The sequence below is a fragment of the Formosa agariphila KMM 3901 genome (genome assembly GCF_000723205.1).
Taxonomy (GTDB): domain Bacteria; phylum Bacteroidota; class Bacteroidia; order Flavobacteriales; family Flavobacteriaceae; genus Formosa; species Formosa agariphila.
Genome location: NZ_HG315671.1, coordinates 2,513,821 through 2,571,491, shown reverse-complemented (window position 1 = coordinate 2,571,491; position 57,671 = coordinate 2,513,821). Strand labels below are relative to the sequence as shown.

Genomic DNA, 57,671 nt, shown 5'->3' with positions numbered 1-57,671 from the left:
TGGAGTTTTTATTTAAGTGAAACAGATGTTGACTACAATAGTATTCTTGATACTAACTATAAAAAAGTAAATCTACCACATGACTGGGTTGTCGAAAACGATTTTGATGAATCTTTAGGGAAAGATGCTAAAGCAACTGGATTTATACCTAGTGTAGGGTATGGGTATTATAAAAAAGAATTTCAAGTTAGTTCAAAAGATAATGAGCTAACATATATTTTATTTGATGGTGTTTATAATAATTCTGAAGTGTATTTAAATGGAAATAAACTGGGTTTCCACCCGTATGGATATTCTCCTTTTTACTACGATTTAACACCATATTTAAATACTAACGGAAAAGCTAACACCCTTATTGTTAAAATAGATCATAGCCGATTTGCTGATAGTCGTTGGTATACTGGAGCAGGGATTTATAGAAATGTAAAACTTATAACAACTAATAAATTACATGTTCCTATATGGGGCACATTTATTACGACACCTGTGGTTTCTAAAGAGAAGTCTGAAGTACAAGTTGATATAAGTTTTAATAATGAATTTGATACCAATGAAAAAGTAGTAGTTACCTCTAAAGTCTTAGATGCAAATAATAAAGAAGTTACTAAGACAAGCACAGAAGTTTCTGTTAATGCTAAGTCTAAAGGAGAGATTACTCAACAATTAACTGTGGCCAATCCTCAGCTATGGAGTATAAGCTCTCCTAACCGTTATAAAGCGGTAACTATTATCACTAAAAATAACACAGTAATAGATCGCGTTGAAACACCTTTTGGAATACGATCAATTGAATTTGATGTTAATAAAGGTTTTTTCTTGAATGAAGAACATATAAAAATAAAGGGATTGTGTTTGCACCAAGATGGTGGACTTGTAGGTACTGCAGTTCCTAAAGGTGTTTGGAAGAGACGTCTTCAAATTCTAAAAGATGGAGGTGCAAATGCAATACGAATTTCACATCATCCAGGTTCAACTGAATTTTTAGATTTATGTGATGAAATGGGCTTTTTAGTTCAAGATGAGTTCTTCGACGAATGGGATAACCCAAAAGATAAGCGTTATAATATGAATCAACAATCGGTTGATTATATAACAAATGGTTATGGCGAACATTTTCAGGAATGGGCTCAGAAAGATTTAACAAATGTAATGTTAAGTCACCGTAATCACCCTTCAATAATTCAGTGGAGTATAGGAAATGAAATTGAATGGACCTATCCTAGAAACGCAGATGCGACAGGTTTTTTTAATAACCTAGATTGGAATGGAAGTTACTTTTGGTCTGAGCCACCTTTTACCCCAGAACAAATTAAAAAACAATTAGAAGTTTTACCAAAAGCTAAATACGATATAGGTAAAACTGCAAATAAATTATCGCGATGGGCAAAATCTTTAGATACTACACGTCCTATCACAGCTAACATGATCTTACCTTCTGTGAGCCATTTATCTGGGTATTCAGATGCTTTAGATGTAATAGGGTATAGTTACAGAAGTGTCTTATATGATTATGGACATGAAAATTATCCAGATAAACCAATTATGGGTACAGAAAGTCTTCCTCAGTTTCATGAGTGGAAAGCAGTCATGGAACGCCCGTTTATTTCTGGAACATTTCTTTGGACGGGAGTCGATTATATGGGAGAAATTAGAGAGCCTTGGCCAGTACGTGTTCAGCCTTCAGGTTTATTAACAACAGCAGGTTTTCCAAAAGGATCCTATTATATGATGAAGTCACTGTGGACAGATAAGCCAATGATTCATATCGCTACACAAACAATAGATAAGTCTATAAATAAAATTAATGATAAAGGAGAAATAGTAGCTAAAGACCCTGAAAAATGGAAACAAGCTCTTTGGGAATGGCAAGATGTAAATACGCATTGGAACTATAAAAAAGGAGAAATGGTTTCTATCGAAATCTATTCTAATTGTGATGAAATTGAATTGTTTTTAAATGAAAAGTCTTTAGGTAAAAAATATTTAAAAGATTTTCAAGATCATATCTATAAATGGGGTGTGCCTTTCGTAGAAGGTGAATTGATTGCTAGGGGTAGAAAAGGTGGAGTTCAAACAGAATCTATACTTACTACGGCATCAAAAACATCTGAAATTCAAATGATACCAGACAATACTTTACTTAAAGCAAATCATTATGATGTTTCAAATATCGTAGTACAATTAAAGGATGATAAAGGAAATCCTGTTTCTATAGATAATCGTGAGATTACATATGAAATTACCGGTCCTGCAAAATTATTGGGTGTAGATAATGGGTGGAAAAAAAGTGTTCAGCCTTTTCAATCTAATAAAAACATAACACATAATGGAAAAACTTTATTAGTAATTCAAGCAACAGGTTCACCTGGTACAATACAGGTAACGGCAAAAAGTAAAGGGATAAAGGATACTGTAATTTCAATAAAAAGTAATTAAAATAAATAAGTTAATATGAAAGCAACACACTATGAAGGTAATAACACTTTCACTGTTATAGAAAAAGAGATAGAGACACCAGCGCCTAATGAAGTACGAATTAAAGTGGCGTATGCAGGGGTTTGCGGTACAGATGTACATATTTATCATGGTATGATGGATAAACGTGTAAAGATTCCGGTAACCATTGGTCATGAAATGTCGGGTGTTATTGATGCTGTAGGCGATGGCGTTACAGATTATGCTATTGGCGATAAAGTAGTCGTTCGTCCGTTAGATGATCGTAAAGTAAAAGCTTCAGATAAAGGTTTTAATCACATTTGTGAAGAATTAAAATTTATTGGAATAGATAGTGAAGGTGCAATGCAACAATATTGGAATGTACCAACCTTTGTATTACATAAACTAAAAGAAACAACCGATTTAAAATTGGCGGCTTTAATAGAACCATTATCAGTAGCAACGCATGATGTACGCAGAAGTGGCTTAGTAGAAGGTGAAACAGCTGTGGTTTTAGGTGGTGGGCCAATCGGATTATTAGTAGCGATGGTTGCTAAAGAAGTTGGCGCTCAAGTTATTATTTCTGAAGTCAATCCAAAGCGTATTGAAAAAGCTAAAGCTTTAGGTTTTGATGCTGTAAGTCCGTTAGATATCGATTTAGTAGACTATGTAAAAAGTAAAACAGAAAATCGTAGAGCAGATGTGGTATTTGAAGTTGCAGGTGTACAACCCGCTTTGGATGTCATGTGTGAGGTGGCTGGAATTCGCGGCCGTATAGTAATGGTAGCTATTCATGGTGAAAAAAAGCCAGTTGATTTATTTAAGTTCTTTTGGAAAGAATTAAGCTTAATTGGTGCACGTGTGTATGAAAAAGAAGATTATGAAAAATCTATCGAACTCATCACAGCTAACGAATTGCCTTTTGAAGACATGATTACCGATGTACAACCATTGAGTAATATTCAGCAAGTTTTCGAAAATATCGATAGTAATCCTGATGGATTAAAAGTATTAATGGATTGTCAATTATAATATAAAATAAAACATACGATTATGAGCATTTTAAATACATTCAGTTTAGAGGGAAAAACAGCTTTAGTTACAGGTTGTAAAAGAGGAATAGGTAAGGCTATGGCTATCGGTTTAGCCGAAGCTGGTGCTAATATTATTGGAGTTTCTGCCTCTTTAGAACTATCAGGAAGTGATGTTTCAAAAGAAGTGGAAGCTAGAGGAAAGACATTCTCAGCTTATCAATGTGATTTTTCAGATAGAAAATCGCTATATAAATTTATTGAAGCTGCAAAAACTGATCATCCACAAATAGACATTTTAGTTAATAATGCAGGTACAATATTAAGAACACCTGCAGCAGAGCATCCAGATGAAATGTGGGATAAAGTTATTGAGGTTAATCAAAATGCACAATTCATTTTAACGCGTGAAATCGGGAAAGAAATGGTGAAAAGAGGTGCTGGTAAAATCATTTTCACAGCATCATTGTTAACCTTCCAAGGCGGAATTACTGTGCCAGGATATGCAGCAAGTAAAGGTGCTATTGGTCAGTTAACTATGGCATTTGCTAACGAATGGGCAGGGAAAGGCGTAAATGTAAACGCGATTGCTCCAGGATATATCGCAACAGATAATACTGAAGCTTTAAGAAACGATCCAGCACGTTCGGAATCTATTTTATCACGTATTCCTGCAGGACGTTGGGGTAAACCAGAAGATTTTGCTGGGCCAACTGTTTTCTTAGCATCGGAAGCAGCAAGTTACATGAATGGATCTATCGTTTTAGTAGACGGTGGTTGGATGGGAAGATAATTCATTCCATAATTAAATAAATATGAAAAACATTCAAAATAGTAAATCCATGAAATCACCAATTTTAATAGCATTTATTTTTGGGGTGTTTTCATATATGTATGGTCAAAATCAGCCTAACATCGTATTCATCTTATCTGATGATGCAGGTTATGCTGATTTTGGTTTTCAGGGCAGCAAGGAATTCAAAACACCGCATTTAGATGCTTTAGCTAAAAGCGGCGTAAAGTTTACACAAGCTTACGTGTCTGCAGCTGTTTGCGGCCCTTCAAGAGCCGGAATTTTAACGGGGAAATACCAACAACGATTTGGTTACGAAGAAAACAATGTACCAGGATACATGAGTGCTTCGGGAATCATTGGAGATGAAATGGGCTTACCACTTGATCAAAAGCTAATTTCAGAATATCTACAAGAGCAAGGTTATAAAACGGCTTTGTTTGGGAAATGGCATATGGGTAATGCCGATCGTTTTCATCCAACAAAAAGAGGTTTTGATACGTTTTACGGATTTAGAGGCGGTGCTAGAAGTTATTACGAGTTTGACGAAAACAATAAAAGCTCTAGAAAAGAAGACCGAATGGAACGTGGTTTTGGCAATTTTGAAGAGTCAGAATTATATTTAACCGATGCCTTGGCTAATGAAACTATTCAATTTATAGAAGAAAATAAGGCGCAACCATTTTTTGTGTATTTATCTTTTAATGCAGTGCATACCCCAATGGAAGCGCATCCAGACGATTTAAAAAAGTTTCCAAATTTAGAAGGAAAAAGAAAAACCTTAGCGGCTATGACTCTGGCTTTAGACCGTGCTTGCGGTAAAGTAATCGATAAGCTAGACGAACTAGGTTTACGCGAAAATACCATCATTGTTTTTACAAATGATAATGGTGGCCCTTCAGATACTAATGCATCTTTAAATAAACCATTAGGAGGCACAAAAGCCAATCACTTAGAGGGTGGTATTCGTGTCCCGTTTTTAATGGCCTTACCAAAAAATAAACAAAAGAATACAACCTACCAATATCCTATAAGCACCTTAGATTTATTTGCTACGTTTTACAATATAGCAGGAGGTAATGAAAAACAAATCACAGGTTTAGATGGTGTCAATCTATTACCATACGTAACAGGAGAAAACAAATTGAGACCGCACGAAACATTGTATTGGAAGAAAGAGGTTCGTGGCGCAATAAGACATCTTGATTGGAAATTAATTCGCTATCCAGATAGACCAGCAGAATTGTACAATTTGGCTGAAGACGAAGCTGAAATTAACAATTTAGCCACAACGCATCCAGATATTGTTAACGATTTGTATAAACAATTTTTTGAATGGGAAGTATCTCTTGAACGTCCCTTGTGGATGTTAAAACATAAGTACGAAAAAGCCGCTATTGAGCGACTAGATAAATACAAAAACTAATAATTAAAAAGATTAATTATGACAAAAATAAAAGATTATCAACTATTCATTAATGGTGAGTGGAGAACATCAACATCAGGAGAAACAATTGATATTGTAAGCCCTTCGACAGAAGAAATTGTGGCGCGTGTACAAAACGGAACAGCAGAAGAAGCTAATGAAGCTTTGGAGGCTGCTGATAAAGCCCAAAAAGAATGGAAAAAATTACCAGCACGTCAGCGTGCTGAGTTACTTTATAAATTGGCTGATGAAATAGAAGCTAATACCGAATATTTAGCCAATTTATTAACTAAAGAGCAAGGGAAACTTCTAAAAGTAGCCCGTTTTGAAGTTGCTGTTACAGCTTCATTTATAAGATATGCTTGTGAAGGTGCTCGTCGTATTGAAGGGGATATCATTCCTTCAGATAATGCCAATGAGCAAATCTGGATTCAAAAAGTTCCTCGTGGTGTCGTTGTTGCCATTACCGCTTGGAATTTCCCTTTAGCTTTAGCTGGTCGTAAATTAGGTCCTGCTTTGGTGGCAGGAAATACTATTGTACTTAAACCAACTTCCGAAACGCCTTTAGCAACTTTAGAGTTAGGAAACTTAGCGAATAAAGTTGGGATTCCTGCTGGTGTTATAAATATCCTGACAGGGCCAGGTCGTGTTATGGGGAATGCCTTAGTGGAAAATCCAATTACTAAAATGGTAACTATGACAGGGTCTACACCTGTAGGGCAGCAAATTGCAAGATTAGCGGCTAATAACTTAACGCATGTACAATTAGAATTAGGAGGTAAAGCCCCATTTATAGTATTTGAAGATGCTGATATTGATGCTGCTGTAGAGGCGGCATTACATTCACGTTTTGATAACTGCGGACAAGTATGTACGTGTAACGAACGTATGTATGTACATGAAGGTATTTACGATGTGTTTATGGATAAATTCATTGCCAAAGTAAAAGCTATAAAAGTAGGTGATCCAATGCTTGAAGAAACCGATATGGGTCCAAAAGTGAATGGTTCAGAATTAAAACACATGGAGCATTTAGTAGCTGTATCTGTCAAAGAAGGCGCTACGGTAGCCACAGGCGGAAAGCGTCCTGAAGGCGCACAGTTTGAAAAAGGCTTCTGGTTCGAACCAACGGTTTTAACCAATGTAACACAAGATATGACGATTGTTCACGAAGAATCTTTCGGACCAATTTTACCTGTGCTTAAGTTCTCTTCTTTTGATGAAGTTATTGGTTATGCAAACGACTGTGAATACGGTTTAGCAGCGATGGTTTTTACCAATGATATGAACACCATTATGAAATGTAATGACGAATTAGAATACGGTGAAATCTATGTAAATAGAGGGCATGGTGAACAACATCAAGGCTTCCATAACGGATATAAATTATCAGGGTCTGGTGGTGAAGATGGTAAATATGGTTTTGAACAGTATTTAGAAAAGAAAACTTTTTACATCAAACATAAAGCTTAATTAAAATGCTATTTCTATGAATTATCTTAAATCTAATGTGCTTAAGCATTTTCTTTTAGCAGTTTTAAGTGTCACTTTTATACAGTGTAAAAGTGAAAAAAAGAACACGGTCATTGAAGCTGAAAAAGTGGTGACTAAGCCCAATGTGGTGGTTATCTATTTAGACGATTTAGGGTATGGCGATTTAAGTTGCTATGGAGCAACGGCTTTTCAAACACCAAACATAGATAAACTGGCTAACGGTGGTGTACGCTTTACTAATGGCTATGCCACTTCTGCAACGTGTACACCAAGTCGTTATGCCATATTAACGGGTGTGTATCCTTGGCGTAATAAGGATGCTAAAATCCTTCCAGGAACGGCGCCTTTGTTAATTTCTACAACTCAAGAAACACTTCCAAAATTATTTAAATCTAAAGGTTATGAAACTGCAGTTGTTGGCAAATGGCATTTAGGGTTAGGTTCAGGGCATGTAGATTGGAATTCCCACATTTCTCCAAGTCCGAACGAAGTTGGGTTTGATTATTCATACATCATGGCAGCGACTCAAGATCGAGTGCCAACCGTGTATATTGAAAATGGTAATGTGGTTGGATTGGATCCAAATGATCCTATTGAAGTGAATTATAATAAAAATTTTGAAGGCGAACCAACGGCTATTTCTAATCCCGAACTACTAACCATGAACTGGCATCATGGCCATAACAATAGTATTGTTAACGGTATTCCTAGAATTGGTTATATGAAAGGTGGCGAAGCTGCAAAGTGGACAGATGTCGATATGGCCGATCACTTTTTAGAGAAGGCACAGACTTACGTTAAAAACCATAAAGACCAACCTTTTTTCTTGTATTACGCGCTACAGCAACCGCATGTACCTAGAACACCACATCCGAGATTTGAAGGGGAATCTGGTTTAGGCCCTCGTGGCGACGTGATTTTAGAAGCCGATTGGGTTATTGGTGAATTTATAGAAACATTAAAAGAAGAAGGTCTTTTAAAAAATACATTAATTGTTTTTTCAAGTGATAATGGCCCGGTTTTAAATGATGGTTACGAAGATGAAGCTGTTGAAAAAATAGGAAATCACGACCCAAAAGGTGGTCTTCGTGGCGGAAAATACAGCTTGTTTGAAGCGGGTACGCATGTGCCTTTTATTACCTATTGGGAAGGGAGTATTAAACCACAAGTATCCGATGCTTTAGTGTGTCAGGTGGATTTAATGGCGTCTTTAGCAACGCTTATAGATGGAGAAATAAAACCTTCAGATAGTGAAAATCTTTTAGAAGCCTTTTTAGGAGAAAGTCAAATAGGGCGCAAGTCTTTAATTCTTGAAGCAAATACAAAAACAGCATATCGCGAAGGCGATTGGATTATGATTCCTCCATATCAGGGCGATGCAATTAATACTCAGGTAAATATAGAATTAGGTATCGATGAAGACTATCAATTATATAATCTTAAAGTAGATAGCGCTCAACTGCATAATCTAGCAGAATCAAATCCTGATCAATTAAAAATTATGGTTGAGCATTTCAATGAGAAGCGCGGTAATGCGTATTCAAACATTGAAAATTTAGAATTAAAATAACTTAAGAGTATAAATGAAGAAATCAAAACAGCCTGTATTCAATGTATTATTTTTAATTCTAACTGCAACGAGTGTTTTAAATGCGCAGTCACAAGAGTGGTTTAATGAATCTATCTCTTTTGAAAAGCGAATAGATTTGTTGGTTGACGCTATGACGTTAGAAGAAAAATGCAGTCAATTTATGTCTGATTCACCAGCTATAGAACGTTTAGGAATTCCTGAATATAACTGGTGGAATGAAGCATTGCATGGTGTCGCAAGAAATGGAAAAGCAACTATTTTTCCACAAGGTATTGCTATGGGTGCCACTTTTAATCCTGAATTAATAAAAGAAGTTGCGAATGCGATTTCAGATGAAGGACGGGCTAAATTTCAAGTTTCAAAATCTATTGGCAATCGAGGTATGTATGCTGGACTAACGTATTGGTCTCCAAATGTTAATATTTTTAGAGATCCACGTTGGGGGCGCGGACAAGAAACGTATGGTGAAGATCCGTTTCTAACCTCTAAAATAGGTGTGGCATTTGTTGAAGGTTTACAAGGGAATGACGATAAATATTTCAAATCAACCGCTTGTGCAAAACATTTTGCGGTGCATTCGGGACCAGAAGCATTACGTCATAGTTTTAATGCTAATCCATCAAAATTAGATTTGTATGAAACGTATTTGCCAGCATTCGAGGCCTTGGTAAAAGAAGGAAATGTACAAGGTGTAATGGGAGCTTACAATGCGGTTTATGGTGAGCCATCTACAAGTAGTACTTTTTTATTAAACGAAACCTTGAAGAAATCTTGGGGTTTTAACGGTTATATTGTTTCAGATTGTGGGGCTTTAGGCGACATTATGAAAGGTCATAAAAAAGCTAAAACGCAAGAAGAGGCGGCTGCTTTGGCTATGATTGCAGGAGTGAATTTAAATTGTGGATGGGTTTATGGAAAGTTAAAATCAGCCGTAGAAAACGGTCTTATTTCTGAAAAGTTAATTGACCAACGTCTGAAGAAATTATTCTTAATACGTTTCAAACTAGGGTTTTTTGATTCGGATGCTAGTAACCCATATACGCAATTGGGAACAGAAGTTATCAATTCAGAAAAACATAAAGGTATTGCTCGTAAAGCCTCTCAACAATCTATCGTTTTATTAAAAAATAAGAACAACGTTTTACCATTAGATAAAAATATTAAATCGCTTTATGTTACTGGGTCTTTCGCCGCTTCAACAGAAATTTTAATAGCAAATTATTACGGTATGTCTCCAAATATGGTGACGGTTTTAGAAGGTGTTGCAGATAAGGTTTCATTAGGAACTTCTGTAGAATACCGGTTAGGCGTTTTACCTTTTCAAAATAATTTAAACCCATTAAATTGGGCAGTTCAAGTGCCAAAAACGGTAGATGCAACCATATTAGTTGCTGGAATTTCAAACGAAATTGAAGGCGAAGAGGTTGATGCTATTGCTTCAGAACATAAAGGTGATAGAAAAGATTTAAAATTACCACAAAGCCAAATCGATTATATAAAAGATGTTAGCAAAAATAAAAAAGGACCGTTAATTCTAGTTTTAGGAACGGGAAGTCCAGTGTCTTTAGAAGACGTGGAACCTTATGTAGATGCCATTGTTTTAATGTGGTATCCAGGTGAGCAAGGAGGAAATGCTGTTGCCGATGTTATTTTTGGCGATGTGTCACCTTCAGGGCATTTACCAATTACATTTCCTAAAAACGTAGAGCAATTACCACCTTTTGATGATTATAGTATGAAAGGACGCACTTACAAATACATGGATAAAGAGCCTATGTATCCGTTTGGTTTTGGATTAAGCTATGGTAAAATTTCATTTGAGGCTGTTGCAACAAAGTCTAAGACGATTAAAAGAGGTGATTCATTTTCATTTTCAGTAGATGTGAAAAATCAGAGTAATATTAATCTAGAAGATGTAGTTCAGGTGTATTTAATTCCAGAAGATGACAAAGGATTTCTTCCAAAATATGCTTTAAAAAATTTTAGAAGAATTGAATTAAAATCTGAAGCATCACAAGAATTAGAATTCATTTTAACCGATAAAGATTTTTATCAAACCAACTTAGAGGGAAAAAAAGCATGGATAAAAGGAAATTATAAAATTGCCATTTCTAATGCATTGCCAAGTGTAAGAAGTACAATACTTGGAGCCTCGAAACCTGTAGAAATAGCGATTAAATTACTTTAAAAATAACATACAATTATGAGTACAAAAATATCAAAAATAAAAACAAGATTATTTACTGTGCCATTACCAGAAGTAATGTCTGATGCCAAACATGGAGATCATTATCATTTTGAATTGGTAACTGTAACCATCACTTTAGAAGATGGTACAGAAGGAACGGGATATACTTATACCGGTGGTAAAGGCGGTTTTGCCATTAAGGCGATGGTAGAACACGATTTTACCAATGTTTTAGTTGGAAAAGATGGTGCCGATATTGAAGGGATTTACGATTTCTTAGAATGGCACATTCATTATGTGGGCCGTGGGGGTATAGCTTCGTTTGCTATTTCAGCAGTCGATATTGCTTTGTGGGATATTCGTTGTAAAAAAGCAAATCAACCCTTGTGGAAAATGGCTGGAGGAGCAGGGAATACATGTAAAGCTTATTGTGGAGGTATCGATTTAATGTTCCCGTTAGAGAAGCTTTTAAATAATATGAAAGGTTATTTAGAAAGTGGATTTAATGCTGTGAAAATTAAAATTGGACGTGAAAATTTAGAAGAAGATTTAGATCGTATTAAAGCAGTTCGCGAATTTGTCGGACCAGATGTAACGTTCATGGTCGATGCCAATTATTCAATGACGATTGAGCAAGCCATTAAAGCGATTGAAGGCTTTAAAGATCAAAATATCACTTGGTTTGAAGAACCAATAATTCCAGATAATTATAAAGGTTATGCCGAAATTGTTGAAGCTACAGGTTTCCCTTTAGCTATGGGAGAAAACTTGCATACCATTCATGAGTTTGAATATGCTTTCGACCAAGCTAAATTGGCATTCATTCAGCCAGACGCTTCCAATTGTGGAGGGGTAACCGGATGGTTGGCAGCAGCAAAATTAGCCAACAAACATGGAATTCCTGCTTGTTCTCACGGGATGCAAGAATTGCATGTAAGTTTAGTGTCCGCTCAACCAAATTCGGGTTGGCTAGAAGTGCATAGTTTCCCAATAGATCAATATACCACAAGACCTTTAGTGGTGGAGAATCATCGCGCTGTTGCGCCTGATTACCCTGGAGTTGGTGTTATTTTCGATTGGGAAAAATTAAGTCCCTACGAACAACAATAAAAGATACTTATGAAGACGACAAAAGAGAATTTCGGACATTTAAAACATCAAGATATTGAGTTGTTCACTTTATCAAATGCCAATGGTGTTGAAGTTAAAATAACCAATTACGGAGCAACAATTACGGCTATAAAAGTGCCGAAATCTAACGGAATTTCAGAAATAATAACCTGTGGTTTTGATAATTTAGAGAGTTATTTTTCAGAAGAATACAAAAGCAATTCTCCATATTTTGGAGGTACAGTTGGACGTTATTGTTCACAAATAAAAAATGCTGAGTTTTCATTAAACGGAAAAACGTTTCAACTCGCTAACAATGCCGGCGATAATAATTTACACGGTGGGGTTGAAGGTTTTGATAAGAAAATATGGAACGCTTCAATAGCTGATTCTGATGATGCTTCAAAGATTAAAATGACCTTGTTAAGTAAGGATCTGGAAGAAGGTTTTCCTGGAAATGTTAATGTTTCAGTAAACTTCACATTGAATGATAATAACGAGTTAACGATTCAATATGAAGCAACGCCAGATCAGGATACGCCCTTGTCGTTAACCAATCACACGTATTTCAATTTATCTGGATTTTCAGAAAATATAGAAAATCACATAGCAAAAGTATATACAGATAAACGTTTAGCTACAGATAACACGGGAGCAGCTACTGGTGATATTTTAAATGTTGAAGACGAAGTAGATGATCTAAGAACCGGAAAACGTATTGGCGATGTACATGAAAAAATGAACGATGGTTTTGAGCATTTCTACATTTTTGATACAGACAACTCTAAATTAATGCACACAGCAACCATTACAGATTCAAACACACAAAGAAGTTTAGATGTGTATTCTACAGAACCTTGTATGCTTTTATATACGGGGAAGTATACATCAGATGAATTGCAACGTGAAAACGGTCAGAAATTTGGAAAATATCGAGGGTTTTGTTGTGAAACACATCGCTATCCGAATGGACCAAATATAGAAGAATCGCCAAAGTCTATAACCAAGGCAGGCGAGACTTATAAAAGTACAACCATTTTCAAATTTGGTTGGTAAAAAATATATATAAACTAATTAATAACTTAAATAACTAAACTATGGGAATTTTATTAGCAATTGCTGGAGGTATAATGCTTGGTTTTTGGGCCATGCCCGAAAAGTATATTAAAAATTATGCTTTCGAAAATGCTTGGGGATTATGCTACTTATTTATGCTTTGGGTGTTCCCTTTTATTGTGGCATTTTCAATGATACATGATTTTAGTAATGTATTAACAGATGTAGGGGCTCCTGTTCTTTTAAAAATGCTTATTCCAGGGTTTTTATGGGGAGTAGGAATGATGCTTTGGGGTAAAGCCATTAATTATATTGGAATGTCTTTGGGTTTTTCAATATTCATTGGTACCATAATTGTTGTGGGATCTTTATTGCCTTGGGGGCTTTCTGGATTACCACAGATTGAAGGAGGTGGGATTCATACTGGTAAAATTTTTACCATTTTATTTGGAATTACAATAATCTTAATTGGAATTATTTTTAACGGGCGAGCAGGTATATTACGTTCTGCTGCAGAAAAAACAAAAGATAATTCGGCAGAAGGTAATATGCTAACCGGTATTATTATCGCTGTTGTTGGAGGTGTTTTGTGTACAGGTTTTAATGTGGCTTTAGAGATTACTCATAACGGTGAAGTTGCAAAAAATATTATTGGAGATACAATTGTGGCCCATGGAAATGAACCTTGGTTAGCTTCTGTTGCTTCTATGTTTATTGTATATGTTTCGGGCGGGGTGTTCGTGGTACCATATTTTATGATAATGTTGTCTAAGAAGAAATTATGGGGTAAATTCAAAGTGCCTGAAGCAGGTAAAAATATTTCTTTAACAAGTTTTATGGCTGCCTTAAATTTTGTTGCATCTATTGTGTTTGCTTATTCTTCATTTGTTTTAGGTAGTGAAGGTGGCTCAATTGGATATGCAATTTTCAATACATTGTCTGTAGTCACTGCAGTATCTGCAGGAGTTTTAACAAAAGAATGGTCTGGAGCTCCTCAAAAAGCAAAAATAGCATTGTACTTGGGGTTAGCTTCTATGATTATAGGAGTTTTAGTTATTGCCTTTTTATAAATAAACAATTAATTTAAAAAAAATATAAAATGAAATACAAAATAAGTGTAACAGTATTAGTGATGCTAATAATTATGACGAGTTCTTGTAAAGAAAACTCTAAAACTATGCCAGAAGAAAATAACTGTAATGATACTATAGTGCCTACTGCAGAACAAATTGATTATTTAGGTATTACGGATGTTAATCATTTAAGTGCTGCATCTAAGCGAGCATTAAAATGGCCGACCGATTTGGGTAACGAATGGTTTATCGAGTTTTCAGATTTAAAACCTTTAAAAGGTGATTTAGCCTATGAAGAAGGAGTTGTTAGACGTGATCCTAGTGCTATGATTAAGCATGATGGAAAATATTATGTTTGGTACAGTAAATCTGTTGGTCCATCTCAAGGTTTTGGTGGAGATATTGAAAAAGATAAAGTTTTTCCTTGGGATCGTTGCGATATATGGTATGCAACTTCAGAAGATGGATGGACATGGAAAGAAGAAGGTTTAGCTGTTGCTAGAGGTGAAAAAGGTAGTTATGATGACCGTTCTGTTTTTACAGTTGAAATTATGGAAAATGACGGGATGTATTATTTATGTTACCAAACAGTGAAATCTCCTTATAATGTAAGAGTTAAAAATCAAATTGGATTGGCATGGTCAACATCACCAAATGGACCTTGGACAAAAAGTGAAGAACCTATTTTAAGTCCAGCAGATAATGGTATATGGAAAGGAACTGAACAAAATAGATTTTTAGTTGAGAAAAAAGGAGATTTTGATAGTCATAAAGTACATGACCCATGTATAATTCCTTACAAAGGAAAATTCTATTTATACTATAAAGGAGAGCAAATGGGAGAAGCAATTACTTTTGGTGGACGACAAATTCGTCATGGTGTAGCTGTTGCCGATAATCCTAAAGGACCTTATGTGAAATCTGAATATAATCCTATAAGTAACAGTGGTCACGAAATTTGTGTATGGCCTTACAACGGAGGAATTGCATCATTAATAACTACTGATGGTCCAGAAAAAAACACAATTCAATGGGCTGAAGATGGTGTTAATTTTGAAATAATGTCTGTTATACCTGGTGTAAGTGCTCATGCTATAGGATTAAATAGAACTGCAGATGTGGAAAAAGAACCAACTGAAATACTTCGTTGGGGATTATCTCATATTTATAATTCATATGATTATCAGAGTATCATGAGGTTTGAGTCTCGTAGAAAAACAACCCATGTAGCAAAGGGAGAAAGTAGTAAGTAAAACAAATTTGATATTTAGTTTAAGGCCTTCTAAGATTAATTAGAAGGCTTTTTTTGTGTATTATGAACTTAAACAAGAGGGTGTTTTTGATTTTATATGTTTCTAGATTAGAAACTTTTAAATATAACGTGGAGTAAGAGGTTTTCCTCTCGTATAAGTCTGCAAAACAACTTACATGTTGTTTTTAGTTGTCTATAAAATAGAGCTATTAAGCCTTACGTTTATAATTAGAAATAAGATTCGTGAGGGAATATACACTAGGTGTTATAGAAGTTATATATGACTTATATTATTGTTCTTCCAGAAAAAAAAAAATAGTTAGTGTTATTGATGAATAGTTTGATTTATTATCAATATGGTTGTTATTTAAGTGTTTAACTGTTAAAAATATGGATAAATGCTTAATTGTGAATTAGTGTTTAAATCGATTTAAATAATGAAATCTTAAAGCATGTACTTAGGACTCTCTTTATTAATTTTTTATTGAATTAAACTGTACATGTTAAATTAAATCGATAATTCAACATGTTGTTTTTCAATGTTTTTAGTGTCTGTCTAGTTTAAGTCTAGTCTTAATTTAGTGTAGTGAGTTGTTGTATTTATAAATTAGCTACTGTTAATTTGAATAATTGCTAATAAAAAGCTTCTGTTATTATTAATAAATCAAAAGTGCTTATGGTAAGAATTTCAAAGAGACAATAACAAACTATTCTAATCAAATAAATATGAAACAAAAACTAAAATTATGGAGGAGCAAGTTTTTACTCGTTTGTTCTTTCTTGCTACTAACAATGACTAATGTTTACGCGCAAACAGACATTAGTGGAAAAGTATTAGATGAAAATGGGATTCCAATAGCTGGAGTTGCTGTTCTCGTTAAAGGATTAAATAATGGAACAGTTACCGATTTTGATGGACTATTTAGTCTGAATACTGAAAACGGAAATGTCTTGGTATTTTCATTCTTGGGATACAAGACTAAAGAGGTTACAATATCTAATCAAACTAATCTAATTGTAACTTTGGAAGAAGATACTCAAAGTTTAGAAGAGGTTGTTCTTGTAGGTTATGGTGTTCAAAAGAAAAAAGAAGTAACAGGAGCTGTTGGTCTTGTCACTTCAGAAATTATTGCCAAAGCACCAGTATCTGATTTAGGAGAATCTATTCAAGGACAAGTTGCAGGTGTAAATGTACAATCAAGTAGTGGTAGACCGGGAGAATCTGCAAATATTCAAATTAGAGGATTGGGTTCAGTTAGCTCTAGTGCTTTAGGACCATTGTATGTTGTAGATGGTATACCGTTTCAAGGCAATCCTAACATTCCGACAGAACAAATTGAAAAAGTAGATATTCTTAAGGATGGAGCAGCAGCAGCTGTTTACGGTACACGTGCCTCTAACGGTGTAATTCTTATTACTACTAAAAAAGGAAAAAGAGGTAATTTAAATGTAAGTTTTAGTACATATGGAGGGGTTCAAAATATTACTTCAGGAACACCTTTAATGAATACGCAACAACAAATGTATGCTGAAGAAGTCATGTTAGATGCGTTAGGTAGAGATCCTTTAATCTTTGTTTTTTCACCAGATGCCTTAGATTATAATACAGATTTTGTTGGAGATGTTCAAAATAATAATGCAGGAATACAAAATTACAGTTTAGGTGTTTCTGGGGGTTCAGAAAATTTAACTATGAATTTAAGTGCAGATTATTTTAATCAAGATGGTATCTTAATCAATTCAGGGTTTGATCGTTTAAGCACGCGTTTAAATGGAGAATTTAAAAAAGGAAAATTTAGAGCATATGCTAGTTTAGCTTTAACTCAAGAAAATAGAGAGCAAGAGCCTTGGGCACTTTATGAATATTCTATAGCACAAAAACCATGGCAACCTGCAATTGGTGATTTAAAGTCTGCAGGTGATAATTCTGTAGAATTACCTTTAACTAATGCAATTCAGTATAGTTATTTATCTCGCGAATTAGAAAATCAAGATGATCGTCTAGTTAATAGTACAAATATGGCTGTTAATTTAGAATATGAATTTATAGACGGGTTAAGTTATCAGTTAAATGTAGGTAGAAATACGTATGACTATAGAAGGTCATTTTTTAGGCCTCAATATTTGGTCTATGGTCCAGAAGGAGATTATAACCCTACAGCATCAAGAGAGGATGCTCAGTTAAATGAAGATTTTTTATTTACAGAAAGACGTGTTCTAGAAAATTTATTTAAATATAATAAGAGTTTTGGAAAACACAATGTAAACTTATTAGGAGTGTTGTCTTATGAAGAATTTACTTCTAAGCAGTTAAGTACTGGTGTAATAGGGTTATTAAGTAATGACACTCCTGTTTTAGGAGCAGGAGTTAATGCTATAAAACCAAGTAGTTACGATTATGTAAATACATTAACAGGGAAACTATTTAGAGCCCAATATAATTATGACGAACGCTATTTGTTTTCGGCAAGTTATAGACGAGATGGGTCATCTAACTTTGGAGAAGAAAACCGTTTCGGAGATTTTCTTGGGTTTTCAGCTGGTTGGAATATTAGTGAAGAAGCATTCTTTAATATTGAAGCCATAAATAGTTTGAAATTGAGAGGAAGTTGGGCTGAAGTTGGTAACCAAAACATTCCTGCATATTCTTTTTCTTCTCAAATAGAAAGTGGAATTAATTACCCTTTTGGTCCTAACGAAGAAATCTCATCAGGAGCTATTCAAAGACGTTATGCAGATCCAAATATTAAATGGGAAACAAGTATTTCAAAAAACATTGGTGTCGATTTAGGAATGTTTAATAATAGATTGAATTTCACAGCAGACTTTTATCAAACTGATAAAGAAGATATGTTAATTGAAGAACGTTTACCTGCATCTTCTGGAACATATCATACTAGAGCTTTAGGGGTTTACGATGTTCGTGTTACTAACGCTGGGAATATGGTTAATAAAGGGGTCGAATTATCACTGTCTTTTAAAGGTGAATCTTCAGGAGGACTTAGATACAGCGTTGCAGGAACATTTACTAAGAATGTGAATGAAGTTACTAACCTTAATGGTGTAGAGCGAGGATATGCAAACGGAAGACCTGTAGTGTCTTTAGGAGATAATGTAGACTACACAACATTCTTAGCTGAAGGTTATGAAGCTGGAGCTTTCTTCTTAGTTGAACATGATGGTATTATTAAAAACCAAGAACAATTAGATGCTTATAAATTAATTGAAGCAAGTTCACAAATGGGAGATATGATGTATGTCGATCAAAATAATGATAATAAAATTGATGACAACGACCGCGTATATGCTGGTTCTGGACAAGCAGATTTCGAAGCAGGTTTTAACCTGAATTTAGATTATAAAGGGTTCGATTTTTATGCTCAAACATATTATTCTCATGGTGCGGAGATTTATAACGGAGCACGTTTATATGCTTACACACAAGGTAGACATCAAGAACAGTATTACCAATGGTCCCCACAAAACGCAGATTCTAATGTTCCTACATTTAGACAAAATGCTTTTGATAATAGCGTTAGAGCGCAATCAGATTACTTTTTAGAAGATGGAACATATCTAAGAATACGAAATTTAACTTTAGGTTATACAATACCAACTCTAAATAAAAATATTATCAATACAGCAAGAGTTTACTTTACTGCAATGAATCCATTTACGTTTACAAATTATAATGGTTATGATCCAGAAGTTGGAGGAGATGGAATTTTTACACGTGGTGTAGATCGCGGGAACTATCCTGTATCGCGTAGATTTATTATCGGTATACAATTAAATTTCTAACGTATTAAAGAAGTAAGACACATGAAAAATAAAATGAAAAAATATATAATACTACCCGTTTTAAGCGTCTTTATGCTTGTGGGATGTAATGAAGATTCATTTCTAGATCAAACAAATCCAAATACCATTACTACAGAAACATTTTGGAATACACCAGAGCAATTTCAAACAGGTTTAACTACTGTTTATGGTGCACTACAATTTCAAAATATTAGTGGTGGAGGTTTAGTTAATGAAATGATTATGGGAGATATTGGAGGTACAGAATCATGGTATCGTCCATTTACTTTTAGAAATTTAACATATAATGATGGTACATATTATGTAACCGATAAATGGAACGAATTATATGTAGGTATTTTTAGAGCGAATCAAGTTATCGAAAACTTAGAAACTTCTGATGCAGATTTTGCTGATGGCGAAAAGGAAAGTATTGAAGCTCAAGCTAAATTTTTAAGGGCATTCTATTATTTTCAATTAGCATATACATATGGAGGTGCAGTTATACATACGAAAGTAGCAGAATCTAAAGAAGATTTTTCTAAACCATTTAGTTCTATAGAAGAGGTTAGAGAAACTATTTTAGTTCCAGATTTAGAATTTGCAGCATCTCATTTACCACAAGTTTGGAGTTCAGAAAGTTTAGGTAGAGTTACAGAAGGAGCTGCAAAAAGTTTATTAGGAAAAGTGTATTTATACAATAAAAATTATTCTGAAGCAGCTACACTATTTAAAGATGTAATAGACTCTGGAATTTACAGTCTTGTGCCAGACATAATGGATAATTTTACAACCGAAAATGAATACAATTCGGAATCTATTTTTGAAGTGGCTTATAATTCAGATGCAAATCCAGGAGCAAATGGAGACGTTGTTGACGATACTGTAAATGGTACTGGGGCTGAAGCTACAACTATTGCAAATGCCTTTGGTCAATTAAATTTTGGTGGATATAATACATTACTTCCAACCTATTATTTACATGAATTATTAACTAGTGATGAGGTAGACCCTTCTAATCCTATAAATGCAGGTAAAATTCATTCACAACGTTTGTCTGCTACAATAGCACCTATTAATGGTGAAACAGATTACTATTTATTACCTATTGGTGAGCGTGGTGGATGGGCTTATGGACAAAGCGCTTATATTAAGAAGCAAACAAATTGGTATCATTGGAAACAAGAAGACGGAAACAGTAGATCGGGAATTAATTTTCGTCACATTCGTTTAGCAGATGTGTATTTAATGTATGCTGAAGCAGTCTTAGAAAGCTCAGGAAATGTGTCGGAGGCTGTTAAATATATAGATATGGTACGTTCTCGTGCTGGAGTAATAACGCTTCAAAAGTATATGGATGCTAATGGAGGTCAATTTCCTCAATTACATGTGAGTTTGCAAGTACATGGTTCTAGACCTTTTGTTTCTCCAACACCAGCTACAGTATTAACTCATATTCAACGCGTAGAACGTCCAGTTGAATTAGCTTTTGAAGGACAACGATGGAAAGATTTGGTACGTTGGGGTATAGTAAAAGAAGTTTTTGACGATTTACGTTCAGAAGAAGTTTGGAGAGAAAATAATAAAGATATTTTAAATATAACCGGAGATGGTATTGCTCCATTGTTTATAAAGGAACGTGTTAGACCCGATTTTAATTTATCTAGTGTAAATTATTTATCGTCTGCACATGATTATTTCCCAATTCCTGTTCAAGAGCAACAGACAAACGATCAGTTAAACAACTAAAAATAGACGAATGAAAACATATAAAAATATAGTTAAATATCTGTGCCTTGTCGCATTAAGTTTTACGGCATGTAGTGACGATGATAACGATTTAAATCTTGTGGAGGCTAGCCAAAGGGTTATTTTCACTAGTCAAATGGATTTTGCTAATACCATTGAAGAAGGGGGGTATATCACTTTCGGAGATGTATCTCCGGGAGTGCAAACAAGAACATGGACGTTTCCAGATGCGGCAATAAATTTAGAAGGTCAAGAGAACAATAAAACATCATCTGAAGATGTAGTGAAAGCTTTTTTTTATGAAGAAGGCGTTTATGATGTAGCATTACATCAAGTCTTTAAAAGAGATGCTTACGTAGAAGATGTTTTAATGGGAAAAGAACTTGATACAATAATAACTGTAACGGTTTTAAAACCTTTAGCAATTAACATTACCGCGAATTATATTAATTCAGACGGAACTTTAGGAGATGCATTAAACCTATCGGAGAATGCTGAAAACGTACTTGAAGCAAGTCGATCTATAAGATATACATATGATATTGTAGGTGGACCAGAAAATACAACATGGACATTCGAAGGAGGAACTCCCGAAACTGTTCAAAATACAGAAACAGTAGATGTAAAATATAGAAAAATGGGAACTTTTGGTGTGCAATTAGGTGCTAGCCGTGCACGTCCATTTGGTGAAGATGTTTTAATGTTTGAAAATTTAATAAAAGTAATTCCATCTTCAGATCCAGTTACTCTAGATGCTGTTTACAATCATGAAGATTATATTGCTTTGGAATTTAGTAGAGAAATGGATGGTGAGAGTTTGAACCCCTTAGATTTTTCTGTAACGATACAAAATGGAGCAACTATTTTAAATCCAGAAGTAGCTTCTGCAACAATTGATGCTGTAGAAGGGAACCGAGTCTTGTTAAGTTTATTAAACGAATCAACTTATAATGATGATCAAGTTAGTATTTCATATACACCAGGAACTTTTGAAACTTTAGATGGTGTAGCTGTAGATGCATTTACAGATGCTCCTATGGTTTTCGTAGGAAGTAATCTATTTAATAATGGCGCTTTTGATTATGGGTTCGAAAACTCTACAGAAGCCAATTGGGTATACGAATGGTGGGGTGCACCTTGGGATTTATATAAATTTAATGTTAGTACAGCCCAAGCTTATGATGGTGACAGAAGTGGATATGTAGAAGTGAATGCGAATGGAGGGATGATTATTGGGCATGTTAACAATGCAGGAGAAAAAGTGACTTTTAATGTGGAAGCTGGTAAAAATTACGAATTAGGAGTTTGGGTTTATGTAGAGTCTTTAGGTAATGTTATTGCCGGTGTTAATGCGCCAGATATACGTTTCTATTGGGCGCCAGCTACAAATTGGGGAGTTGGTGGTAATCCAACATTTACTGCAGATTATGCAGTAGGAGAATGGGTTTATAGCTCTCAAATCATTCAGTTTGCAGAATCAGGCCCAACAACAATTAGTATTAGAGGAGATAATCAAAATAATCCAGAACCTCTTAAGTTTTATATGGATAATTTAACACTTCTTGAGGCTAAGTTAAGACCTTAAAAAATCTTGTTTTTTAATTGTATGTTTGTTTTTAACCCCAATCGATTTTTATAATCTTTTGGGGTTTTTTAAGCATTTATTCATTAGAGAACGATGTTCATTAGTTTCACTTTTAATTTTATATAGTATGAAAAATTTAAAAAATAAAAGATCTCATTCATTGAATTATCTTAATACCTCTATACTTTTATTGTCATATGTTGTGTTGATGGCGACAACAGCATGTAATTCAGGGTCACAAGAGGAATCTTCTAATCATTATGAAGTCGTAGATGACTCAGTGAATAATGATGAAATCTCATTTTTGCCAGATCCTGGATTCGGAAAAAAATGGAGTATTCAGTCTGAAGTTTCAAATGAATTTAATTTTGAAGGAGGAAAAACGACTTCAGATTTTTCAGATAATTGGCAAGATAAATTTTTTAATGGCTGGACAGGGCCGGGAATTACACGTTACACTCCAGAGCAATCTAAGGTAGAAAATGGAGAGCTTATTTATCACGCAACTGTTGTAGAAAATACCATTCAAACAGGCTGTGTAACGTCTAAAGAAAAAGTATTATACCCACTTTATATGGAAGTGAAGGTGAAATTAAGTAATTCGGTTTTATCTTCTGCTGTCTGGATGTTAAGTGAGGATTCCACTCAGGAAATTGATAATTTAGAGACTTTTGGCGAAAAAGAGAATGAATATTTTTCAAAAAGATTACACCTAAGCCATCATGTATTTATTAGAAGTCCGTTTCAAGACTATCAACCGCTTGGTACTGAAACTTGGTATGCAAATGGTACAGGAACTCAATGGGCAGAAGACTATCATCATTATGGTGTGCTCTGGTTGGATCCTTGGACTTTAAAATACTATGTTGATGGAAAATTAATTCGTGAAACTCCAAAGGCTGAAATAGATCCTGAAGGTTACACCAAGGGGACAGGTTTAAATAAACCCATGCATATTATTGTTTCTGCTGCAGCTCAATCTTGGAGAGAAGGAAATAGTGGTATCAATTTTTTAACTGATTCTTCTGTTACAGATACAGAGCGTACCATTATGCGTGTAGATTGGATTCGTGTATACAAACCAGAATAGACATAATTAAAGGTTTCAATATAAATTTGCAAATCTTTTTAAGTGAACTTAATGATGTGTTTACTTGAAAAAAATAAGAAAATTTAATGCAAATGTTGTTGCTTAGAATTAATTTAATATAAATATATAGTTGATTTTAGTTGTTAATATTCTAAATAAACTGTTCTTTTTTGTAAAAAGTGATCAATGCCATAAATGCCATCTTCGCCACCAATTCCTGAGGTTTTATGGCCTGAATGATATCCTTGTATATAGCCAACAATTTGTTTGTTTATAAAAATAGTTCCCACCTGTAGTTGATCAATCGCTTTTTGATGAATTTTATAATTATTGGTGAAAAGGTATGCAGACAAGCCTTCTTCTCTAGCGTTAGAATACGCCATCGCCTCACCAAAACCATTTACTTTTATAATTGGTAAAACAGGTGCGAAAAGTTCTTGCGAAATCGTAGCAGCATCATGTTTAACATTAGTTAGAATGGTTGGTGCAAACCAGTTGCCTTTATCGAATTCTGCGCCTTCTGGTCGGCCGCCTCCCATAACAAGTTCAGCGCCATTCGCAATATCCTGATTTACTAAATCTTGCACACGTGCTAAACCTTGCGAGCTTACATTAGGTCCCATATTTACAGAAGTATCAAATGGATTACCAGTTTTAATTTGTGCCACACGTTTGATGAGTTTCTCTGTAAATTCATCGGCAACTTTTTCATCAACCATCACCATTTCATTACAAATACAAACTTGTCCGCAGTTGGCATATCTGGAAATAGCTGCAGCTTCAACAGCCTTATCGATATCCGCATCATCTAAAACTATAAATGGTGCTTTACCGCCTAATTCTAAAATTAAACCTGTAATGTTGTCTGCAGCAGCGCGATACATCGCTCTTCCGGCATTGGTGCTACCAGTTAAACTAATCAGTTTTGTAATTGGGCTTTCTACTAATAAAGATGCAGCTTGTGCATTTTGTGTAGAAACCATATTAACAACGCCTTTAGGAAGGCCTGCGTCTTCTACCAAGCGGCAAAATTCGGAAGCTGTTATAGGGGTTAATTCATGAGGTTTTATAATGATGGTATTTCCAGTAACCAAAGCCGGACCTAATTTACGTCCGATTAAAGCTAAAGGATAATTAAACGCACATAAAGCCACGGTAACCCCATAGGGTACTTTGTGAATTTCTAAACGTTCGTTGGCATTTTCAGTGGGGAAAATAGCGCCTTGAATGCGCCGTCCCGCTTCAGCAGAATACGTCATATAGCGAATGGTGTCATCTACTTCTCCAAGAGCTTCAGCATAAGTTTTTCCTTGCTCCATAACTAATAATTTGGCGAAATGATCCCGTTCAGCTTTCAAACGATCGCAAATAGCATAAATGTAATTTGCTCTAGTTTGTGCAGGGGTTAAATGCCATCCTAATTGTGCTTTTTCTGAGGTTTCTAAGGCATATTGCACGTCTGCTTTTGTACATGCTGTAACCGATGCGAAAACTTCATTATTAGCAGGATCTTCAACTTGAATCACCTCTCTTTTAGATGAATCTAACCACTCACCATTGATGAAACACGGGTAATGTTTAATTTCTTTTGCCATTATTAGTATGTTTTATTAGTTAATTAAAATTTGGTGTACGTTTTTCTACAAAAGCTAGAAAACCTTCTTTTGCGTCATGCGTATCGTATAAGGCGTTTACAGATGTTGTTTCGAAATCTAACGATTCTTGTAACGTCATGCCTTTATGTTTTTGCACATAGTGCTTTATAGCTGCCATCGCTTGTCCTGCACCTTGTGCTAATTCATTTACATAATTTGCAACGCTTAATTCAAATGCATCAGCAGGGTATAATTGATTAAATAAGCCGTAATCGTATGCTTTTTGTGGTGAAATATTATGTCCAGTTACCAACAATTCCATGGCTCTACTGGCTCCAATTAAATCGATTAGTCTTGGTGTGCCGCCGTTTCCAGGCATTAAGCCTAATTTAACTTCAGGCAAACCAATTAAATAATTTCCTTCGGCTGCTAAACGGATATCGCAAGCCATTATCATTTCTAAACCGCCGCCTAAAACGTGACCGCTAACAGCTGCAATAACAATTTTGCTGCTTGAGGTAATAACTTCGGAAACTTCGCGAGCCGCTTTAACCATTTCGGCATTTTGTTCGTTGGTATTGTTACTGAATATTTTAATATCAGCACCAGCGCAGAAAAATTTCTCGGAAGTACTATTAATTAAAATGATTTTAATGGCATCGTCAGAACTTGCCTTTTTTACTGCTTGACTAATTAATTCTAAAAAGTCTTTGTAATAACTATTCGCTTTAGGTCTGTTTAAACTAATTGTAGCGACGCCTGCTTCTTTTTTGATTAATATGTATGTTGATAAATCACTCATAAAATTCAGTTATTACGATGCTAATTCTTTATTGATTTTTTCATTGTGTTCGCCTAAAACGGGACTCCCAATTTCCGACGTTAACCATTCGCCATTAATTTGAATGGGGCAACGTGTGGTTTTATAGGTGTAGCCATCGGACATGTTTACTTCCTGAATCATCTCTAAAATTTTAAAAGCTTCTTGATCCATGAGTGTTTTCCAATTCATGATCTCGGCACACCAAATATCGGCAGGTTCTAAAACGGCCAACCAAATTTTAGTATCTTTTGTAGCGAGGTGTTTAGCAAGGATGTATTTAATTTCATCTCGTTGATTGAACCAACTTTCTGGCGTTTCGTATTTTGATAACGCTTCGCAACCTATTAAGCCTCCAATAAAAGGAATAGATCCCATGGCTAAAGCAATTGCACCATTTTTAGTCGCGTAAACACCGTATGGCGCGCCCAAATAAGCGTGTGCCGAATTGCTTTTTGGTCGTACTGTTGGTTGTCCGCCGTCTCTAAAGAAACAGGTAATCGATTCAAATTGATATTCTAAGGCAGATTCCAACATACTCACTTCAACGCGACCACCTTTACCCGTAGTTACTTTTCTGTGTAAACAGGCTAAAATACCTTGGGCTAAATGGGCACCAGATAAAATATCTACCACAGCTAATCCAATAGGGACAGGGCCTGCGCCATCGTTTCCGTTTAACTGTGTTAATCCTGAAAGGGATTGTAATAATAAATCTAGTCCGGGTTTATCTTTCCAAACGCCTTCTTTGCCATAACCTGATAATTCAGCATAAACAATTTCAGGATTTATAGTTTTTATGGTTTCAAAATCAATGCCTAATTTTTCGACAACCCCTGGTCTAAAATTATGAATTAAAACATCGGCTTGACGAATTAATTGATAGACTTTTTCGCGTTCATCATCAGCTTTCATGTTAGCTGCGTAACTTTGCTTATTTCTGTTGATGGCATGAAACATGGAAGATTCACCATTCATGACCAGATTCGAAAAATGCAATCCACGACACAAATCTCCAGTTTCTGGTTTTTCTATTTTGATAACTCTTGCACCTAAATCAGTCAATCTTAAACTTGCTGAAGGTCCAGATAAATACTGGCTAAAGTCTACAACTAATATGCCTTCTAATGGTTTTTGCATGATTAACTTAGATTAAATTCTTTTTCTATTAACGCATTGTCTTCGCCTACTTTTGGTGCCGATTTTTTATTGAAAATGCGGTTTCCATCAATTCGGATGGGGCAACGCGTGGTTTTCATTGAAATACCATCGGACGTTTCAACTTCTTGATCCATCTGAAGTACTTTGTAGCCTTCGTGATTTAAAAGCGTTTTATAATCGAATACCTCTGAAACTCTAAAATCTAAAGATTCAAAAATTGATAACCAATGTGCTGAGGTTTCTTTGATGAGCTGTTCTTGTAAATACGCCATGATGTCATCGCGTTTTGTATACCAAACACTAGGATTTTGAAAAGCTTCAGGAAGTCTTAAATTTATCGATTTTACTAATTCATCTAAGGGTGTTAGCGCAATACTTATGTGGCCATCTTTTGTTTGGTAAATGCCATAAGGTGCATCTAAATACACATGAGCATTTCCTTTTTTAGCTCTTTTTGGTAGTTTTTCACCATCGTTCAGATACGTTGTTAACAATTCAAACTGAATATCTAAAGTAGATTCTAATAAACTCACTTCCACTTTTGCTCCTTTACCAGTACGGTTTCTTGCAATAAGTGATGCTAAAATTCCTTGTACTAAATGTACGCCCGTAAAAATATCAGAAGTTGCTAGTCCTGTGGCTGTGGGGTCATCTGCTTTGTTTCCTGTTAGATTAACAAATCCAGATAAGGACTGAATTAATAAATCTTGTCCTGGTTTTTTTGCCCAAGGACCTACAGGGCCATATCCAGATACGACGCCGTATATTATTTTATTATTAATTGCAGAAACGGTATCGTAATCCAAGCCTATTTTCTCCATAACGCCTGGGCGGAAATTATGGGTCATAACATCCGCCTGAGCGATTAATTTTTTAATTTTTTCTAAATCTTCTGGATCTTTTAAATTGGCTGCATAAGATTGTTTATTCCGGTTTGCCGTATGAAACACCATAGAGCTCTCATCAATAAATATGTTTTTAAGAGCAATTTGTCGCCCTGCTTCTCCAGTGCCTGGACGTTCAATTTTAATAACCCGCGCGCCTAAATCGGCCATTTTTAACCCTGCTGATGGACCTGCCATAAACTGAGAAAACTCCAATACTGTAATACCTTTTAACGGCAAGTCCATAATATTATATTTTTAGAGATTCAATATACAAGTTATTTAGCCCATTTAAAACGTGTTTCGCATCGCCACCGTTTTTCATGAATTCACGAATGGGTGCTCCAGCATTATCTTGAAAATACATGTGCCCATGGTAGCGTGGTCTTAAAAAGGCTCTATCTAAAGTTGGTAAAGTATCTTTAAAATAATCTAATGCATTGAAATTATTCGTAGTATCTAACCAAGCTTCTCTGTGTCCTGGTTGCCCGCCGTAATCAAAAAATACCGTTTTTTGAATTTTAGGAGACGCCATATATTCCGCGTAAGCTAAAGCAGCTTCTTTGTGTTTCGAGCTAGAAGAAATGGCTAAACCGGTACCGCCTAAAGTGGTAATTAAATGTTCGCCTTCCAAAGCAACCGTGTCATGGTATTTTAAAATATAATCGGCATAACCGCGTTTCGAGTAATTTGTGTAGCCGTAAGCAAATGGCGAATAGGCAAATTTATCGGTGCGGGTCATGGCTTCGTAAACCTTAATCGGGTTCATATCGTAGCAAGACGGATTAATATATTGTCCTAAATCTCTAAGGATGTTTAATGCTTTTATCCCGATGCTTTCTGAAACAAAATAGTCTTTTGTAAGTGCCACATCTTCACCAAGAGTGCAACAAATCATATAAAAACTCATTAGGGTGTCTTGAGGAATTCCCGGAATGGCTACTAAGCCATCTTTTGCTAAAGCGATTAAATCGTCCCAAGTTTGGGGTAATTTTTTTCCTAGTCTGTTTAATAAATCTGGTCTGCTAGCCGCAACGGGTGTGGCTGCATCAATAGCTAATGCACTTTGGTACCCATCAAAACAATAACTTTCGTGTGATTTTCCTACGGAATTCGCTGCTTGGTCATCTAAAAATGCTTTTGGTAAATGTTCGTTTAAGGGGATAATAACGCCAGTTCGGGCTGCAAAACCTGCCCATGGGTGGTCTATAATTAGTAAATCGTAGCGTGCTGCAAGCTTATCAATTGGCTCATCGGCAAAAGCTTGTAACGAGCGTTTTTCCCATGTGATTTCTATATTCGGATTTAACTCGTGGAAACGTTGTGCCGTGGCAACTGCCGATGTAAAACCTCGACTATGATCCCAGGTAATCCCTTTTAATTGTATTTTTTCTTGTTTCATTTTTGAAGGAATAAAAAGCTGGTCTGAAAAGTGTGTAAACCTTTCCGGTTAACATTTATAATATTTTCCAGACCGCTTATTTTAATATTAAAATCCTATAGCTCTTGGGATTTGAGTTTCACTCTCGTAACGTTTTCCGTCTTCACCTGTAAACTCTTTAAAGAAGTGGTAATATGAACCATATCCGCCATTTTCGTTTTCAGATTTAAGACGTTCTTCTTTCCAAGCGTTAAAATGTTTCGTTGCTTCTTTTTGATCACCAATTAAGAAGAAGTAATCATTTTTAGAAATTGTTTTGCCGCTTTTATCTGTTAATTCTAGGTTGACAAAAAACTTAGATTTCACCGATTTTAAAACTTTTTCGTTGATAGGAAAGAATGATTTAGCACTGTTTTCTTCAATCTTGTCAATTGAGAAATTTTTGCTTGCGATTACGTTTCCAGAATCGTCTTTCATTTCAAACTTTACATTACAATCTTTGAAAGTTTTATACAAATCATTAATGACCCATATGTTACCTACAAAGGCTTCTTTAGTGTCCCAACGACGTTTTTTAAATTCAAAATTCACTAAAAGTGGTTGATAAGCTTTTTGAACAAAATAATATGAGTTTTTAGGTTTTCTGTAATTGTCCACAATAGCCCATTTCATATCTGGTCCGTAAGTGATGTAATGACACAATGCAATACCGCTTAAACTTGGTTTGTCTCGGCGGAAATGTTCAATTCCATTTTGGAAAATTATCCCTTGTGCATCTTGTGTTGCATTTACAAATTCTTCTAAAGATCCTTTCATTTCACTACCAAAGACATCCCAATTTTGCATGCGTAAACGGGTTAAATCTGCCCAATGATGTCCCCAACTTAAGCCTGGAGGCCACATTTCGTCCTTTGGAATAAATTTCTTTAAACTTTCTACAGAAGGTACAGAAGTAATCGCGAATTCAGGTACTATAGGGTAACCATCTGCTTTGGTTTGGTACCAATCTTCATGTAGCCATTGCCCCATATCGTAAAAGTAACGTAAAGCATGAACCGCTTCTTTTGGTTTAAAGCCTGCTTGTTGTCCAACATGATCAGTCATTGGTGAATCTGGAACATAAGGTAAGTTTACATAAGCTTGTAAAGAATCGCCTAAACGTTCTAAAAATTCACGTCCGAATTTTGGGTCACGAGTACGAAACATCATTTCTTCACCACCTTCCATCATAATTAGGGACGGGTGATTTCTACGTTCCACAACTACTTTAACTCCTTCGTTAAATATTTCGGCTAGGTTTTTTTCATCAGAAGGAATATTACCTGTACCTAATGGAATCATGTCTTGCCAAACAGTCATCCCCATTTCGTCACAATATTGATAAAACTCAGGGACTTCTGGTGGGTGCCATCCAAAAATTCGAATATTGTTCATATTCATTTCTTTGGCCAAACGGATTAATTCTTTGTAGTCGCTTTTTTCAGTTCTACCAACAAAAATGTTTGGTGGTCCTCCCCAACATGCAGAACGAATAAAATGAAATTTTCCATTGATATAAGTTGAACGAGGGAAGGTAACATCTACATCTTTTATAAAACCAGGATTCCATTTTGAAGTCACTTCACGAATACCGAAAGTAGTTTCGTTGATGTCTTGATTTAACTTACCATCCTTAATGGCTATTTTAGCGATGTATAAATTCTGGTCACCTAAGTCCCAAGGCCACCATAACTTGGCATCTTCTAAATGTATTTTCTGAATTATTTTATGAGTTCCAGGTTGAATGGTTTTTTTAAAAGTGACTTTTTTCTCTTTCATTTTGAAGTTTTTACCATTAAGCGCCGCTTCAAAAGAAAATTCTTTAGCAATATTATTGGTGTTCTCAACGGTAATCTCAAGATTAACATCGGCTGAACCATCTTTATTTATAGTATTATTAGCATATACATCTTTAAACCTTACTTTTCCAGTACGTACTAATTTTACTGGAGCTACAATCCCTATTGGAGTAATGTCTCTCCAATAATCTCCAAACCAAGGTGTTTTTTTTCCAGCAACAAAGGCGTTTACCTGTGGTGGAGTGTCTAGTTTTACAACTAACATATTTCTACCTTTAAGAAAATCGGATTTATGAATTCGTAGATATTCGTTTACATTAAATGAAAATTTAGAAAATACACCTTCATGTTTGCCTAAATAATGCCCGTTTAACCAAACTTCGCAGCCATAATCTACACCTTCAAAAACAAGGTTGACCATTTGGTTTTCTACACCTTCAGTAACACTAAATTGTAATGCGTACCACCATTCGTACTGTTGTACCCATTGAGCTTTAACACTATTTCTTCCAAAATGAGGATCTTCGATTACTCCAGCCTTCCAAAGATCTGTATAAACATCGCCCGGTACTTTTGCATTGTTCCAAACTAATGTTTCAATATCCTCTGCGGGTAATTTATGTAGTCCTTTTTTTACTCCTTCGCCAGGAGCCATCATTTTAAATCGCCATCTTGTTCCGCTCAAATCCATTATTTGCTGATTTGAATCTTCAAGAGACAAAGTTGTATTAGGCTGTGCGAATACACTTAATGACACTAATAGTCCTAGTGTGATATTGGTTAGTAATTTTAATATTTTTTTATTCATAATAGATAGTTTGTTGTATTCATATACAAATATATAAATTTATATTTAAAGTTTAAATATGAAATTGGATATTTGTATTTAAATGTTTAATTTTGTTTTATGAGTAAATACAAAACACCTGCCCTTGAAAAGGGTTTAGATATCATAGAATATTTATCGGAAAAATCTATACCTCAATCTCAGATAGAAATTTCCTTAGGTTTAGATAAAACAGCAAATGAGATTTATCGAATGTTAGCTTGTCTTGAGGACCGAGGCTATATTAGTAAGAGTACTTCAGGAAAATATAGTTTAACGCTTAAATTATATCATTTATCACATACGCATAGTCCTATTGATGGTTTGTTGCGTGTGGCAAAACCGTTTATGGAAGACTTGTCAAATGCTACACATCAAGCTTGTCATATGAGTATTATACAATTTGATAAACTTATGGTAGTATCTCAAACAAAAAGTCCTGGCCCTGTATCGCTTTCTGTAGAAGAAGGGAGTTTGTTTCCATTGATAAAAACAACTTCTGGACGAGTTTTATTAGCTAATCTAAATGAGAATGAACGTGATTCTATTTTAAAAAAATCTAAAGATTTTAACGAATTAGATCTTAAAAATCAGAATGAATTATTGCAGGCGCTTCAGCATATAAAAAAAACAGGTTATGATCTTAAAGAGAGTGAGTTGACTTTAGGTGTTACTGATATAGCGATTGCAATAGGTGATGTGTCTTCTGGAATTTATGCTTCAATTGCGATCTCTAGTTTGACTGCGCTTTCTGAAAATAATAAATCTAGAGATTTCTTTATTCAACAGTTACAAAAAACGGCAGCATTAATAAACAATATATTAGGTGTTTAATCCAGGAGTAAATCGACACCTATATCATATAATGAGGTGCCGATTATAGTTTTCTATTAATGCTGAACAATAATACGCTTAATAATTGTTGATTTATTAGACGTTATAGAAGTAAAATAGACACCAGTATTTAAATGGTTTAGAGGAATGATTTCTACAGGTTTTGATTGTTGATAAACTAAAACGCCTAAGGCATTATATATTTTTATACTGTCTAGCTTGTGTTCACTCTTAATGTGTAGTTCTTTATCTGCAGGATTTGGATAGATTTTAATTGAGCTTCCTGAATTAGGCGTTTCAATGTTTAATTTGTTCGAGGGTTTATAAACTCGTAGCCAATCTACTTTCATAGTATTTTTACTTGGGTCGTTTAATAAATCATCATTAGGAGTTCGCCCTGCATCTACATGCCAATTTTGAGATTCTACATTTATAATAATATCTAAAGGTTTGGTAAATCCGTTGCCATTTTGATAATTGTAAGGATCTATAATACTTACTATAGAAGTGTTACTAGCGGCTTCTAAGGTTTTAAAATTATATGACGTTTCTGTAGCATATTCATTTTCTGTTTGATAGCCGTTTGCATCAAAATCTAACTTTCCATTGGTCATACTAGGATACGTATAATACCAAGTACTTCCTTTTTTTGTTGCACTAGCTTTATCGTAAAGTACTCGAACTAAATCGCCATCTACATAATATTCAAAGTGTTTTGGGCCAATCCAATTTACACCAATCTGAACATATTTCCTTTCACCATCGTTCCAGCAATAATCACCCCAAGATGTTGTGATGTCGCTACGTGTGTACCAGGTGTTTTTTCCTCTAGGTTGGTAATCTTGAAGAGGCTGACGGATAAATGAATGATGGCTTAAATGGATGTCTTTTGCAAAGAATGCATTGTTGCTATCGGCGCCACCATAGCATTCCATTATGTCTATTTCTTGAGTGTCGTCAGGACTTAATAACCAAATATCTGTAGCTAGTGAAATGTTTGCAACACTTACACTAGCTTCTACAAATACAGGAAATACTACTGTATTATTAGAAGTGATACATGCAGCATTAATCCCGTCGTTTGGCTTGTTCATTTTATTTGGCCAAGGGGAGACAGGAGCGGCTTCATTAGTTTTATTCCATCGGGAAGCTCTAATATTTACATCAGATCCATCGACCCATACGTGGTTATATTTCCAATAGGTTGTTCCTGGTCCATCCCAACTGTTATGATAGAAATTATACCATTTATTATCTCCGAAATTAGATTTTTCTGAAGACGCATCGAAATTGTAATTAAAATCATCTGAAACATTTTCTTGAAGTTCCCAAATTTTATCTATTCCAGGATCGGCAGGAATAGGAATATCTTTCCAATCTTGAGCATGTATAGAGACAAAAGAAAGTATTGAAATAGAGGTTAAAACGAAATTTTGTTTCATAAGTTTAATTTAAAATTGTTAGAACTTTAATATTACGGACTTCATGTTAATTAGATTCAAAACTAGACTAGACAAGAACTAAACATTTAAAGTTAAGTGAAGCATTGGCTTCTTAAATAGGATTTTTTTTACTTAATAATAAAGGAAAATGACTATTCTGTTTTTTTTGTAATATTAAAATAAATGTAATTAAACGTAATAATTATGGAGGATGTGTATTAATAACAGTGAGAGTGTTAGGTGTTTTTTAGGTTAATACATTTGTTTTGTTTAAAAAATCATTTGTTATAATAACATACGGTAATTAGCTTGAAATTCGTGGAGTTATAATTAAAGTAATATTGCTTATGGTATTTAAAAGTCAATTTCAGAAGATAGTCAAAACAGTAATTTTAAGTTTTATCTTATTGTTTGCTGTAAATATGTATTCTCAGAATCTAAAACAGAAACCAATAAATTACACAGCAGATTGGGAATCGTTAAAACAATACGAAGTGCCAGAATGGTATAAGGATTTAAAATTTGGAATTTATTTCCATTGGGGACCTTATTCGGTTCCGGCTTATCAAACTGAATGGTATTCTAAGTGGATGTATGAAGAAGGGCATCCTGTAAATAAGCATCATATAGAAACATATGGATCTTTAGATAAATTTGGATATAAAGATTTTATTCCAATGTTTAAAGCAGAGAAGTTTGATGCAGATGTTTGGGCAGATTTATTTGTTAAAGCAGGGGCACAGTTTGCTGGTCCTATAGCAGAACATGCAGACGGTTTCGCGATGTGGGATAGTAAATTAACAACCTGGGATGCTAAAGATATGGGACCAAAAATAGATGTGGTTGGTGCAATGGAAAAGGCTATAAAAGCACGCGGATTAAAATTTATTACAACCTATCATCGTCATTGGTTATACGCATGGTTTCCTACTTGGGATGAAAAAACGGATGCTTCAAATTCTAAATATGAAGGTTTGTACGGGCCAAAGGTGCCTAAAGGTACTTTTGTAATGGCAGATACACCCACAAATCCATTACCCAATGCAAAATTTAATCAGGAATGGTTAGATCGATTAACAGAATTAACCACTAAATACGATCCTGATATTGTGTGGTTTGATAATAAAATGGATATTATAGGAGAGAAATATAGACAGCAATTTTTAGCAAATTTTTACAACCAAGGTTTAGAGAAAGGTAAAGATGTTGTTGTAACTTATAAATTTCATGATTTAGAAGTTGGTACGGCTGTATTAGATTTAGAGCGTTCTAGAATGAGTGAGAAAAAAGATTTTACTTGGCTTACAGATGATTCTATAGACTGGAAAGCATGGAGTGATATTAAAGACCCTGATTATAAAAGTACTAATAGACTTATCGATTTTTTGGTAGATGTTGTTAGTAAAAATGGAGCTGTATTATTAAATATAACACCTACAGCTGCAGGAGAAATTCCTTCAGAGGTTGAAAAGAGACTATTACAAATGGGAGACTGGTTACGCGTAAATGGCGAGGCTATATATAAAACACGTCCTTGGAAAATTTATGGAGAAGGACCTGCAGAAGTTGTTGAAGGCCATTTAAGTGAACATAAAAATGCAGATAATTCTTCAAAAGACATTAGATTTACTACAAAAGGAGAGACACTATACGCGATTGTTTTAGATTGGCCAACAGAAGTAACACGAATTAAATCTTTAGGGATAGCAGCAGAGCAAAAAATAAAGAGTATTGAATTGTTAGGATGTAATGAAACTATAAAATGGAAGCAAAAAAATAACGAATTAACAATAGAACCTTTATCAGTGAAAACTGGAGATTATGCCTTTGTGTATAAAATAGAATTTGTAAAGTAAGTACGATAATTTTATACTTTTTTATAACCAGTTTTAATTAAGATGATACTATCCTAAAAAGTGTGTAAGTTCAAAATTTCAGGGTTAGGTTATTTATAACTTAATCCTGTTTTCAAATATAGCTAAAAATTGATTTAGTATCACTCCCCAATTTCTGATTGGCATGGTCCATTTTTTAGTGCTTTCTCTCAAAGCTAAAAACACGGATTTCATAACTGCTTCATCGGTTGGAAACGAGAGTTTGTTTTTTGTGTATTTCCGTATCTTTCCATTTAGGTTTTCTATAAGATTTGTGGTGTAGATTATGGTTCTTATTTCAATAGGAAAATCAAAGAATACTGTAAGCTCATCCCAATTATTTTCCCAACTTTTAATGGCGTAAGAATATTTAGAATCCCATTTAGTTTTGAAGTCATTTAAAGCAGCTTTGGCAGCTTCTTTTGTAGGAGCAGTATAGATTTGCTTCATGTCACGAGTAAATTCCTTTTTGTCCTTCCAGACCACGTAACGACACGAATTTCTTATTTGATGCACAACACAAATTTGAGTCGTTGATTTCGGAAAAATAGTTTTAATAGTATCCGTAAATCCATTTAAATTATCGGTAGCTGTGATAAGTATATCTTGAGTTCCTCGAGCTTTAATATCGGTTAAAACACTCATCCAAAAGGCTGAAGATTCATTTTTACCTAACCATAATCCTAGGACTTCCTTTTTGCCATCTGTTCTCAGGCCTACTGCAATATAAATAGTCTTGTTTATGACTTTAGAGTTTTCCCTAACTTTAAATACGATGCCATCCATCCAAACAATTAGGTAAGTGGCCTCCAAAGGCCTGTTCCGCCAAGCAATAACATCTTCTGTAATCTTATCTGTAATCCTTGAAATAGTGGATGTAGAAATATTAAAATCGTACAGCTCACGTATTTGTTCTTCAATATCACTGTTACTCATGCCTTTGGCATAAAGCGATATAATAATATTTTCGATGCCTTCTGTTGTACTTTCTCTTTTCTTTACAATTAAAGGATTAAAAGAACTATCACGGTCTCGAGGAACTTGAATCTCTGTTTCTCCTAAAACGGATTTTAATTTCTTTTTAGTGTAACCATTTCGAAGGTTGGCTGCTTTACTTTTTTTGTGCTTATCGTAGTCTAAATGGGCATCTAGTTCCCCTTCTAGTAACTTCTCAATACCACGTTTGTGCAACTGTTCTAAAAAGGATGTTAGCTCTGGTGCATTCTTGAATTGTTTTAAAAAGTCTTCGTTTAATAAATCTTCTGGTTTCATAAGTGTGTAAAAGTTAAAATTAATGAATAAAAAAATCTCAGATTAATATTTAACCTGAGATTTTAAAACTTACACAGTTTATGAGATACTGCCATTAAGATATCTTAATTAAAACTGTTTTTTTTGTTTTACTAATATTTAACTTATAAATTGTTTTAAAAGGGTTTTGTTAGTTTTAATTAGGGTTTAAAATCCATTGTTCAACTATTCTTTTTTTTTAATAATTGAACAATAGGAGGGACTTTTCAGACTATAGTGGGGTAATAAGAACTTTTTGGCGGGTAAATCTTACATAACATAGAATACACAAGCTAAGTACCACAATTTATATTCTATTATTAGTTTAATTTCTCTCTTTTTTTTGCTTTAAATTTTTAACAATTAAAATAGCATCGGCTTCGTGACGCCAAGGACGTTGATCCCAAAACCTAAAATCATTTTTATTATATTTTTCTTCTTTAGTAAGGGCGCCTGTCAAGGTATTAAACCATTGCATCGTGGCTTCACTATAATTAAATTCTCCTTCTACAGCTGGGTTGGCACTGACCCAATTATTTTCTTTTGGTGCATACATTAATATTATGCCATCTTTTTTATTGGTTAAATTATAACCTGATCGGTTGTAATGGGGCATAGGCATACAGTTTTCGAAATTAACAATATTCATTAATTTGCTCATATGTTCAAAATATTCAAAATGCGGTTTTTTAAAATCGTTTGGTGTCTCATAGGGATTGTGAATGACAACATTCCATGAGGCTCCTTGCCAATAATAAGTGGTATATCCGCCAGCGAACAAACACATGTAATTTCGGCGTAAACAAGCCTCGGCATCTACATAAGCTCCTGGAAACACAACATAAGGCGACTCTTCATAACCACCATGTTCGATGTTGAAAATAGGTTTATTCGGAAAATTGTTTCGCGCTTGCGTCATTGGAGTGTAAATATCATGTGCCCAATTTTGCATAGAGATAAAATCGACTTCAGAAGGGTGCTTTTTACAAAAGCCATAATCATGCACCGAGATTAATCGGTTGTAAGCGTCGAGTTTTCGAGCTCGGGAAATACGTTCTGAAATATATTCCTCTGTAGCTCTGCCATAATACAAAGCCTCTTTAGAAACATCCCAAACAATATTCGGAAAACCCTGGTAACGTTTAATAACATAATCGTAATACAAATTATCGGCTTTCGATTCCATATCTGGCCAGTTCACTAATTTATTCCATACATAAATCATTAAATGGCTTACAATTTCCTGGTCGTGCATTTCCGAAATCACCCTATCAAAATGTTTGAAAAACTCGATATTTAGGCTTGAAAAATCAGGATTTGCATTAGATCCTAAGAACGGAAATATATCTTGACGACCACCGTATTCGTGCTCTGGGTGTTTTTTTAATCGTTCGTCTTTAGGCCAAGATACATCGTGTGAATATACATTCATAACCACTTGGTTAAAATTATTATCGCTTAAAACTGATAACAAATGCTTTGTTTTAGCTAAGTCTTGTTTACCGTAATCTAAGGCAAATAACCAATCACATTCGAAGGCAAGATTAAAATAATGAGATCCATCTTCATAGAAAAAACGCTGCGGATTATCATCGTGCAATACAATGCCTCCATGACGGTTTTCTTTTTTATTTTCAGTAATTTTAAAGTTTCCTTTATTACCATGTAAACCTTTTACTTCCGATTTAATTTCAAATGTCTTCTGGCCAATCGTTGTACTGGAATATCGAAAAACCCATTGGTTATTTCCATTATAAAAAAGCGGAATATTTTGAGTTCCATTTTCATCTGTGACTACGGCATAGGCTTCAACTTGAAAAGGGGCTATGATGTTATCTTTCGCTGTATACACCAAATCAATAACTTCCCATTGCACAATTTCCACAGGTTTATTAAGTTTTGAACCTTTTAAAACCTGAGTTTGACAAAAACTGAATGGCGTTATTAAAATTGCGAAACAAAATGATAAAATTGAAATTCTCATGGTGTATAAGTATTTTATTTGTTTTAAAGTTATTACAGCCTCTTGAGGGCAGTGTTGCTCCGAGTGTAGCTTTGTTCTCCATGATACCAAATTTGAACACTTGCGTTGCAACTTTCTTCAATACCTTCTAAAGAAAAATCGACTTCTTGAGCACTAATATTTAAGGTGAAAAGACAATCTAACTGCAGCGCTAAGCACTTTAAATTTATATAACATATTATATTTTGTAATGGAATAACAATTTATTTACGTTCTAAAAGTCATATCTTACGGTGTTTTGTTATACAGATTTAAAAGCCTGCTGCTTTTCTAACTTTTTTCGGAAATTTGCTAATAGGTCGTATATTTAAATCTTTATAAAAACAATCGGCTGCTTCCGACTGAATTTGAATTTGTCCAGAAGTTAATGCTCTTCCTTTATGATCTTTGGCATCTTCCAAAGCCATAACGACTTGACCATTTACAACATGAATTGCCGAATCGCCTACAACATATAAATCAATGCGTGTCCATTCGCCATGTGGATTTTCAAAATCTTCCGATCGTTTGGCATTTTTAGAAAAACGTGTTCCGTCCTTGGTCCAATGGTTGGTGTCATCTACCCGTGCCTTAGCATCGGTTCCTGCTAACAGATATAAATCGCCCATATCGGTTTCTTGAACTTGCATCTCTAAGCAGCGTTTCCAAACCTTCCAAAATGCGCCATGTTCCCCATAACAGTGATACAGAATACCATTATCTCTTTTTTGATTTAATCGGGGTGGATACTTTTTATCGCCAAATTTCACTAAAGCAGTAAGATGGTAATTGGCATAATCTTTTTTTGATGTTAAACCGGCATATACATGAGCTTCAATATTTAAAATTGGTTCTCCGTTTTTAACAGCGACCTTATAAATTCCCATAGGATCGCCCAAACCAATTGGTTCTGTAGGTTTTCCCTGGTTTGGCACATTATAATTGGCAGGTAGTCCTAAAACACCAGGTTCTGGAACACCGGTCCAAACATCCCATTTAGACAAACTTGCATCTAAAAGTGGCTCCCAATCTTTGGACTTTGTCTTTTCGATTACAGAGTTGATTTGTGACAATACGCTTAGGTTGTAAAAGCATAGTAAAACAGATAACAACAGATATTTTCCTATTTTAGTTCTATTCTCCATAAGGTTCAATTTATTATAAGTAATTGTTCTATCTCTAAAATTATATCGGTCTTGGCGTAATATCAAAAAAAAATATTGTGACGGGTTACGAACATTCAATATGATTTTACTTAATAGTTAATTCAATGCTTTGACTCGCAAAACCATCAGCTTTAGCGGTAATGGTAACTGTTCCTGATGTTTTAGTAGACTGTATTATTGCTAACGCACGCCCTTTAAAAGTTTCAATTGTATTCGACTGAAAATCTTGATGCTTATTAAAATTAGCACTATCTACTCCTAGAAGTTTTGCACTGCCTTCTATGGTAAATTCAACATTGGAATTTTCTGTTTTTACAGGTAATCCATTTTCGTCTTCTAATTGAACGACTAGGTGCGCTACATCGTAAGCATCTGCTTTAAGTTTAGTTTTATCAGTTTTTAATACTAGACGCTCTGGTTTGGAGGTGGTTTGCAGTGCTGCCTGTTGTTTTTCATTTCCCAAAACAGCACGTGCTTCTAATTTACCAGGTTGAAAAGGAATTGCCCAACGCATTAAACGATCTGGAGATTCAGACATGCTTCGATAACCTAAAGATTTTCCGTTTAATAATAACTCTACAGTTGCGTAATTGCTACATACTTCAACTAAAATGGTATCGTTCTCCTTATAATTCCAATGCATATTAGAATCTCGCCATTTATAAGATGATTTTTTTTCGGGAATAGCAAACCCAGATAAAGAATCAATGGTAAATCCAGATTCTGCAATGGGTAAGGTTCCTATTGATAAATGGCTTTCATCTTTCCAAATACTTTTAAAATAATTAAAACCTTGCAGTTTAAACCCTGCTAAATCTAACATGTCACCCCAAGGCCTTCTGCCTGGCCAGCGTTCGTAACTTTCGCCTAAATAATCGATTCCTGTCCACATAAACATACTAAATACTCCTGGATACTCCAATACTTGTTTCCAATCGTCCCAAGTGCCTGGACATTCATTAATAGTAACCTGTTTACTTGGAAAATGTGTTTGTGCCCACGGAATTTCAATATTTCTATAACTATACCCTACTAAATCTACTGCATCGGCATACCCGCTAACATGACTAATTTGCGGAATAATTAAATTGGCTGTCGTTGGGCGTGTAGTATCTAAATTTTTTACCCAACCGTTTAAACGCTCAGCAGTTTCGGCAAGTATATAGTCACCTTTTTTTGAGGCTTCATAGCGTTTTTTTAATTCTTCAGGAGAATACATTGGGATATTACCCCAAAAATCTCCAGCATCCTGCGGGTTGTCGGGGTTTTTCCAAAAACCTGTACTATATCGGTAATTTAGATACGTCCATTCTATTTCGTTTCCGATACTCCATTGTACAACACTCGGATGATTTCGATCTCTTAAAATAGTGCGTGTTAAATCGCTTTGTCCCCATTTTTGAAAATGTTCGGTATAGCCACGGGAGATATAATCGTCATGTCTGTCATGATAATTTTGACGTTTATCTTTTGGATAGTCAAATTCATCAAAAATTTCATTTTGTACTAAAAAGCCCATTTCGTCGCAGAGGTCTAAAAACTCTTGAGAAAAAGGGTTATGCGATGTGCGAATAGCATTCACGCCTCCGTCTTTTAAAAGTTGTAAACGTCTTCTCCATACACCTTTAGGCACAGCACTACCAACTAAACCAGCATCATGATGTAAACAAACCCCTTTCATAAAGGTAGATTTTCCATTTAAGAAAAAACCTTCTTTAGCCTTAAACACAATATCTCGTATCCCGAAAGGTGTTTCGTAAGTCTCAACTACTTTATTTTTAATTAGTAATGAAGAAACCGTCTTATACATATTAGGATTGTCTGGCTCCCAAAGTAAGGGATTTAAAACGCTAATGCTTTGTGATACTTTTGTAGTTTTTTTTGAAGCTATTTTTAGGTCGGATGCAGTAACAGCAATACGTTTCCCTTGTCCATTAAAGATTTCGGTTTTTAAAGTGACGTTTTTAGTTTTTCCGTAGTCATTCTTTATTGATGTTTCAATATTTACTAATGCTTGGTTTGAAGATACTTCAGGAGTGGTAACAAAGGTTCCCCAAATTGGGATATGTACATAATCTGTAGTAATGAGTTTTACATTTCTATATATACCACTTCCTGTATACCACCGGCTATCTACATAACGTGAATGATCGACGTGAACGGTAATAATATTATCCGTGCCATCGGTTTTTAATTTATCTGTCAAATCGAAATATACCGGAGAATACCCATAAGGATTTTTACCGAGTTCCTTACCATTTAACCAAAAGGTCGCATTATTATATACCCCGTCGAACAAAATGTAAGTTTTTCCATGGTCAGGACTCTTACTAGTTTTAAAATGTTTTTGATATACACCAACGCCACCCGGAAGATAGCCTGTTGCGCCATCCCATTTATCACTAAAAGATGCTTCGACACTCCAATCGTGTGGTAATCTAACATCACGCCATTTAGAATCGTTTAAAGGCAAGGTATTTGGAATTTTATTATCATCTAGTAAGGTAAATTTCCATTCGAAATTAAAATCTTGCTCTCGTTCTTGTGCGTAAAGTCCAGAGCACAATACTAGTGCTACGATTGCAAAACACATGAGTTGATTTTGAATAGTTTTTATATTCATAATTAATTAGTATTTAACAGTAAAAACATCTTGTAATTATCTATAACCGCTTTGAATTTAAGGGGTATAAAATGGCTTCAAATTCTATATTAGTATTTAATTTAACCAATTTCAAAGGTAGATACTAGGTTGTTAAAAATAATCAGCAAATGATTTAGATACTATGACATATGTTTTTTGTCTAGTTTATCTGTACAAACACAATACTATTTATATTCGTAATCTTATTAATAAATAGAGGTGGTAAAAACCCACCTCTATTAACCAAATAAAAAAAACAAACTAATCTAATTAACTACTCATGAAAAATTTCATTTAACTTTATTTTATATTGAAGTTACTATTATAAAAGCAAATTTGTGTGGTGCTTATTTAGAGCTACTGTACATGCTAAAAAGGTTTCTGATAAAGATTTATTCTTTTAATTTTAATACTAATTCTTACAAATTACACTTTGTATTTTTTCTTTAACAAAGTTGACTGTTTTTTAATAAAGCTGTTAAAACTTATGTGTTTTAGTATGCCTCAAATGATTTTTTTTGTGCTTTATGTATTTTAGAGGTATTCACTAAATCTATGTGCTCTTTTAATAAACGACTGTTTTATAGAACTATATATAGATGTAATAAATTTGATTTTTTGCAAGTTTTATCATGATTGGTTAACATTCCTTGTTGCTTTATAGATTAGATTAAAGTTTTTAGCCATATTTCCAATTCTCTTTCAGGTAAAGTCTTCTTAGAAGGTTGTTATAAAGTCGAGTATTATTTATTTTCTTGGCCCATATATATAATGAGGTGTGTTACTATCTAGGTGGCTCTTAGTTGAAACTTCTCGAATAGTTTATTTATCTATTGCTACAGTATCCGATTCATCATTCTTACGAAGGCTAGTTATACTTGAAATATAACTAGACCTAAGACGTAGAAAAACATACAGATAGTATTTTTTTAAGGAATACATTTCAGAAATCACCTTGCTTTCTAAGTTAATCCGGTTTTTAGTTGCTCAAGTAAATTATATCATCATACTCTGTAATTAAGTATAAGGAAGACACCAAAATTAATAACAGAATATAAGACATTACATGTTTGAGAATGCTCTAATCTGCAAGTTGCGAATCGGTTGATGGTTTAAAGTATTTAAAAAAATATGATTGTTGAAATTTGAAGGCGGACGAGATAATATAATTTAATATACATTCCAACATATGTATAAAGACTTGATACAGACTAAAAGTATTGATTTTAACAAGTGAAAAAAGTTAAATTATTATACCTTTTAATACCACCATTATAACCGAAAAATAGTTTTTGTAGGTAGATGATTTAAGCATTTGTTGTACAATTTACAAATAAATAATACTTCACAATCAGACACGACATTTGTAATATTCTTTAATAATATGTATAATTATTAAATTAATCTTATTTTAACCTGTTGTTTTTTAGTTTTCCTATAGACACTGCCGTAACATTACATAAATAAACCATATAAGCTAACAAATAAAACATATGTCTCTCTAACAAACGTTAAATTATTTAACATTTACAGCGATATTAATATGTTAAATTTAAAACTATGCTAATGAAATTAAATTTTAATCAAAGCGTAAAAGTTAGCCTCATTACATTCTTATGTATGATTAGCTTTTTAACGATGCATTCGCAAAACACGAAACCGATAACAGGAACGGTTAAAGATAGTGACCAAATTCCAGTACCAGGTGTTAATGTTTTTGTGAAAGGAACCAGTACCGGAACGGTAACTGATTTCGATGGAAATTATCAGTTGGATGTCTCTAATAATCAAAAACTAACTTTTAGTAATTTAGGTTACAAAACACAAACAATCGCTGTTGGTAGTAAAACAACCATAAATGTAACTTTAGAAACAGATACTTCGGTATTAGATGAAGTTGTGGTTGTTGGTTATGGTCAACAAAAGAAAAAGGAAATTACTGGTGCTGTAGCACAAGTAGACAACGAAGAACTATCAAAATCGGCCACAGCCGATGTCGCTTCGGCGTTACAAGGGCAAATTGCTGGAGTTAATGTACAGGCTAGTTCTGGAGAACCAGGTGCTGAAGCTAATATCCAAATTAGGGGATTAACCTCTGTATTTGGAAATAACAGACCACTATATGTGGTAGATGGGATTCCTTTTGAAGGCGATCCTAAACTAAGTGTTAGTGAAGTTGAAACCATAGACGTTTTAAAAGATGCGGCTTCTGCTGCAATTTATGGTACTAGAGGTGCGGCAGGTGTAATTTTAATTACTACTAAGAAAGCCAAAAAAGGACTTATGCAAGTAAATGTAGAAGGGTATTCTGGTATTCAAAGTATTACTTCAGGAACACCTTTATTAAATCGTGAAGAGTATTTGTATACTAAATTTTTAACAGGAGCTGCATTACAAGATACTTATTATGGAAACACTTGGACTGAAGTAGAACAAAACCCAAACGCTATCACTAGAGATACCGATTTAATGGAAGTGGTGCTTAACGATTTTGCTTTAACTCAAAACTACAGTGTTCGAGTAGCCGGTGGAAAAGAAGATTTGGCCTATAATGTTAGTGCCAATTATTACGATCAGGAAGGTTCGATAATCAATTCAAGCTTCGATCGATTAAACGTGAGGTCGAATACCCAATACACCAAAGGAAAATTAAAAATTGATACAGGGATTTCTTTTCGAGTAGAACATCAAGAATTTGCACCTTGGGGCCTTTTATCTGATGCCATATCATATAATCCTTTACGTCCTGAAGTAGATCCAGATGCAGAACTTGTAGCTGATGCCGGAGACGGAAATGCAGCAGCACAAATGTCTACTTTAGGTTATAAGTTAATACAACAAGACAATCTAGAAAACAACTATTTTGATGGGTATATAAGTGCTACTTATAGTTTAGCTAAAAATTTAAATCTAACTACACGTTACTCTGGAAGTTTTAATAACGGAACTAGAATAACTATTAATCCGCAATTTTTAGCATACGATTTAGATGGTAATGAAGTGTCTAACCAACGTTCTAAAATTAAAAACTTAAGTACTTTAACTAAGAAAAATACTTGGGAAAACATTCTAAACTACAAAAAGACATTCGGAAACCATTCAATTAACTTAACGGGTGTATACTCGTTAGAAAAGTACTCTTATTCTGAATTTTTTGGTGAAAAATACGACATATTAAATAATGATATTACCGTTTTAAACGGAGCAACTTCAGATCCAAATGCTGGATCGGGTACGAATCAATGGACCCAAGATAGAGAAAGCACTTTAATTGGTATGCTAGCCAGAGCACAGTACAATTATAAGGGAAAATATATTTTAAGTGCTAGTGTACGTCGCGACGGATCGTCTAGATTTCAACAAGAACACTGGGGCGTATTTCCTTCCTTTTCTGCGGGTTGGGTAGTATCAGACGAAAACTTCTGGGAGCCAATAAAAAAGACATTTACGTCTTTCAAAATAAGAGCTAGTCAAGGTACAACAGGTAACCAAGGTATACCAGATTATAGCTATACCGCAAATATTGTTTTAGATAGAGATTATGTTTTTGGATTAGACGGAGATCAAAATCTAGCCCTAGGAGCTATACAAGAAGATTTTGCTAATAAGAATGTAAAATGGGAAACCTCAGTATCGACAAACTTTGGAGTAGATATGGGCTTTTTTCGTAACAAACTTACTTTAAGTGCCGATGTGTACAATACAGATAAGAAGGACATGTTATTCCCGGTTTTACTCCCGCCAACAGCTGGTGCAGGTCAAGGAGGTGATGTTATTTTAAATGTTGGAGATATGACTAATCAAGGTCTTGAATTAGCTTTAGGATATAAATCTGCTGGTAAATTTTCTTGGGATGCCAATATCACCTATTCAAGAAATATAAATGAGATTACCAAAATGAGTGGTACTAATAAATTATTATATTTTAACGATAGTACCGTTTCAGGTCATACCAATGACTCTGATAAAGTGTCTGCTCTTGCGGAAGGTTACGAAGCAGGAGCCTTTTTCTTATGGCAAACAGATGGTATTATTAGCAACGACGATGAACTAGCGGCTTACCAAGAAATTGTGCCAACAGCTAAAATAGGAGATTTACGTTACATAGATGCCTTAACTATAGATACAAATGGAGATGGAATACCAGATGTAGGTGATGGTGAAATAAATTTAGAAGATAGACAATACGCAGGTAGTGGAACACCAGAATTCGAAATGGGTTTCAACTTTAATGCTTTCTATGCGAATTTCGATTTTTCTATGCAATGGTATGCATCTTATGGTAGCGAAATTATAAATGGTAACAAAGCTTTAGCTTATAAAAGTAATACTCATAGAGACTTAGTTTACCAATGGTCGCCACAAAATGAAACGTCTCATATTCCAGTTTTTAGGAATGCAGTACACGATAACTTAAGAGGTGCAACAGACCTGTGGTTACAAGACGGGTCTTTTGTAAGATTAAGAAATATTGCTTTAGGATATACAATTCCTAAGGAAACAACTCAAAAGATGGGTATTTCTAAATTCAGAATCTACCTTTCTGCTCAAAACCCACTTACAATTACAGATTATGACGGGTATGACCCTGAAGTGGGTAACAACGGACTAAGTACAAGAGGTATCGATAAAGGGACCTACCCTGTTACGAGACTAACCATGTTAGGTGTACAATTTGATTTTTAATTAAAAACAAGATACAGCAAATGAAAAAAATATATTTCTCACAAATAGTAACAACATTAGTCATATTCTTGACTTTTAGTAGTTGTTCTGACGATTATTTAGATCAAACAAATCCCAATAATATTTCTACAGATATTTTTTGGGAAACCTTAGACGATGTAGATCTTGGGTTAACAGCTCTTTATAAACATTGGAGTAGTGCCAATAATATAATATTAGTTGATGAATTACTTCGATCTGATTTAGCTTGGGGAAGTGGCTATCAGCGCCCTACCAACAGTAATGTATATTACCAGCAAACATTCAATAATGCCGCCCCAGAACTTAACAATAAATGGGCACAGAACTATAAAACCATATTTGCCGCAAATCAGGTTATTAATGCTACCCAAAAATTGTTAGGAACTTTTGATAAGGAAGAAGACGAGGAAGCAGCCAAATTAATATTAGCGCAAGCTCGTTTATTAAGAGGTCACAATTACTTTATTCTTTACCACAGTTTTAACGAGGGTAACATACCTATTTTTAGTGAAGTTCCAGAAGATGAAGCTGATTTTTATCAACCTATCCAAGATGCAGCGAGTGTAAGAGCTTTTTACATGGAAGATCTAAAATTTGCAGCCGAAAATTTACCTGTTAAATGGGAAGGCAAAGATTTAGGTCGTGTTACAGCAGGAGCAGCAGTGGCTTTAATGGGACAAACCCATTTATACAACGGAGAATTCGATGAAGCAGCTACCTATTTTAAAAGTGTGATTAACGATTTCGGTTATAGTTTAACACCTAATATTGGTAGTAACTTTACGACTTTAGATGAGTTTAATAGCGAATCTATTTTAGAAGTAAGTTATTCTATGGATTATAAAAACGAATTAGGTCCTTGGGATAGTCGTGATGTTGCCAATACAGGTTCTTACAATAAAAAATTCACCGGTGTCCAAGGTTGGAGAAACGCCGTTGCAGCAAACTGGTTAATATTAGAATACAGAAATGAAAAACTAGATTATTCAGACAATAGAAACAAAGTGATTGATGAAGAAGGAAACGAAAAGTTTAGAAAATTTAGTTTAAGAACATCGTGGTCTATTGCTTTAGTAGACGATCCAGATTTAGGCTATTACGGTTTTGATACACCTGGACAGGCTACAAACTTTAATGTAAAAATGACAGGCTACTGGAGAAAACATACCAATTGGGATTTGGGAGAAAAAAATGAAGATCTTATTTCTCCAGGTAAAGTGAGATCGGCCATTAACGAGCGTTTAATTAGACTTGCAGAAGTTTATTTACAATATGCCGAGTGCATGATAGAATTAGGTGATGTAGAAGAAGCTTTGCTTTATATTAATAAGGTTAGACACCGTTCTGCAGTACAGTTGTTAGGTGCTAATGGCACAGGAGAATATCCTTCTAGCGATCACGATAACATCTCATATACAGCAGAGACGTTAATGCATCATTTAAGATTTAAAGAGTATCCTTTAGAACTATCAGCTGAAGGTGACGGTAATAGAAACATCGATTTAAATCGTTGGGGCATTAAAAAGAGCCGTTTTCAAGAATTAGCACAAAGACGCTATACAGCAGATAATTATGAAGTAATTATGCCTGATGGTACTAAAATTACGAGATGGGGAACAATTTTAAAAGAACTGCCTACAGATGATCCACTTGTAGATCCAAACTGGAACGAATTTCAAGAAGCATCTCAAAATTACATCGAATCAGAACACGCATATTGGCCACTACCTAATAGTGAGTTAATAACTAACCCTGAATTATACAAATAAGACTCAAAATTTTAAAATATAACAAAATGAGAAATAAATTATACTTAGGTATCATATTACTTTTCGGAGCTTTGGTTGGATGCCAAAGCGATGATATGTATGATGCACCAACAGAACTGTCCGACGTTGGTTTTTATACTAGTAAAGGACAAGCTAAAGAGTTACAGTTAAACATTTACGATTTTATGACATTTAGTGACCTTTCGCAAGGTGCTATAGACCATGAATGGACTCTTGACACGGGTATTTCGATCTTAGAAGGACCAATAGAAAGGAATGATACCGACTACGAATCAAAAATAATACACCCTGGAGCACAATCATCTAAAGAAAAAACCATTAACTTATATTTTCAAGAATCAGGAACTAAGTGGGTTAGACTTTATAACACATTTAAAGATTCGGTAACCTTTAGAGGTAACGATGGTGTAGATAATTATTTTCTTGGATCGGAATGGATTGATAATAAATGGGTAATCGATACGACATTTAGAGTAAAAGTTTATGATACGATTATTCCAGAAATTATAGTAAAACAAAACGACCAAGTTGTTAATCATAAGTCTACCGATACAATATATGTAGAAGCAGGCGAATTTTTAGAGTTCATAGATGTTACTACTATTGGAGAACCAACAGGAAGAAGTTGGAGCATATTTGATTTAGAAACAGAAACTAATTATGCAACTTCTAACGACTCTATAGCGAATATTCAATTTAATAAATTAGGAAACTTTAGAGGTAGTATTAACTCTAATAGGTCTGGAGAGAACATTCCATCAGATGGTGACGTATATAGAATACCTGCACCTATAAAAGTAATTCCTTCTAGCAAACCTTTTGAAATAAACGGTGATATTTATGAGCGTGAAGATGAAACTATTGTTGTTACTTATAATGGCGAATTTGCTCCGTTTACTAATCAAGAGCAGTTTTTCACGGTTATGGTAAACGACATTCAATTTCCTGTGGCTTCAGTAACTATAGACGAAAACGATGGTACGAAACTCAATCTAAAATTAGTAGACCCTATTTATCGCCCAGATGTTATTACAGTCTCTTATATAGGAACAGAAATTTTGTCTACCGATACAAGAACAGCTAGCATGTTTAGCGATATTCCAGTTATTATGGATACAACTAATTTAGTACCAGATAATATTTCAAATTTAGATGCAAACGACGGCACATGGACAAACTATTTTGACAACCAAGGAATAGTTTCTTACTCTACAGATCAAGCCGCTAGTGGCGACTATAGCTTAAAACTTGAAATCGCTTCTGGACAAGCTAACGTATCGGCAGAAGCTGTGTTTAGTCAACCTTTAATTTTCGAAGGCGATAAAACGTATGTTGTAAGTTATAAAATGTTTATTGCTGAAGGAGCTACTGGAATTGCACCACCTTCACAAATAAATCTATTTTTAATCCAAAATTGGGGCTGGCAATTATGGAATAACTTTGAACACCCAATAGGTGAATGGGTTACTGTAACTGCTGAATACAATAGTACAATACCGTTGTCTAAATTCTATTTAAGAGTTTTGTCTAATGCAGACAACACTACCGATGCTACAGTTTATTTTGATGACTTTTCAATTCTTGTTAAAGAAGAGCGTCCTTAAACCGGAATAGCTCAAAGTCAATTAATAATTTTTAAGCGTGTTTTTGAATCTTCAAGAACACGCTTTTTTTATAAAAATCTTTCATTATATTAAGATAATAGACGCTCTTAATAGGTTATAGAATTAATAAATTAACTGGAGAATATTCAGCGATAGTATCATAAGCCCAAATGGATGTATCTATATCCGATGGCGAGGTAAAACTGACGCTATACTTATTTCAAAATTTAATTAATAGAGTTTTTCATTAATGTAGGACTAAAGCTAGTCGATAGTGCTTCAGTTTTAATTTTTAGTCTTTTGTTTTATCTTATTTAGGAGACAAGATTTGTGTATAGATAAGTCTTGATTTTTTGCTAGAATGGTTGTCTGGAATGCTTTAAAAACATCCGTTCTAGTTTCTAAAACATACGTTATTCTTTTATAGTGGTAACAGATTTACATTTGAAAAATATAAGAATACAACACATATATCATTTTTTAACTTTTGGATTAACCTTCCCTTATAAATAGATTTTTATCCGAAATTGAACTGTATTGATGTAAATATTTAACAAAACTCATAACAATGAAAAAAATTAGCATCTTCATATTTTTAATATATAACGTCGCGTTTAGTCAGCTTCCTGAAATTTCTGATGGAAAAGAATGGGTTTTAGTTGAAAACTTATCAGATGAATTTGAGGGGAATAATTTAGATACATCAAAATGGCAAAGTGAACCCGTTGGAAATGATTGGAATTGGGACGGACGACCACCCGGACTATTTAAATCAGAAAATGTAACTCTTAAAGATGGAAAACTAAATGTAACGGTGGGTAAATTAGAACAACCGGTGAATTCAAAAGGAAAAACATTTATATATCAAGGAGGAATTGTTCGTTCCTTATTTCCTGGTAAAGTAGGATGTTATTTCGAAGCAAAAATGAAGGCAAATCAAACGGTTATGTCATCTACATTTTGGTTAATGACTAAATATGATTGCGAGAAAAAACAGGAATTAGATATTCAGGAGTGTGTAGGAAGAATCACTGATAAAACTGAAGACTGGGCTAAAGAATGGGATCAAATATTCCATTCTAATGCAATTCATCGTACCACGACTTGTAATCCCGAAAGTAAACGTGTTCAGAAACAGATTCGACCAAATACTAAAAATCATGAAGCCTTTTATGTGTATGGTGCATGGTGGAAATCACCAACAGAAATCCTTTTTTATCTAGATGGTAAATATGCTTATACCTTAAATCCTACTATAGAATGGGATATGCCTGCATTCATTCAAATGGCTATTGAAACTTACGATTGGAATCCTGTTCCAGAAGATGGTGGTTTGGTTGTGCATGGTACATGGGAGCAGCGAACTACACAATATGAATGGGTAAGAACATGGGAAATAGAGTAGGTTTTCAGTATTAAATAAATAAATAAATAAAAGAGTAATACATTTCAAATGAAAAAACGGTTTCTATTCAGCATAGTTTTGGGCATGGCTTTAAACATGTTTGCCCAGCAAAAACCAAATGTGATTGTTATTTTAGCAGACGATATTGGTGTAGGTGATATATCCTATTACCGGAATATGAATTCAGACGATACCGTTTTAAAGACACCAGCGTTAGATGCATTAGCAAAAGAAGGTATAGTATTTACAGATGCACATTCTCCAGCTGCATTATGTGCACCATCTCGTTATGCATTAATGACAGGAAATAATTGTTACAGAAGTTATGCACCTTGGGGAGTATGGGGGGCTTATCAACCTTCTCCAATAGAACCTAGCCAGTTAACTCTTGGTAAGCTTATGAAGAATGCCGGATATAGCACCGCCTTTTTTGGTAAATGGGGTTTTGGAATGGATTTTCTTAAAAAAGATGATTCTACTCAAATTTATAGATCACCACGAAAAAAGGTTGAATTAGATGTTGATGTACGTAAAATTGCAGGAAAAGGACCAAAGGATAATGGATTTGATTATAGCATTACATTTCCTTCAGGAATTCAAAATGTACCCTATGTGGTCTATGAGAATGAAAGCTGGATGCCATTAAATCCGAAATCTGAAATAGGATATATTTCTCAGGAAAATATGACTAAAATAGGTGTGAAATTAGATAAAGATGAAGGTTTAGGAGATACGTATTGGGACCCACATAATATGGGACCACTTCTTGTAAATAAGGCTGTAAATTTTATTAAAAATAGTAAAGCTAATCAACCTTTCTTTATGTATTACTGTGCACTTGCCGTGCATTTACCACATTCACCTTCTAAAACATTGAATGGAAAAACTATTTCAGGTTCGACACCTTCCCACCATTTAGATATGGTAAAAGAATTAGATGTTCAAATGGAAATGTTAGTGCAGACTTTAAAAGAGAAAGGGATTTATGATAATACAATCATCATATTCACTTCAGACAATGGCGGACTATTAAGAAAAGAAACGATAAAGTCCGGACATCAATCTAACGATATTTATAGAGGCGGAAAAAACCAACCCTACGAAGGTGGACACAGAGTTCCATTTATAGCTTCATGGCCAGGAAAGATTAAAAGTCAATCTCTCTCAAAAACACCTGTTTTAGGATTAGATATTTTAGGCACTTTAGCAGGACTAACCAATCAAAAATTAGCAGAAAATCAAGGTATAGATTCAGCTAATTTATTGCCTATTCTTTTAGGTGAAAACAATAATAAAGTACATCCGTATTTAATAGCACAATCTGGAACAGGAAAAGAAGGCATTATCATAAAAGATGGTTGGAAACTGATTATAAACTTTGATAAAAAAGATAAGTCTGATTTAACACGAACACCTATGGCACTCTTTAATTTAAATGAAAATATTGAAGAACATGAAAAACAAAATTTGATTAATAACTCGAAATATAAGGCAAAGGTTGATCTATTATTCAATTTATACAATGAAACTAGAGAAAGTGGTGTAAAAACTAAAATATAAGTTTCTAAATAATACTATGACTTAGTTTGAGGTCAAAACTTAAATATATAACCAACGAATCGTCCTCAAGTTCGTGTGAAAAATATTAAAAATGAAAACATTAAAATTATCCTTAGGATTACTACTTGGATTGACACAAACTTATGGTCAAAACGCTGTTAAACAAGCTGAGAAAATCAACAAATATGAAGAAAGTTGGGAATCTATAGCTCATGTTAATGCTGCTCCGGATTGGTTTCAAGATGCTAAATTTGGAATTTATGCTCATTGGGGTCCGGTATCTGCAGCTTTCGAAGGTACGAATCCTGATACGTTTTACGCAGGATGGCATGGTATGAAGATGTATGAAGATGGTGTAAAAGTACCAAATAAAAATGGGAAACCGACTTCTAATTATACACATCATTTAGAAAAATATGGAGATCCTGCCATTTTTGGATATAAACATATTATTGAGGAATTTAAGCCAACGGCTTTTAATGCTAAAGAGTGGGCAGATTTGTTTGCTAAATCTGGAGCTAAATTTGCCGGTCCGGTGGCTATGCACCATGATAATTTTGCCATGTGGGATAGTAAAGCTACAAGATGGAATTCTATGAATTATGGAGGCATTGATCCGTCGGCAGAGTTAAAAAAAGAAATAGAAGGGAAAGGGCTTAAATTTATAGGTTCTTTTCATCATGCATTTACATGGAAATATTTTGCACCAGCGCATCAATATGGAGGTGTGGATCCAGAAGATTATGATTTATATACAAATCCGCATAGTTTAGAATCTGATACGCCCGATGCTCAATTTTATAAGGATTGGTGGGCTAAACTTAAGGAATATATAGATGTATATCAACCAGATGTTATTTGGTTCGATTGGTGGTTAGAAAACATGACGGAAGAATCTAGATTAAAGTTTTTAGCCTATTATTATAATAAAGGATTAGAATGGAATAAAGAGGTTGTGGTGTCTTATAAAGAATCTACATTTACAGAAACGGTAGCCATTAAAGATTATGAGCGTGGGAGGCCAAATCAGCCAAAGACATCAACATGGTTAACTGATACATCTCCAGGTGCTTGGTTTTATAGACCGGGTGCAGAATTTAAAACACCAAATGAGTTAGTTGATATTTTAGTAGACATTGTTTCTAAAAATGGTTTGATGCTTTTAAATGTACCACCAAACCCAGATGGCTCTATTCCGCAGGTCATGAAAGATTTGTTAACTGAAATGGGGGCGTGGTTAAACGTTAATGGAGACGCTATTTATGGCACGCGACCTTGGACTATATTTGGTGAAGGGCCAACGCGTTTACCTGAAGGAGGACATAAAGTTGAAAAATTTAAAATTGAATATAAGAACACAGATATCAGATTTACAAAAAAATCAGATAAAGAATTTTATATTATAGTTATGGACACACCGGAAAAAGAAATTGTTGTAAAATCGTTATCTACTTCAATAGGGGTTTTAAATTCAAAAATAGAAAGTATTACACTTTTAGGTAGTGACGAACAACTGAGTTGGGTGCGTAATGAAAGCGGTTTGGTTATTCAGGCTCCTAAACGTTTACCAACAAATTATGCACATGCTTTTAAAGTTATTATGGAAGGTTATAAGGAAAATAATATAGGTGGAGATATTGATACACATGCTGAAAATTAATTTATAAATTGGTGCTTTTTGAGTATAAAAAAAAGTATCTCATAAACTGAGTAAGCAAACAAATCTCAGATTAATTTATAATCTCAGATTTGTTTGCTTACTCAGTTTTTTGTAATTGTGTTTTTCAGTTGTGATTATATTTTTGCTCAAATATTTTATTGGCTTTATAAAACCTTGTGACTAGCATTCCAAATAAAAAGGTAACAACTTCTGTAAAATCTGATTTATCCGATATTTTTTTTGTGATTTAGTAGTTCTATTTTTAATGTTTCTTCTGCCAATCATAAAACTAAACTTAAACTCCAAATGGTCAATAATCCCATTTTTAATTTCTGTGTTATTTGAATTCAAAAAAGCTATAATATTTTATGTTTTAACAATTTTTGTCATCTCATGGTAGGAACTTTAAGATTATAGGGTATTTGGTATTATGAAATACACCTTATTAAACTGTGGTCTATTTTTTTTACACTCATTTACAAACTTAGTAGTATCTACTGAATAGCTAAATTTATTATTAGTTTTTTTAGAATAGTTCGTTTCTAATAGTTTTTAACTAGTCTAGATGTTTTAAACAAAAACTACTCATATTTATAATACTAATTCTCTGTTTGCGTATAGTCTATTCCTAATTGATTCATCCATTCTTTTAGTCTAAGATAGGTGTAATTGACACTCGTAAGACAATAACGTCCTCTCATAAAAGTATCCATGTACCAATTTTCAAAGGGTGGGCGTTCCATACGTTTGGTTTCTTCTTGTAATTTTAATAAGTACCTCATAGCTTCTCTTGCGTACTCCCTTTCTTCAGGTCTACAGTTCCAACAAGAATATAGGGCTTTATTCATAGCTAATGCCGCTTGAGATCCACGATAGTCTATTAACATACCATACATAGCGTTTTCGAAGAAAAACTGAGCTTCCTGCTCGTCCATGTTTTCCATAGCACGATTAGCAATTTTAAAAACGTTATCGTATTTTGCAACCCTTTTAGTCATGGTATTTAACCAATCTTTATTATAATGATTGCGGACAAAAAGATCGCCATACATACGGAATTTCTGCCAGTAAAGTGCGTAATCTAAAGCCAATGCTCCCTGAAATATTTGATCGTAACTGTGCAAAATATCATAATAGTTATTGTAGGTCTTTACCGCATCTGCAGCTGCATCTTTTCCAAAGTACTCATTACTCCACCAATTCACAAATCGATTAGCTGCATCTGGTTTTTCAAATGCTGTTTTTGCATCCCAGCATATATCTGCTATAAAACGAGTTCCCATTACAAATTCTCGCTGCTCCGATATATTGAGCATCATATATTCCGTTGCACCCGATTTCACAATTTTACGAAACTGTTCTTCTATTAGAGATGGTTTAACGGTATGTACTGTTTGTTTTTCGGACACCCCATGAAAAGCAAGATGGTAATATACTCCATGCTTATTATTTTTGATGTTTTTTGGCAACGCTCTCATTTTACCATCTCCATCGTCACTCCAAACAAGAATGA

General features: G+C 34.4%; 35 protein-coding genes (2 of these 35 only partly in view). 23 read left to right on the top strand and 12 right to left on the bottom strand.

Translation table 11 applies throughout. The annotated features are described in order from the left end of the window. The 15 genes from BN863_RS10830 to BN863_RS10760 all read left to right on the top strand — a co-directional run. A protein-coding gene (locus BN863_RS10830; protein WP_038530442.1) for a glycoside hydrolase family 2 TIM barrel-domain containing protein crosses the window boundary here: on the top strand, window positions 1-2,436 show its 3' portion. It extends 102 nt beyond the left edge of the window; 2,436 of the gene's 2,538 nt are visible here — the last part of the coding sequence; the start codon falls outside the window, past its left edge; it ends in the stop codon at window positions 2,434-2,436. Between the two features lie 15 nt (window positions 2,437-2,451). Next, the gene (locus BN863_RS10825; protein WP_038530439.1) at window positions 2,452-3,468 is read left to right on the top strand and encodes a (R,R)-butanediol dehydrogenase; all 1,017 of its coding nucleotides are present in this window, start codon (window positions 2,452-2,454) and stop codon (window positions 3,466-3,468) included. Between the two features lie 27 nt (window positions 3,469-3,495). Further along, window positions 3,496-4,260 carry an SDR family NAD(P)-dependent oxidoreductase gene (locus BN863_RS10820; RefSeq protein ID WP_193363894.1) on the top strand — a complete coding sequence of 255 codons (765 nt, stop codon included), beginning with the start codon at window positions 3,496-3,498 and terminating at the stop codon, window positions 4,258-4,260. A gap of 49 nt (window positions 4,261-4,309) precedes the next feature. Beyond that, window positions 4,310-5,686 (top strand): sulfatase, encoded by a 1,377-nt coding sequence (locus BN863_RS10815; protein ID WP_051774959.1) that lies wholly within the window; start codon window positions 4,310-4,312, stop codon window positions 5,684-5,686. A gap of 18 nt (window positions 5,687-5,704) precedes the next feature. Further along, a complete protein-coding gene (gene aldA, locus BN863_RS10810) occupies window positions 5,705-7,159 on the top strand; it encodes an aldehyde dehydrogenase (protein WP_038530431.1) in 1,455 nt (484 codons plus the stop codon). Window positions 7,160-7,175: 16 nt separating this feature from the next. Further along, window positions 7,176-8,750, top strand: a complete 1,575-nt coding sequence (locus tag BN863_RS10805; protein WP_038530429.1) for a sulfatase family protein — start codon at window positions 7,176-7,178, stop codon at window positions 8,748-8,750. A gap of 13 nt (window positions 8,751-8,763) precedes the next feature. After that, the gene (locus BN863_RS10800; protein ID WP_038530427.1) at window positions 8,764-10,959 is read left to right on the top strand and encodes a glycoside hydrolase family 3 C-terminal domain-containing protein; all 2,196 of its coding nucleotides are present in this window, start codon (window positions 8,764-8,766) and stop codon (window positions 10,957-10,959) included. A 15-nt stretch (window positions 10,960-10,974) separates the two neighbouring features. After that, window positions 10,975-12,069: a mandelate racemase/muconate lactonizing enzyme family protein gene (locus BN863_RS10795; RefSeq protein WP_038530424.1), complete on the top strand. Its 1,095-nt coding sequence runs from the start codon at window positions 10,975-10,977 to the stop codon at window positions 12,067-12,069. A 9-nt stretch (window positions 12,070-12,078) separates the two neighbouring features. Further along, on the top strand, window positions 12,079-13,125 hold the full coding sequence (locus tag BN863_RS10790; protein WP_038530420.1) for an aldose epimerase family protein: 1,047 nt from the start codon (window positions 12,079-12,081) through the stop codon (window positions 13,123-13,125). Window positions 13,126-13,166: 41 nt separating this feature from the next. Further along, entirely contained in the window at window positions 13,167-14,195 is a 1,029-nt protein-coding gene (locus tag BN863_RS10785) for an L-rhamnose/proton symporter RhaT (RefSeq protein ID WP_038530418.1), read from the top strand. 107 nt (window positions 14,196-14,302) lie between these two features. After that, on the top strand, window positions 14,303-15,451 hold the full coding sequence (locus BN863_RS10780; RefSeq protein WP_394331998.1) for a glycoside hydrolase family 117 protein: 1,149 nt from the start codon (window positions 14,303-14,305) through the stop codon (window positions 15,449-15,451). Between the two features lie 791 nt (window positions 15,452-16,242). Further along, entirely contained in the window at window positions 16,243-19,251 is a 3,009-nt protein-coding gene (locus tag BN863_RS10775; RefSeq protein WP_242404021.1) for a SusC/RagA family TonB-linked outer membrane protein, read from the top strand. Window positions 19,252-19,284: 33 nt separating this feature from the next. Further along, the gene (locus BN863_RS10770) at window positions 19,285-21,000 is read left to right on the top strand and encodes a RagB/SusD family nutrient uptake outer membrane protein (protein WP_242404020.1); all 1,716 of its coding nucleotides are present in this window, start codon (window positions 19,285-19,287) and stop codon (window positions 20,998-21,000) included. 10 nt (window positions 21,001-21,010) lie between these two features. Further along, entirely contained in the window at window positions 21,011-22,585 is a 1,575-nt protein-coding gene (locus BN863_RS10765) for a PKD domain-containing protein (RefSeq protein ID WP_038530408.1), read from the top strand. Between the two features lie 127 nt (window positions 22,586-22,712). Beyond that, window positions 22,713-23,675 (top strand): family 16 glycosylhydrolase, encoded by a 963-nt coding sequence (locus BN863_RS10760; protein ID WP_084817524.1) that lies wholly within the window; start codon window positions 22,713-22,715, stop codon window positions 23,673-23,675. A gap of 143 nt (window positions 23,676-23,818) precedes the next feature. On the opposite strand, the gene BN863_RS10755 is transcribed toward BN863_RS10760, so the two are convergent. The 6 genes from BN863_RS10755 to BN863_RS10730 form a co-directional block, all read right to left on the bottom strand. Next, window positions 23,819-25,270 carry an aldehyde dehydrogenase family protein gene (locus BN863_RS10755; protein ID WP_038530406.1) on the bottom strand — a complete coding sequence of 484 codons (1,452 nt, stop codon included), beginning with the start codon at window positions 25,268-25,270 and terminating at the stop codon, window positions 23,819-23,821. A 19-nt stretch (window positions 25,271-25,289) separates the two neighbouring features. After that, the gene (locus BN863_RS10750) at window positions 25,290-26,072 is read right to left on the bottom strand and encodes an enoyl-CoA hydratase/isomerase family protein (protein ID WP_038530404.1); all 783 of its coding nucleotides are present in this window, start codon (window positions 26,070-26,072) and stop codon (window positions 25,290-25,292) included. Window positions 26,073-26,084: 12 nt separating this feature from the next. Continuing rightward, window positions 26,085-27,230, bottom strand: coding sequence for a CaiB/BaiF CoA transferase family protein (locus BN863_RS10745; RefSeq protein WP_038530401.1), 1,146 nt, complete (start codon window positions 27,228-27,230; stop codon window positions 26,085-26,087). Window positions 27,231-27,232: 2 nt separating this feature from the next. Beyond that, window positions 27,233-28,381, bottom strand: a complete 1,149-nt coding sequence (locus BN863_RS10740; RefSeq protein WP_038530399.1) for a CaiB/BaiF CoA transferase family protein — start codon at window positions 28,379-28,381, stop codon at window positions 27,233-27,235. Between the two features lie 4 nt (window positions 28,382-28,385). Next, window positions 28,386-29,537 carry an ABC transporter substrate-binding protein gene (locus BN863_RS10735; RefSeq protein ID WP_038530397.1) on the bottom strand — a complete coding sequence of 384 codons (1,152 nt, stop codon included), beginning with the start codon at window positions 29,535-29,537 and terminating at the stop codon, window positions 28,386-28,388. Window positions 29,538-29,624: 87 nt separating this feature from the next. Beyond that, the gene (locus BN863_RS10730; protein ID WP_038530394.1) at window positions 29,625-32,162 is read right to left on the bottom strand and encodes a glycoside hydrolase family 2 protein; all 2,538 of its coding nucleotides are present in this window, start codon (window positions 32,160-32,162) and stop codon (window positions 29,625-29,627) included. Window positions 32,163-32,261: 99 nt separating this feature from the next. On the opposite strand from BN863_RS10730, the gene BN863_RS10725 reads away from it, so the two are divergent. Beyond that, the gene (locus BN863_RS10725; RefSeq protein ID WP_038530391.1) at window positions 32,262-33,014 is read left to right on the top strand and encodes an IclR family transcriptional regulator; all 753 of its coding nucleotides are present in this window, start codon (window positions 32,262-32,264) and stop codon (window positions 33,012-33,014) included. Between the two features lie 56 nt (window positions 33,015-33,070). On the opposite strand, the gene BN863_RS10720 is transcribed toward BN863_RS10725, so the two are convergent. Next, window positions 33,071-34,456, bottom strand: a complete 1,386-nt coding sequence (locus BN863_RS10720; RefSeq protein WP_051774701.1) for a T9SS type A sorting domain-containing protein — start codon at window positions 34,454-34,456, stop codon at window positions 33,071-33,073. A gap of 347 nt (window positions 34,457-34,803) precedes the next feature. On the opposite strand from BN863_RS10720, the gene BN863_RS10715 reads away from it, so the two are divergent. After that, on the top strand, window positions 34,804-36,312 hold the full coding sequence (locus BN863_RS10715; protein ID WP_084817523.1) for an alpha-L-fucosidase: 1,509 nt from the start codon (window positions 34,804-34,806) through the stop codon (window positions 36,310-36,312). Window positions 36,313-36,405: 93 nt separating this feature from the next. Here the strand turns inward: BN863_RS10715 and BN863_RS10710 are convergent, their stop codons facing one another. The 4 genes from BN863_RS10710 to BN863_RS10695 all read right to left on the bottom strand — a co-directional run bounded on the left by BN863_RS10710 (window position 36,406) and on the right by BN863_RS10695 (window position 43,411). Next, window positions 36,406-37,602 carry an IS256 family transposase gene (locus tag BN863_RS10710; RefSeq protein ID WP_038527458.1) on the bottom strand — a complete coding sequence of 399 codons (1,197 nt, stop codon included), beginning with the start codon at window positions 37,600-37,602 and terminating at the stop codon, window positions 36,406-36,408. 343 nt (window positions 37,603-37,945) lie between these two features. Beyond that, window positions 37,946-39,604: an apiosidase-like domain-containing protein gene (locus BN863_RS10705; RefSeq protein WP_038530389.1), complete on the bottom strand. Its 1,659-nt coding sequence runs from the start codon at window positions 39,602-39,604 to the stop codon at window positions 37,946-37,948. Between the two features lie 290 nt (window positions 39,605-39,894). Next, window positions 39,895-40,767: a 3-keto-disaccharide hydrolase gene (locus tag BN863_RS10700; protein ID WP_084817522.1), complete on the bottom strand. Its 873-nt coding sequence runs from the start codon at window positions 40,765-40,767 to the stop codon at window positions 39,895-39,897. Between the two features lie 106 nt (window positions 40,768-40,873). Then, complete coding sequence (locus BN863_RS10695; protein WP_084817521.1) at window positions 40,874-43,411, bottom strand: glycoside hydrolase family 2 TIM barrel-domain containing protein; 2,538 nt, start codon at window positions 43,409-43,411, stop codon at window positions 40,874-40,876. 1,587 nt (window positions 43,412-44,998) lie between these two features. Here BN863_RS10695 and BN863_RS10690 point away from each other — a divergent pair. From BN863_RS10690 to BN863_RS10665, 6 genes are all read left to right on the top strand, one after another. After that, window positions 44,999-48,118: a SusC/RagA family TonB-linked outer membrane protein gene (locus BN863_RS10690; protein ID WP_242404019.1), complete on the top strand. Its 3,120-nt coding sequence runs from the start codon at window positions 44,999-45,001 to the stop codon at window positions 48,116-48,118. Between the two features lie 20 nt (window positions 48,119-48,138). Continuing rightward, window positions 48,139-49,908 (top strand): RagB/SusD family nutrient uptake outer membrane protein, encoded by a 1,770-nt coding sequence (locus BN863_RS10685; RefSeq protein WP_038530382.1) that lies wholly within the window; start codon window positions 48,139-48,141, stop codon window positions 49,906-49,908. A gap of 26 nt (window positions 49,909-49,934) precedes the next feature. Continuing rightward, complete coding sequence (locus BN863_RS10680; protein ID WP_051774698.1) at window positions 49,935-51,533, top strand: hypothetical protein; 1,599 nt, start codon at window positions 49,935-49,937, stop codon at window positions 51,531-51,533. A gap of 568 nt (window positions 51,534-52,101) precedes the next feature. Continuing rightward, on the top strand, window positions 52,102-52,938 hold the full coding sequence (locus BN863_RS10675) for a LamG domain-containing protein (protein WP_193363880.1): 837 nt from the start codon (window positions 52,102-52,104) through the stop codon (window positions 52,936-52,938). A gap of 48 nt (window positions 52,939-52,986) precedes the next feature. Continuing rightward, window positions 52,987-54,498 carry a sulfatase family protein gene (locus tag BN863_RS10670; protein ID WP_038530377.1) on the top strand — a complete coding sequence of 504 codons (1,512 nt, stop codon included), beginning with the start codon at window positions 52,987-52,989 and terminating at the stop codon, window positions 54,496-54,498. A 91-nt stretch (window positions 54,499-54,589) separates the two neighbouring features. Further along, window positions 54,590-56,158, top strand: coding sequence for an alpha-L-fucosidase (locus tag BN863_RS10665; protein WP_038530374.1), 1,569 nt, complete (start codon window positions 54,590-54,592; stop codon window positions 56,156-56,158). Between the two features lie 599 nt (window positions 56,159-56,757). Here BN863_RS10665 and BN863_RS10660 read toward each other — a convergent pair. Continuing rightward, window positions 56,758-57,671, bottom strand: partial view of a glycosyl hydrolase 115 family protein gene (locus BN863_RS10660; protein WP_262486731.1) — the 3' portion only. Its footprint extends 712 nt past the window's final position; the window shows 914 of its 1,626 coding nt (coding positions 713-1,626); its start codon lies beyond the right edge, outside the window; it ends in the stop codon at window positions 56,758-56,760.

Bases quoted from the DNA above. Each gene is read 5' to 3' on its own strand.
- BN863_RS10825 (WP_038530439.1), top strand. From the start codon at position 2,452: ATGAAAGCAACACACTATGAAGGTAATAACACTTTCACTGTTATAGAA.
- BN863_RS10815 (WP_051774959.1), top strand. From the start codon at position 4,310: ATGAAATCACCAATTTTAATAGCATTTATTTTTGGGGTGTTTTCATAT.
- aldA (WP_038530431.1), top strand. From the start codon at position 5,705: ATGACAAAAATAAAAGATTATCAACTATTCATTAATGGTGAGTGGAGA.
- BN863_RS10805 (WP_038530429.1), top strand. From the start codon at position 7,176: ATGAATTATCTTAAATCTAATGTGCTTAAGCATTTTCTTTTAGCAGTT.
- BN863_RS10800 (WP_038530427.1), top strand. From the start codon at position 8,764: ATGAAGAAATCAAAACAGCCTGTATTCAATGTATTATTTTTAATTCTA.
- BN863_RS10795 (WP_038530424.1), top strand. From the start codon at position 10,975: ATGAGTACAAAAATATCAAAAATAAAAACAAGATTATTTACTGTGCCA.
- BN863_RS10790 (WP_038530420.1), top strand. From the start codon at position 12,079: ATGAAGACGACAAAAGAGAATTTCGGACATTTAAAACATCAAGATATT.
- BN863_RS10785 (WP_038530418.1), top strand. From the start codon at position 13,167: ATGGGAATTTTATTAGCAATTGCTGGAGGTATAATGCTTGGTTTTTGG.
- BN863_RS10780 (WP_394331998.1), top strand. From the start codon at position 14,303: ATGCCAGAAGAAAATAACTGTAATGATACTATAGTGCCTACTGCAGAA.
- BN863_RS10775 (WP_242404021.1), top strand. From the start codon at position 16,243: ATGACTAATGTTTACGCGCAAACAGACATTAGTGGAAAAGTATTAGAT.
- BN863_RS10770 (WP_242404020.1), top strand. From the start codon at position 19,285: ATGAAAAAATATATAATACTACCCGTTTTAAGCGTCTTTATGCTTGTG.
- BN863_RS10765 (WP_038530408.1), top strand. From the start codon at position 21,011: ATGAAAACATATAAAAATATAGTTAAATATCTGTGCCTTGTCGCATTA.
- BN863_RS10760 (WP_084817524.1), top strand. From the start codon at position 22,713: ATGAAAAATTTAAAAAATAAAAGATCTCATTCATTGAATTATCTTAAT.
- BN863_RS10755 (WP_038530406.1), bottom strand. From the start codon at position 25,270: ATGGCAAAAGAAATTAAACATTACCCGTGTTTCATCAATGGTGAGTGG.
- BN863_RS10750 (WP_038530404.1), bottom strand. From the start codon at position 26,072: ATGAGTGATTTATCAACATACATATTAATCAAAAAAGAAGCAGGCGTC.
- BN863_RS10745 (WP_038530401.1), bottom strand. From the start codon at position 27,230: ATGCAAAAACCATTAGAAGGCATATTAGTTGTAGACTTTAGCCAGTAT.
- BN863_RS10740 (WP_038530399.1), bottom strand. From the start codon at position 28,381: ATGGACTTGCCGTTAAAAGGTATTACAGTATTGGAGTTTTCTCAGTTT.
- BN863_RS10735 (WP_038530397.1), bottom strand. From the start codon at position 29,537: ATGAAACAAGAAAAAATACAATTAAAAGGGATTACCTGGGATCATAGT.
- BN863_RS10730 (WP_038530394.1), bottom strand. From the start codon at position 32,162: ATGAATAAAAAAATATTAAAATTACTAACCAATATCACACTAGGACTA.
- BN863_RS10725 (WP_038530391.1), top strand. From the start codon at position 32,262: ATGAGTAAATACAAAACACCTGCCCTTGAAAAGGGTTTAGATATCATA.
- BN863_RS10720 (WP_051774701.1), bottom strand. From the start codon at position 34,456: ATGAAACAAAATTTCGTTTTAACCTCTATTTCAATACTTTCTTTTGTC.
- BN863_RS10715 (WP_084817523.1), top strand. From the start codon at position 34,804: ATGGTATTTAAAAGTCAATTTCAGAAGATAGTCAAAACAGTAATTTTA.
- BN863_RS10710 (WP_038527458.1), bottom strand. From the start codon at position 37,602: ATGAAACCAGAAGATTTATTAAACGAAGACTTTTTAAAACAATTCAAG.
- BN863_RS10705 (WP_038530389.1), bottom strand. From the start codon at position 39,604: ATGAGAATTTCAATTTTATCATTTTGTTTCGCAATTTTAATAACGCCA.
- BN863_RS10700 (WP_084817522.1), bottom strand. From the start codon at position 40,767: ATGGAGAATAGAACTAAAATAGGAAAATATCTGTTGTTATCTGTTTTA.
- BN863_RS10695 (WP_084817521.1), bottom strand. From the start codon at position 43,411: ATGAATATAAAAACTATTCAAAATCAACTCATGTGTTTTGCAATCGTA.
- BN863_RS10690 (WP_242404019.1), top strand. From the start codon at position 44,999: ATGAAATTAAATTTTAATCAAAGCGTAAAAGTTAGCCTCATTACATTC.
- BN863_RS10685 (WP_038530382.1), top strand. From the start codon at position 48,139: ATGAAAAAAATATATTTCTCACAAATAGTAACAACATTAGTCATATTC.
- BN863_RS10680 (WP_051774698.1), top strand. From the start codon at position 49,935: ATGAGAAATAAATTATACTTAGGTATCATATTACTTTTCGGAGCTTTG.
- BN863_RS10675 (WP_193363880.1), top strand. From the start codon at position 52,102: ATGAAAAAAATTAGCATCTTCATATTTTTAATATATAACGTCGCGTTT.
- BN863_RS10670 (WP_038530377.1), top strand. From the start codon at position 52,987: ATGAAAAAACGGTTTCTATTCAGCATAGTTTTGGGCATGGCTTTAAAC.
- BN863_RS10665 (WP_038530374.1), top strand. From the start codon at position 54,590: ATGAAAACATTAAAATTATCCTTAGGATTACTACTTGGATTGACACAA.